This is a genomic window from Nonomuraea longicatena (genome assembly GCF_039525605.1).
Classification (GTDB): domain Bacteria; phylum Actinomycetota; class Actinomycetes; order Streptosporangiales; family Streptosporangiaceae; genus Nonomuraea; species Nonomuraea longicatena.
This window is the reverse complement of sequence record NZ_BAAAHQ010000001.1, coordinates 370,051-426,307: the sequence shown is the minus strand read 5'-3', so window position 1 is coordinate 426,307 and position 56,257 is coordinate 370,051. Positions and strand designations below refer to the sequence as shown.

Here is a 56,257-nt window from a genome sequence, read left to right as displayed (position 1 = left end):
CTCGTCGATCACCGCCCAGATCTTCAGCGCGCCGTCGAGCACCCGCTGCTGGCGGCGCATGCGCAGGCCGACCCGGCGGTCGAGCTCGCCCGGGGCGACGGAGTCGTGCGCGAGCCTGATCACCGAGCGAGCGTACTCGGGGGTCTGGAGCAGGCCGGGTACGAACTGGTTCTCGTACGTCCTGATGATCGAGGCCGCGCCCTCCAGGCCGATGTAGACCTCGAACCAGGCCGGAAGCAGGTCGGCGTACTTGTGCCACCAGCCCGGCAGGTTGGCCTGTTTGGCCAGTTCGAGCAGGGGTGCGCGGTCCTTGTCGTCGGTCACGCCGTACAGGGTGAGCAGGTCGGCGACGTCGCGGTGCTTGAAGCTGACCTGGCCGAGCTCCAGCCTGCTGATCTTGGCATGGGAGGCGCGGATGGCGTAGCCGGCGTCCTCGCGGGTGATGCCCCTGGCGGTGCGGAGCGTACGCAACTGCGTGCCGAGCAGGATCCGGAGGACGGTGGGGCTCCCCTGCCCTTGGGACAGCAGGCTCCACTGGGCGCTCACTCGGTACCTCCGGACCTCGAAAGCACCCAGTCTCCCACGCGGTCGGCCATTTTGCACAGTTCATCTGCACGTGCATTTGCAAAGGTCATCCGCAAAACACGAAGAGTCTTGCATCCGTAAGCACCGGAGGTAAAGATAGGCAGTGGATCACCAGATCGGGGACACGATGACGACTTTCGACGCACGTCCGCGAGCCGCCACTGGTCCCGTACCACCTCCCTGGCTGGCCGCCATACTGCTGGGCGGGGGAACGGGGCAGCGGGAGGCGGTTTACCGGTTTCGGGAGTTCAGCGCGCTCGAACCCGCGTACGTGGCCACGTCCAGACGCTTCGTCGAGAGCACGCTGACGTCCTGGGACGCCCAGCCCATCGTCTTCGACGTCCAGCTCGTGGTCTCCGAACTCGTCACCAACGCCATGCGCCACGGGGGCGGCGCGCTCCAGCTCCGCATGCTCGCGGCCGAGGCCGAGGTGGCCTGTGTGGTCACCGACTACAGCAGGTCCGCCCCGACGCCCGCGCCGCCGAGCGTGTTCGCGGAGTTCGGGCGAGGGCTCGCGCTGGTGGAGTCGCTGACCAGGACGTGGGGCTGGCTCACCCCACCGGGGCCGAACAAGCTGGTCTGGGCCTGCATCAGCCTCAACTAGGGCCGAGGTAGCTCAGCACGTCGGCGTCGCTGAGCTGGTCGAAGTGCGCGTACCACTGCCCCACCGCGAAGAAGTCCGGCGGCGTGGCCAGCACCACCAGCTCGTCGGCCTCCCCCCGCAGTGCCCGTACGGTCTCCGGCGCCCCGACCGGCACAGCGAGCGTGACCCGCTCGGGGTCCGCCGCCGCCACCGCGCGCAGGGCGGCCCGCGCCGTGCCCCCGGTGGCCAGGCCGTCGTCCACGACGATGACCTCGCGCCCGGTGAGCGCGGGCAGCGGCCGTCCGCCCCGGTAGACCTGCACCCTGCGGGCCAGCTCACGGCGCTCGCGGGCCACGACGTCCGCCACCGCCTCGGGCGTCAGACCCAGGCGGGCGAGCAGGCCCTCGTCGAAGACCGGCTCACCGCCTTCGGCGATGGCCCCGACGCCCAGCTCGGGCGAAGGCGGGTAGCCGATCTTCCGGGTGACCAGGACGTCGAGGGTGCCGCGCAGCCGCCGCGCGACGGGCGCCGCCACCGGGACCCCGCCCCTGGGCAGGGCGAGGACCACCGGCGACACGGCGAACCGCAGGCGCCGCGCGAGCAGTTCTCCGGCCTCGGTCCGGCTGGTGAACAGCGCTCCCATACTGGTCACCTACCCGCTTTTCACCCTTTTGTACGGTTCATCAGGGGCGATTACGGCCGGATCTGCGCATTTCCTTGTGGATCTGCCGCCACCGGTTCTGCCGCTCCTTGCGCAGGCGGACATCCGTACGCGTGGCCATCCAGGCGGCCTCGCGCTGGAGCTTGCGCCAGCTCGTCAGCCGCCGTTCCGGCAGTTCGCCGTTCTCCAGGGCCGCGATCACCGCGCAGCCGGGCTCCGCGTCATGATCGCAGTCGTCGAACCGGCACCCGCGTGACAGCTCGTCGATGTCGGAGAAGACCAGGTCCACCCCGTCGGTCATCTCGTACAGGCCCACCCGGCGGATCCCCGGCGTGTCGATGACGAGACCGCCGCCGGGCAGCGGGATCAGCTCGCGGTGCACGGTCGTGTGGCGCCCGCGCCCGTCGGCCGCCCGTACCAGCTGGGTCGGCATCGCCGCCGTCTCAGCCAGGGCGTTGACGAGGGTGGACTTGCCCGCGCCCGACGGGCCGAGCACCACGGCGGTGCGCGAGCCCGCGAGGTAGCCGCCCACCAGGCCGACCCCCTCGCCGAGCAGCGAGGAGACCGCGTGCACGTCCACGCCGGGCGCGGCTGCTCTGACGTCGGAGACCAGGTCGTCGAGCCCGTTCTCGAACAGGTCGGACTTGGTCAGCAGCACCACCGGGGTGGCGCCGGACTCCCACGCCAGCGCGACCAGGCGTTCGATGCGGCCGAGGTCGGCGAAGTCGGTGGCGTGCATGGACGGCTCGGCCACGAAGACGACGTCCACGTTGGCGGCCAGCACCTGGCCCTGCCCGTCGCCCGACAGGCCGGCCCGCGACGTGCGCGACACGCCGCCGCGCATGAACGAGCTGGTTCTGGGCAGGACGGCGGCCAGCTCGGAGCGGCCCTCCGCGAGCGGCCTGAGCGCGACCCAGTCACCGACGCACGGCAGCGCGACGGGGTCGGCGGCGGCGGCCCGGCGGACCTGGGCGCCGTATCGCACGTGATGGGTCCCGTCGGCCGCGATGACCTCGGCCGCGCCTCGGTCGACGCGGGCCACCCGGGCGGGGACGGTGCCGACGGGCAGCGCGGACACACGCGCCGCTGTCCAGCCGAGCAGGGAAAGATCGAACAGAGAAAGGTCGTCGAACGACAACGTAGGTGACACCTCTGGGTGAGAACCCGGGTGCCACGGTCAGGCGGGCACCCGGAAGCTGATGGACGGCAGGCTGAACGGAGAGACCCGCATAGTCCTCACCTCCTGAATCGGGCGCCTTGTCGCGCGGGGCTACTTTACGTGGCGATCTGTCACCGGGCAAGGGATTTGCCGGTGCGTCGTCGCGGCGGGGCGCCGCCACGACGCGGAGCGTCCTCCTGGAGGCCCCGCGCACGCGGCGGGTGGCACCGGTGAGCGGCGCCGTGGCCGACACCGTGGCCGACACCTGGCCAGCACCGTGGCCGACACGGTGCGGCTGTTCCGTGACGGAGGGTTACGAGAGGCCGGGCGCCGGGAACGACGCGGTGAGCTCGGAGACCTCGGCGTGGACCCGGGCGATGACGGACTCGGCGTCGCCCTTGGCGAGCGCGGTCACGACCTCGTCCATCCACGCGGCGATCTGCCGCATCTCGCCCTCCTTCATGCCCCGCGACGTCACCGACGGGGTGCCGATGCGGATGCCCGACGGGTCGAACGGCTTGCGGGTGTCGAACGGCACCGCGTTGTAGTTCGTCTCCAGCCCGGCCCGGTCGAGCGCCTGCGCGGCGGGCTTGCCGCCGATGCCCTTCGGGGTGAGGTCGAGCAGGATGAGGTGGTTGTCCGTGCCGCCGGACACCAGGTCGAAGCCGCGCGCCGCCAGTTCCTCCGCCAGCGCCTTGGCGTTGGCGACCACCTGGGCGGCGTAGTCGCGGAAGGACGGCTGGGCCGCCTCGTGCAGCGCCACGGCGATCGCGGCCGTGGTGTGGTTGTGCGGGCCGCCCTGCAGGCCGGGGAAGACGGCCTTGTTGAGCGCGGTGGCGTGCTCGTCGGCGTCGGCCATGAGCATGGCGCCCCGAGGGCCGCGCAGCGTCTTGTGCGTGGTGGTGGAGATGACGTCGGCGTGACCGGCCGGCGACGGGTGGGCGCCGCCCGCGATGAGGCCGGCGATGTGCGCGATGTCGGCCGCGAGCACGGCGCCGACCTCGCGGGCGACCTCGGCGAAGGCGGGGAAGTCGATGGTGCGCGGGATGGCGGTGCCGCCGCAGAAGATCAGCTTGGGCCGGTGCTCAAGGGCGAGGGCGCGCACCTCGTCCATGTCGACGCGGCCGGTGTCGCGGCGCACCCCGTAGCGGACCGGGTTGAACCACTTGCCGGTGGCGCTGACCGACCAGCCGTGGGTGAGGTGGCCGCCGAAGGGCAGGCCCATGCCCATGACGGTGTCGCCCGGCTTCAGGAACGCCAGGTAGATCGCGAGGTTGGCGGGCGAGCCGGAGTACGGCTGGACGTTGGCGTGGTTCACGCCGAACAGCGCCTTGGCGCGCTCCACGGCGACGGTCTCGATCTGGTCGATGACCTGCTGGCCCTCGTAGTATCGCTTGCCCGCGTAGCCCTCTGAGTACTTGTTCGTGAGGACCGTTCCGGTGGCCTCCAGCACCGCCCTGGAGACGTAGTTCTCCGAGGCGATGAGTTTGACGGTGTCGGCCTGGCGGCGCTCCTCCGCCTGGACCAGCTCGGCGATCCGCGGGTCCACACTCGCGAGAGAAGACATGGTTCTCCTGTCGTTGTTGACGGGCGAAGACCCAGGCGCCCGGCCTCCGCTTCCTCCGCTCCCCGGTGGTTGGTCCACCTTTGTGCGCCAGTCGCGACGTCCTAGACGATAGCGGAATCACTTGGTGCGGGAGGCGCGGGCGTCGCCCCAGAGGCGGTCGACCTCGGCGTTGAGGATGGCGCCGATGAGGACGGCGAGGGCCGTGATGTACAACCACAGCAGCACGGCGATGGGCGCGGCGAGCGAGCCGTAGATGGACATCGGCGACACCCAGGCCGCCAGGACGCCGCGCAGGACGGCGGCGCACACGATCCACAGGAACAGCGCCAGGATCGCCCCCGGCAACTCCTTGTACCAGCGGGTGCGGACCGGCACGCTCACGTGGTAGAGCACGGTGAGGAACAGCACCGAGCCGATGATGACCACCGGCCAGTAGCCGACGTCGATGACGACGCCGTACTGCGCGGGCAGCGCGCCGCGCAGCAGGGTCGGCCCGATGACCAGCACGGGCATCACGATGATGCCGATGACCAGGCCCACGATGTACAGGCCGAACGACATCAGGCGGGTGCGCACGATGCCGCGCGCCTCGCCCAGGCCGTAGGCCACCGAGATCAGGTCGACGTAGACGTACAGGGCCCGCGAGCCCGACCACAGCGACAGCAGGAAGCCCACGGAGATGACGGACACCTTGCTGGGGTCGTCGCGCAGCACGTCGTTGAGCAGCGGCTGCACCACCTTGGTCACGGCCTCGGGGGTGAACAGCACACCCGCCTGGCTGAGCACCCACTGCTCGACCGCGTGCACGTTGTCGCGGCCGAGCCAGGTGCCGAGCTTGGCCAGCACGCCGATGAGCCCGAGCACGAACGGCGGCAGCGACAGCAGGGCGAAGAAGGCGGCCTCCCCGGCCAGGCCGGTCACCCGGTAGTCGACGCCGGCGTTGGTCGTCGCGCGCGCGATGGCCCACGACCGGGTGTCGCGCACCCAGTTCAGATGGGTTCTGGCGACGCCCAGCAGCTCACCGCGCCGCCTGCGCGGCGCTTGCTGTGAGGGCGCATCCGTCGACGTCATGCCACCAAGGGTTCTCGCAGGAGTACTTCAGGACAGCTTATGTCCTGCCCTGAGGGCTTTACTTGATGTCGACGATCCGCGCGCCCAGGGGCAGGAGGGACACGGGGACCATCTTGAGGTTGGCGATGCCGAACGGGATCCCGATGATGGACAGGAAAAGCGGGATCGAGGTGACGACGTGCCCGATGGCCAGCCAGATCCCGGCGACCACGACCCAGATGATGTTGCCGAGGGTGGACATGACCCCGGCCTCCGGGTTGCGCACGACGGTGCGGCCGAAGGGCCACAGGACGTAGCCGGCGATCCGGAACGAGGCGATGCCGAAGGGGATCGTGATGATGAGGATGAAGCAGATGACGCCGGCCAGCGCGTAGCCGATCGCCAGCCAGATGCCGGCGAAGACGAGCCAGATGACGTTCAGCAGTGTCCGCATAATCCCACCATGTCAGGACCTCCCGGTCAGGCCATCGGGGGCTTCCCCGAGGGAGCCCTGCCCTTGCCCGGAGGCCCGGCGAACGCCTGCGCGATCGACAGCCAGGCGTTGGCGGTCTCCCCCGCACAGGTCAGCGCGGTGTCGTCGCGGTGCACGCGCTGGGTCACGAGCAGGCAGAAGTCCAGCATGGGGCCGCTGACGACGTCCTCGACGCGGTCGGGGCCGATGGCCCAGGCGGCGCCGTCCGGCATGACGAGTTCGACCCTGACGGGGTCGGTGGGGACGGGCAGGCCGCGGACCAGGAAGCTGTAGGGCAGGGCGCGGACGCCGATCTGGGCGACGTGGCGCAGCCTCGGGGTGGGCTCGCGGGCCAGACCGAGGGCGTCGGCGACGTCCTGGCCGTGCGCCCAGGTCTCCATGAGGCGGGCGGTGACGAAGGACACGGCGGACATGGCGGGGCCGTACCAGGGGACGCGGTCCTTGTCCTCAAGGGTGGCGAAGGCGTCGAGGCTGCGGGCGCGGGCGGCGGTGAACCAGCGCAGGAGCTCGTCGCAGGGCAGGTGGCGGGTGGCGGCGGCGAGGTCGTCCACGGTCCGGTCGTGGGGGATGGAGGCGGTGAAGGTCTCAGGTTCGAGGACGGCGGTGACGGCGGCGTCGTCGAACCAGGCCAGATGGCCGACCTGGTCGCGGACCGCCCAGCCGGCGGCGGGCGTCGGCGCCTCCCACTGCTCCGGCGTCAGGGGCCGGAGAATGGTCTGCAGGTCGGCCGTCTCGTCTCTCAGATCCCCCAGAACCTCGCCCAACAGCCCCATATCGGCACTCTACGCGCATACTTTCCTTTTGTCCTTTACGGTCCCCCGCCGTACCCCACCCGCCGCCGCCCGCCCAGGGCCTCCAGGGTGACGCTCCTCCCCGCTGTGCGAATTCGCCGCGACGCCGCCCCGCCGGCCGCCCGAAGGGCCCGCGTGGCCCGCCCGCGCCGCGGCGGGGAATCCGCGTCACGGCGGGATCGCCGGGCGGCCAGGAGCGTCACCCTGGAGGCCCTGCGGGCGGTGCGGCGGGTGGGGGTGGAGTGGCCAGCCGTAAAGGCTGGAAATCTACATTGATTGGACACAAACGGACGGAGAGAAACAAACGGATCTGTGACCCTTGTCCCATACTTTGGAATGCTTATTGGACAGCCCGGACGTCCGGGGTATCGTTCAGGCATGCCAGCGGACCCCATGCTCGTCGGTCGACGCCACGTCGACCTCCAGCGTGTCCGCAGTGCCATCTGTTGCGACGCCCGTTAGCCACCCCGCCTGTAGCGGCGCGCGTCGCCATCCCGTTCCTGTGAACCCCTGCACTCGACGACGAGGCAGGAGGGTCACTGCGCGCGCCCACGACACCCTAAGGACGCGCAATGAGCACCCCTGCCAGCAGGCACCACAAACGCCCGCGCGGCGAAGGCCAGTGGGCCCTCGGCTACCGTGAACCGCTCAACAAGAACGAAGAGAACAAGAAGAACGACGACGGCCTCAACGTCCGCCAGCGCATCATCGACGTCTACGCCAAGGGCGGCTTCGACTCGATCGACCCCGCCGACCTGCGCGGCCGCATGCGCTGGTACGGCCTGTACACCCAGCGCAAGCCCGGCATCGACGGCGGCAAGACCGCCATCCTCGAACCGGAGGAACTCGACGACCGCTACTTCATGCTGCGCATCCGCATCGACGGCGGCCAGCTCGACCTGCGCCAGCTCCGGGTGATCGCCGACATCTCCAACGAGTACGGCAGAGGCACCGCCGACCTGACCGACCGCCAGAACGTGCAGCTGCACTGGGTGGAGATCGAGTCGGTCCCCGACATCTGGCGGCGCCTGGAGGAGGTCGGCCTGTCGACCACCGAGGCGTGCGGCGACACCCCCCGGGTGATCATGGGCTGTCCGCTCGCCGGGATCGACGCCGACGAGGTGATCGACGCGACCGCGCAGGTGCGCGAGATCCACGACCGCTTCATCGGCGACCCCGCGTACTCCAACCTGCCGCGCAAGTTCAAGTCCGCGCTGAGCGGCTGCACCGCCCACTGCACCGTGCACGAGATCAACGACATCGCCTTCGTCGGCGTGCGCCTGCCCACCGGCGAGACCGGCTTCGACCTGTGGGTCGGCGGCGGCCTGTCGACCAACCCGATGCTCGGCAAGCGCCTCGGCGTGTTCGTCGGCCCCGAGCGGGTCGCCGACGTCTACGGCGGCGTCATCGGCATCTTCCGCGACTACGGCTACCGGCGGCTGCGCCACCGCGCCCGGATCAAGTTCCTGGTCAACGACTGGGGCGTGGAGAAGTTCCGCGAGGTCCTGGAGACCGAGTACCTCAAGGAGCCGCTGCCCGACGGCCCGGCCCCCGAGGCGCCGAGAGGCGAGCGCCGCGACCACGTCGGCGTGCACCCGCAGAAGGACGGTAACTTCTACGTCGGCTTCGCCCCCAAGGTGGGCCGGCTCGACGGCGACGCGCTGCATTTGATCGCCGACATCGCCGAACGGCACGGCTCCGGCCGCGTCCGCACCACGGTCGAGCAGAAGATGGTCATCCTGGACGTCGCCCCCGACCGGGTCGACAGCCTGGTGGCCGAACTGGAGGCGAACGACCTGCCGGTCAACCCCTCCACCTTCCGCCGCCAGACGATGGCCTGCACCGGCATCGAGTACTGCAAGCTGGCCATCGTCGAGACCAAGGCCAGCGCCATGAACCTGATCGACGAGTTGGAGCGGCGCCTGCCCCTCTTCGCCGAGCCGCTGACCGTCAACGTCAACGGCTGCCCCAACTCCTGCGCCCGCATCCAGGTCGCCGACATCGGCCTGAAGGGCCAGCTCGTCGTCAACGACCGCGGCGAGCAGGTCGAGGGCTTCCAGATCCACCTCGGCGGAGCGCTCGGCGCGAGCGCCGGCTTCGGCCGCAAGGTGCGCGGCCTGAAGACCACCGCCGAGGACCTTCCCGACTACGTCGAACGGGTGGTGACCCACTACGAGGCCCAGAAGAAGGAGGGCGAGCCCTTCGCCGACTGGGTGCAGCGAGCAGACGAGGCGGACCTCAAATGAGCGCCCGCGCCGTCCCGTTCCACTGCCCCTACTGCGGTGACGAGGACCTTGAGCCCTACGAGGGCGACGGCGGCTGGTACTGCCGCGCGTGCGCCCGCGCCTTCAAGCTGAAATTCCTGGGGATCGGAGTGAGGATATGACCATCGTCGACATCGAGGTCGGTTTAAGAGATCAACGGGGCGCGCTCGACCTTCAGGACATCGTCGAGTCCGCCGCCGTCTTCCTTGAGGGCGCCTCCGCGCGCGAGATCATCCGCTGGGCGGCCGCCACGTTCGGCGACCGGCTCTGCCTGACCTCCTCGATGAGCGACGCGCTGCTGATCGACCTGGTCAGCCGGGTCAAGCCGGGCGTGGACGTGCTGTTCATCGACACCGGCTACCACTTCGCCGAGACGATCGGCACCCGCGACGCGGTCCGCCAGGTGTACGACGTCAACGTCATCGACGTGAAGCCGTCGCGCACGGTCGCCGAGCAGGAGCGCGACCTCGGGCCACGGCTGTTCGGCCGCAACCCGGACCTGTGCTGCTACCTGCGCAAGGTCGAGCCGCTCAACCGGGCGCTGGAGCCGTACCTCGCGTGGATCTCCGGCATCCGCCGCGACGAGGCGCGCACCCGCGCCGAGACCCGGGTCGTCGAGTGGGACGCCAAGCGGCAGATGGTGAAGATCAACCCGATCGCGTCCTGGACGCAGGACGACGTCGACAACTACATGTCCGACAACGGGGTGCTGATCAACCCGCTGCACTACGACGACTACCCCTCCATCGGCTGCGCGCCCTGCACCCGGCCGGTCGCCGAAGGCGAGGATCCGCGCAGCGGCCGCTGGGTGGGAATGGGAAAGACCGAATGCGGCATTCACCTGTAGGGGACTCGCCCGGCGGGCGGCATCCGTCGGGCGCGGGGGTGCGTTCTGGCAGGGGCGTGCTCCCAAGGGAAGAGGTGGGCGGGCCGGTCGTCCCGGCCCGCCCGCCGCTCCCCCGGCTGCCGCTGGAGGACCGGACGCCGCTGGTCGCGGTCGCGCACGGCTCGCGCGACCCGCGCGCGGCGGCGACCGTCGAGGCGCTCATGGACGGGGTCCGCCGGGCCCGGCCCGGCCTGGAGGTGCGCACCGCCTACCTCGACCACTCCGCCCCGACGCTGCCGCAGGCGCTGCTCGGCCTGCGTTCGGCCGTCGTGCTGCCACTGCTCCTGACCGCCGCCTACCACAGCCGGGTGGACCTGCCCGCCGCCCTGGTCGAGGCCAGGGCGCGCGAGCCGCGCCTGGTCGTCGGGTACGGCGACACCCTCGGCCCCCACCCGCTGTTGCTGACGGCGCTGGAGCGCCGCCTGGCCGAGGCCGGGGTGGCGCCCCGCGACCCGGACACCGCCGTGGTGCTGGTGTCGGCCGGGTCGAGCGACGCCAGGGCCAACGCGACCGTCGCGGCGCTGGCCCGCTCCTGGAGCCTGCCCTCCTCCGGCCGCCGCTGGTGGGCGGTGCGGCCCGCCTACGCCTCCGCCGCCGGTCCGACGCCCGCCGAGGCCGTCGCCGAGTTGCGGCGGGTGGGTGCGCCCCGGGTCGTGGTGGCGCCGTACCTGCTCGCGCCGGGGCTGTTCGCCGACCGGGTGCGCCGTGAGAGCGGCGCGGACGCGGTGGCGGACGTGCTCGGCGCGGCTCCCGAACTCGTCTCCGTCATCCTGGACCGGTACCGGCGGACGGGCTGTTCCCAGGCTGCGTGATGAGCGGGCACACCCAGCCCTCCGGCCGGCCCCTGTCCTTGCCGCAGGCCAGCCCGCTCATGGACAGCACCCGCACCTCCCACTCCGCCGCGTACGGCGGGGTGTGAAGGGCGAGCGTCTCGACGTCGCCCTCCGCCGAGCGAGGGACGATCACCGCCTGCAGCGTGTTCTGCCGGCCGACCTCGCCGAGACCGGCCGACACCCATGACCACCCGGCGCAGCTCCTGTCCATGACCGGCTTGGCGTTCAGCCAGATCAGGGCGCGGGATCCGGCCGGGCAGCGGACGGCGACCACCAGGTCTCTCAGCGCGCCGGAGAACGGGAACTCCTGCACCACGCCGCCGGACGGGTAGCTCTTCGCCACGACGGCGACGCTCCTCGACGGCGTGTCCGCGGCGGGTCCCGCAGGCGCGGGCTGCCGCAGGAACAGGCCGGGCAGCAGCGTCGCGGCGACGACCGTTCCCGCCGTCGCCGCGACGCTTCCCCATGCCCGCCACCGCCGCGCCCGCAGGCGTCGGACGCGACGGTGGACGTCTGCGGCGGTCACGCCCCTGTGCCAACCGCCGCTGTCGTCCGCCAGGAGGCTGCGAAGATCGTTCTCGGTGAGGTGCACGGTCAGCCTTCCGTCCGGGCCGCGACCCCGGCCGCCGGATGGAGTCTCAGCTTGGCCAGCGCACGCGCGGCCTGGCTGCGCACGGTCGCGGCCGAGCAGTCCAGGATCTCGCCGATCGCCTCGTCCGGGAGGTCGTCGAAGTAGCGCAGGACGATCACCGCCCGCTGTTTGGCGGGCAGCGCCACCAGCGCGGCGCGCAGGGCCTCGCGGGTGCCGAAGTCGTCGAGGCCGCCCGGGTGCGGGCGCTCCGGTAACTCGGCGGTGGGCACCTCGCCGTGCCATCGCCGCCGCCACCAGGAGGCGTGCGTGTTCGTCAGGATCCGGTACACGTACGGGTCCGGGTTGGCGCCGACCCTGCGCCAGGCCGTCCACGCCTTGGCGAGGGCCGTCTGCACCAGGTCCTCCGCCGTCGGCCAGTCGCGGCAGAGCAGGTAGGCCGTGCGCAGGAGGCGGGCCGAGCGTGCTTCGACGTAGAGCTCGAAATCCGCTCGATCCCGCATCGGCCGTCCTCACTGCGTGGAGACTGTCACCGACACATACGCCTCAGGGGGGCCGACACGTTGCACGGGGTGCGCGATCGTCAGTCGCGGATCTGCCGAGGCTCGCCGTGGAAGGCGTCGAGGCCGAGGTGCTCGCGCCAGGCGGCCCAGCCGCGCCTGATCGGCTTGGCCCTGGCGTCGCCGTACACCTTGATGTCGCCCATGAGGGCGTAGCCGTGCACGCGCACGACCGGCACTCTCATGCCGTGCGGGGCCTCCAGGACGTCCACCTTCTTGTCGCCCATGAGCGCGAAGCCGTCGAGGTCGATCTCGACGCCGTCCGGGACGATGATCTTCACGTCGCCCATCACCGCGATGGCGGTGATGTCGATGACGTCGGTCCGAACCTCGGCCTCTCGCAGGTCGAGGACGACGTCGCCCATCACGGACAGGGCGGCGAGGTCGCTGTCCACCCTCCACTTGCCGCGCCGCTTGGTGTCTCCCATGATCGACATGAACCAGCGCTTCTTCCGCTGGGGGGCGGCGGGCCGGTAGGCGGCGGGGCCCGTGTCGGGCAGGTCCTGGGTGATCAGGGCGAGTTCGGCGCGGGTGGTGGCCTTGTAGGCGGCTTCGGTACGGTCGGTGAGTTCGACGAGTGTCAGACGGCCGTCGACCGAGGCCACGCGCAACTGCTCGACGACGTCCTCGCGCTCAGCGTCTGAAGCGCGCAGATCCCCAAGGTCAGTCATACTCGCAACATATCGCGTTTTATCGCGGTAAAGCCGTCCGGGGCCGGAATTGGCGCCCGGTGGTCGCACTCCGGCCTCCGCCGAGGGCGGCCCGGAAGGCGCTAGGGTCGCAGTCATGCGTGAGGAAGAGCTGTACCAGGCGGCGTTGAAGGGCGACTTGGAGGCCGTGGGCGCACTGCTCGCCGCCGGTGCGGGCCCCGACGAGAGCGGCCCCGACGGGCTGCCGCTGTGCGCGGCGGCCGCCTGGGACCGCGTGGCCGTCATCGAGGCCCTGCTGGCGGCCGGAGCCGACGTCAACGCCAAGGAGAGCGGCGGCTGGCACGCCCTGCTGTGGGCCTCGGCCAACGGCAGCGCCGCCGCCGCCCATGCGCTCATCGCGGCGGGCGCCGAGGTCGACGCGGCCAACGAGGACGGCGACACGCCGCTCACCCTGGCGGCCAGGCGGGGCGCGCTCGGCGTCGTGCGGGCGCTGCTCGACGCGGGCGCCGACGTCGAGAAGTACGACGGCGACGGCGACGGCCCGCACGACATCGCGATCGACTGGGTGGGCGTGCACCTGGAGAGCGCCCTGCTGGAGCAGATCGGCCAGGAGGACTGGGAGTACGTCGTCACCCGCCAGTACGCCAAGGACGGCACCGAACTGGTCACCGTCACCGGGCGCGCGGCCGACGGCGGCGAGAGCGAGCAGGTGCAGGCCCAGCGCGGCCACGCGGCCGTCGCCACCCTGCTGGAGAACGCCGCGGGCACCTACACCCGCATCGAGGAGCTGGTCTCGCGCGCGCTCGCCCACCGCGACACCGACGAGGACGCCGAGACCTGGTGGATCGTCGCCGACACGCTCGCCAAGCGGGCCGACGAGGAGACCTACGAGGCGCTGGCCCGGCTGTGCGTGAGCGAGGACGCCCGCGAACGGGAGTTCGGCGTGGACGCCCTCGCCCAGTTCGGCGTCACGGAGGACGGCGAGAACCCGTTCCTGGAGCGCAAGCTGCCGCTGCTCCAGCGGATGGCGACCACCGAGGGCAACCCGACCGTGCTGCGCTCGGTGTTGTCGGCGCTCGGCCACCAGGGCGACCACCGGGCGCTGCCGCAGGTGCTGGAGATCCTGGGCCGCGAGGGGCACAAGCGCACGATGACCGACCCGATCGCGCTCGCCGACGTCCTGCCGCCCGGCCACGCCGAGGGGCTGGCGCTGCTGATCGGCATGACGACCGACGAGGACGACGAGGTGCGCGACTGGGCGACCGCCGGGCTCGCCTCCCACGACGCGGACACCCCCCAGATCCGCGAGGCGCTGGCGGCGCGGCTGGACGACACCGACCTCCGTACGGTCGCCGAGGCGGCCCGGGGGCTCGCCGCGCGCGGTGACCGGCGGGCCGAGCAGGGGGTCAAGCGGGTGCTGGCCGACAGCGACGACGACTACGCCCGGGAGATGGCCGAGGAGACCTCCGCCAAGCTCTGAGGCTCAAACCCGGCCGGTGAAGGCGGCCATCGCCCGCTCGTGGGCGGGCAGCGGCGCGGGCAGGCGCAGTCCGGCCGCCGTGGCGGCGGCGACGGACCGGTTCCAGGTGTCCAGGGCGCGGGCCAGCATGTGGTCGCCCAGCGTCCGCTCCTGCCCGTCGACCGTGACGCGGGCGGCCGGGTTCAGGGCGGCCAGGTGGCGGCACAGGGCGTCGGCCTGCGCCCGCCAGTCGCGGCGGGTCTGCTCGGGGCTGCGGCGCCGCTCGTACTCCCAGACCTCCGCCGTACGGCCCGCCGAGGAGGTGGCGCCGAGGGCCGGTCCGAGAACGGGGGCGCCGACGGACGCGGCCACGAGCCCGTCCACCGAGGCGAGTCCGGCGACCACTTCCCGAAGGGCCGGACCGGCTGCGACGCTCCGCTGCCAGTCGGCCTCGACGGCGCAGGCCAGCAGCGCGTCCAGGGCCGCCACCCGGCCCGCGTACGGCTCGGCCCACCCGGCGGTCGGCGCGGCGGGCCGCCGCCTGGCGCGTGCCCCGGCCAGGAGCTGGGGCCGCAGCGACCCCTCCGGCACGGCTGGCTCGGTCATGAACGCGTCCAGATACGACAGGTCGGGAACGGCCGGCCGGCCGCCGCTCAGGACATCGCACGCGTCACGGTCGTCCCTGGAGCCACCCGGGTCCCGGACGTCGGCGAGGGCTCGGGCGTGGGCGAGCGCTCCCAGCCACAGGCGCAGCGGGCCGCGCTCCGGGTCGTACGACAGGGGCCGCTCCCACAGGACGAGGAAGACCTCCTGCGTGATGTCGCCGGCGGCCATCCGGTCGCCGGTGACGCGCAGGGCGAGGGCGAAGATCCGGGGCGAGTACCGGTCGTACAACTCGCCGAACGCGGGCTCGTCGCCGCCGACCACCAGCTGATGGGAGAGGCGATCGCCGGCAGGTGCCTCCACTGGCACCACACTCCCGGGTCGCGATCTTGCGCGGCGGGCTGCCGCACCGCCGAGCATGTCACCATTCACGGTGATTGTTGAGATGGATCACCGCCCTTCTCGCCAATTCGCAACGCGACGGTGACCGAGTCGTTCTCGTGCCGCCGACGGCCTGCCGTACGGCCCCCGCCAGGGGCGGCGCGATAGATTCTGAGAGATCAACGGCATCCACGAAGGGACCACCACCATGGCGACCACCCGCACCGCGACGACGCAGTGGAAGGGCGCCCTGCTCGACGGCTCCGGCACCGTGTCGCTCGACACCTCCGGCGTCGGCACCTTCGAGGTCTCGTGGCCCTCGCGCGCCGAGGCCGCGAACGGCAAGACCTCTCCGGAGGAGCTCATCGCCGCCGCGCACTCCTCGTGCTTCTCGATGGCGCTCTCGCACGGCCTGGCGGGCGCGGGCACACCGCCGCAGTCGCTGGAGACGCGCGCCGAGGTGACCTTCAAGCCGGGTGAGGGCATCACCGGCATCGTGCTGAGCGTGAAGGGCAACGTCCCCGGCCTGGACGCGGCGGCCTTCCAGGAGGCGGCGCAGAACGCGAAGGCCAACTGCCCGGTCAGCAAGGCGCTCGCGGGCACCACGATCACGCTCAACGCCGAGCTGCTGTAACATCCGCCCGCCCGCGTGCGACAATACCGTCACATGCGCGAGGTCTGGCCGGGCGAGCCCTATCCACTCGGCGCCACCTGGGATGGGGTGGGCACCGGTTTCTCGGTGTTCTCCGAAGTCGCCGAGGGCGTCGAGCTCTGCCTGTTCGACGACGACGGCACGGAGGAGCGCATCGACCTCCAGGAAGTCGACGGCTTCGTCTGGCATGGCTACCTGCCGGGAGTCATGCCAGGCCAGCGCTACGGCTACCGCGTCCGAGGGCCCTACGACCCCGCCCAGGGCCTGCGCGCCAACCCCCGCAAGCTGCTGCTCGATCCGTACGCCAAGGCCGTGGACGGCGAGCTGACGTGGAACGAGGCGCTGTTCCCCTACCGCTTCAGGCAGCCCGACCGGGTGAACACCGCCGACAGCGCGCCGTACATGCCGAAGAACGTGGTGATCAACCCGTTCTTCGACTGGGGCAACGACCGGCCGCCGCGCACGCCGTACCACCAGAGTGTGATCTACGAGGCGCACGTGCGGGGGCTCACGATCGGCCATCCGGCGGTGCCGGAAGAGCAGCGGGGCACGTACGCGGGCATGGCGCACCCGGCGGTGATCGAGCACCTGCTGTCGCTCGGGGTGAGCGCGGTCGAGCTGATGCCGGTGCACCACTTCGTGCCCGAGCACTTCCTGGTGGCGCGAGGGCTGACCAACTACTGGGGCTACAACACGATGGCCTATCTGGCCCCGCACGGCGCCTATTCGAGTTCGGGCACGCGGGGCGAGCAGGTGCCGGAGTTCAAGGCGATGGTGCGGGCGCTGCACGAGGCGGGCATCGAGGTCGTCCTCGACGTCGTCTACAACCACACGGCCGAGGGCGACCACATGGGCCCGACGCTGGGCTTCCGAGGCATCGACAACGCGGCCTACTACCGGCTGCACGAGGGCGACCGGCGCTACTACCTCGACTACACCGGCTGCGGCAACTCGCTCAACGCGCGCTCGCCGCACGCGCTGCAGCTCATCATGGACTCCCTGCGCTACTGGGTGCTCGACATGCACGTGGACGGGTTCCGCTTCGACCTGGCCTCGGCGCTGGCACGCGAGTTGCACGACGTCGACCGGCTGAGCGCGTTCTTCGACCTGATCCAGCAGGATCCGGTGATCTCGCAGGTGAAGCTCATCGCCGAGCCGTGGGACGTGGGGCCGGGCGGCTACCAGGTGGGCAACTTCCCGCCGTTGTGGACGGAGTGGAACGGCAAGTACCGCGACACGGTGCGCGACTTCTGGCGGGGCGAGGCGTCGGCGCTGCCGGAGTTCGCCTCGCGGCTGACCGGCTCCGCCGACCTCTACGCGACCTCCGGCCGCCGTCCGGGCGCCTCCATCAACTTCGTGACCTGCCACGACGGGTTCACCCTGACCGACCTGGTCGCCTACGACCGCAAGCACAACGAGGCCAACGGCGAGGACAACCGCGACGGCACCGACGACAACCGCTCGTGGAACTGCGGCGTGGAGGGCCCGTCCGACGACCCGGAGATCGTGCGGCTGCGGCAGCGGCAGCGGCGCAACTTCCTGGCGACGCTGTTCCTGTCGCAGGGAGTGCCGATGCTCTCGCACGGCGACGAGTTCGGCCGCACCCAGCAGGGCAACAACAACGCCTACTGCCAGGACAACGAGCTGGCGTGGGTGGACTGGTCGATGGCGGAGACCGAGGGCGACCTGCTGGAGTTCGTCCGGACGGCGGCGCGGCTGCGCAGCCGCCATCCGGTGTTCCGGCGCCGGCGGTTCTTCCGGGGCACGACGGCGGACAACGACCGCGACCTGGTGTGGCTGACGCCGGCCGGCAAGGAGATGACCTCGGGCGACTGGACCACGGGCTACGCGCGGGCGCTGACGGTGTACTTCAACGGGGAGGCGATCACCGAGCCGGGGCCGAGGGGCGAGCGCATCGTGGACGACTCGTTCCTGCTGCTGGTGAACGCCCATGACGAGGACCTGGCGTTCACGCTGCCAGGCGAGGAGTTCGGCGGCACGTGGCTGACGGTGCTCGACACGAGCGACGAGGCCCCGTACGAGGAGCCGTACCCTGAGGACCTGTGGCAGTCCGGCGCCGTGGTGGCGGTCGCCTCCCGCAGCCTGCAGCTCCTCCGCCGCGCCGCCCACCAGGGCTCGTAGGCCGCTCCCCGGCAGGGAGGTTCGGCCGGTGTGAAAGGGTGGCCGGGTGAGGAGTCTGTACCCGGACGTGCGGGAAGATCCGCCGCTGGAGGAGTTGTACGCCTACCCCCGCGACGCCTGGCTGCGGGTCAACATGGTGGCCAGCGTCGACGGCGCCGCCTGGCTCGACGGGTTGTCCGGCGGGCTGTCCGGCAAGGCCGACCGGCGGGTGTTCGGCGTGCTGCGCGGCCTGGCCGACGTGATCGTGGCCGGGGCCGCGACCGTGCGCGCCGAGGGATACCGCCCGGCGCGGCGGCGGCCGGGCCGCGACGCGCCGCCGCCCATCGCGGTCGTCTCCGCCGGTCTCGACCTCGACTTCGGCGCCCCGCTGTTCACCGAGGCCGAGTCCAGGACGATCGTGATCACCTGCGAGTCCGCCCCGGCGGACCGGCTGGCCTCGGCCGCCGGGTGCGCCGAGGTGATCGTCGCGGGCGGCGACCGGGTCGTCCCGGCGCGGGCGCTCGCCGCGCTGCGCGAGCGCGGCCTCGGGCGGGTGCTGTGCGAGGGCGGTCCCCGGCTGAACGCCCAGTTCGCCGCCGCCGGCCTGATCGACGAGCTGTGCCTGACCGTGAGTCCCATGCTGGTCGGCGGCCCGGCCGCGCGCATCCTCGACGGCGAGGGCTGCCAGGTGCCGCTCACGCTGGCGCACATGATCGAGGACGACGGCACCCTGTTCCACCGCTATGTGAGGACGTGAACCCATGGACGAGCCCCAGCTGGACCTGCCGGTGCTGCCACCCGTCGCGCCGATGCTGGCCAAGGCGGTCAAGACGATGCCGGCGCAGAACGGCAGCCTGTTCTACGAGCCCAAGTGGGACGGCTTCCGCTGCATCATCTTCCGCGACGGCGACGAGGTGTTCCTGGGCAGCCGCAACGAGCGGCCCTTCACCCGCTACTTCCCCGAGCTGGTCGAGGCGATCAAGGCCGAGCTGCCGGACAAGTGCGTGGTCGACGGCGAGATCGTGCTGATCAGGGGCACCCAGCTCGATTTCGAGCAGTTGCAGCAGCGCATCCACCCGGCGGCCTCGCGGGTGCGGATGCTGGCCGAGACCACCCCGGCCTCCTTCGTGGCCTTCGACCTGCTGGCGCTGGGCGGGCGCTCGCTGATGGAGACGCCGTTCGCCGAACGCCGGGCCCTGCTGGAGGGACTGTTCACCGGGAGCGGCGGCAGTGTGCGGCTGACGCCGGTGACGCGCAACGACGAGCAGGCGGCCGAGTGGTTCGAGATGTTCGAGGGCGCGGGGCTCGACGGCATCGTGGTGAAGCCGGGCGACCAGCCGTACGTCCCCGACAAGCGCACGATGTTCAAGGTCAAGCACGAGCGCACCGCCGACGTGGTCGTCGCGGGCTACCGCGAGCACAAGACGGGCCCGATCGTCGGCTCGCTGCTGCTCGGCCTGTACGGCGACGACGGCAGGCTGCACCACGTCGGGGTGGCGGCCTCGTTCCCGATGGCGCGGCGGGCCGAGCTGGTCGAGGAGCTGCGCCCCTATCTGGCGAAGCTGGGCGAGCACCCGTGGGGCGAGTGGGCCGACCAGGCGCTGCACAACGTGGGCCAGCCGGCCTCGTCGCCGTCGCGGGGCGGGCAGCGGATGCCGGGGGCGATCTCACGCTGGAGCGCCAAGAAGGACCTGTCGTTCATCCCGCTGCGGCCGGAGCTGGTGATCGAGGTGGCCTACGACGCGATGGAGGGCGACCGGTTCCGCCACACGGCGCACTTCCGGCGGTGGCGGCCGGACCGTACTCCCCAGTCGTGCACGTACGAGCAGCTTGAGCGGCCGGTCGGCTACAACCTGGACGACATCCTGGCGCGCTGAGCGCTCAGCCGAGCCAGATGAGTCCGGCGAAGCGGCCGCCCGGGTTGTCGCGGCGGTGGGAGTAGAGTTCGCCGGACTCGATGGTGCAGCGGGCGTCGTGGCGTACGTCGCCGACTCCGGCGGCCCGCAGCTGGGCCTCGATGCCCGCCCGCAGGTCGAGCGCCGGGGTGCCCCATGAGGTGAGCGAGCGGGTGGCGGGCACCCGGGCGGCGACCCGCTCGCGAAGTTCTTCCGGCACCTCGTAGCAGCGTCCGCAGGCGCCGGGTCCGATCAGGGCGACCATCCGGGCGGGCTGCGCGCCCTTGGCGGCCATGGCCGCGACGAGGGCGGCGGCGACACCCGCCTCCGTGCCGGGCCGTCCGGAGTGGGCGGCGCCGACGATCCGCGCGACGGGGTCGCCCACGAGGACGGCGGGGCAGTCGGCGCCGAGCGCGGCCAGCGCGAGGCGCGGTTCGGTGGTGAACACGCCGTCGAGCGGGGGCGGGTCGTCGCCGAAGGGCTCGGTGACGTGGGCGATGTCGGCGCCGTGGACCTGCCGCATGTACACGACGGCCCGCACGCCGAGTTCGGCCGCGAGCGCCGCCCGGTTGGCCCGCACGGCCTGAGGGTCGTCGCCGACCATGCCGCCGAGGTTGCGCGTGGCGTACGGCGGCGCGCTGACCCCGCCGTGGCGGTCGGTGACGGCGGCGTGCACTCCAGGGGCGAGCTCCATGAGGTCATCCTATGGCCAGCCCACCCAACCAAGCATATGCTTGGTTACGTGATCGACTACCGTAACCTGGTCGGCGGCGCGCTCGTCCCGGCCGCCGACGGCAGGACCCTCGACTCGGTCAACCCGGCCACCGGGCGGGTGTGGGCGCGCGTGCCGCGAAGCGGCCCCGCCGACGCCGAGGCCGCCGTGGCCGCCGCCCGCGCGGCCTTCCCCTCCTGGTCGGCACTGCCCGCGCCGGGCCGGGCCCGCTACCTGCGCGAGGTGGCGGCGGTGTTCACCCGGCACGCAGGTGAACTGGCCCGGCTGGAGACCACCGACAACGGCCGCATCCTGCGCGACACCCTGAAGCGGGACCTGCCCGGCATGGCCTACCTGTGGGAACTGGCGGCCGGGCAGTGCCTGGACGCGGTCAAGGGCGACACGGTGATCCTCGGGCCGGACATGCTCGGGTTCACGCGGCGGGAACCGTACGGGGTGGCGTTGTGCGTGATCCCGTGGAACTCCCCGATCTCCACTTTCTCCGCCAAGGCCGCGTACGCGCTGGCGGCGGGCAACACCGTGATCGTCAAGCCCGCCGAGCAGGCGAGCGTCTCGGTGCTGCGGCTGGGCGAACTGCTGGCCGAGGTGCTGCCGCCCGGGGTGCTGAACCTCGTCAGCGGCCTCGGAGAGGAGGCCGGGGCGGCCCTGGTACGCCACCCCGGCGTCGGCAAGATCAGCCTGACCGGTTCGACGGAGACCGGTCTCGCGATCACCCGGGCGGCGGGGATCAAGCCGCTGACGTTCGAGCTGGGCGGCAAGTCCCCCAACATCGTCTTCTCCGACGCCGACCTCGACCGGGCCATCGGCGGGCTGACCACCGAGTCGGTCTTCACCGGCAACGCCGGCCAGGTGTGCGTGGCCGGGTCGCGCATCCTCATCCACCGGCCGATCTGGGAGGAGACCCTGGACCGCATCACCGCCGTCGCGCGGGCCGTCGTCCTCGGCGACCCCCTCGACCTGGCCACCACCATGGGGCCGATCGTGTCGGCCGCCCAGCACGAGCGGGTCGTCTCCTACCTCGCCCTGGCCGAGAAGGAGGGCGCCGAACTGGTGTTCGGCGGCCAGAGCGGCGCCGCCGCCGTACCCGGCCTGCCGGACGGCCACTGGGTGGCGCCCACCCTGTTCACCACCGAGGACAACTCCCTGCGCGTGTGCCAGGAGGAGATCTTCGGACCGGTCGCGGTGGCCATCCCGTTCGACACCGACGAGCAGGCCCTCTCCATCGCCAACGACTCCCCGTACGGCCTGGCCGCCGGGGTGTGGACCCGCGACCTGGCCCGCGCCCACCGCTTCGTGCGGGACCTGCGCACCGGCACCGTCTGGGTCAACACCTACCGGCGGATGCCGCCCGGCCTGCCGTTCGGCGGCGTGAAGGACTCCGGATACGGACACGACGCCGTACTCGAGTACACCCGGGAGAAAGCGGCAATCATTCAGACATGAGGCTGATCCTGTTCGGGGTGGCCGGCTCAGTCGGAGCCGGGGTGCTGCGCGAGTGCCTGCGCGACCCCGAGGTGCAGGCGGTGCTGGCCGTGGGCCGCTCGTCCTGCGGCCTCGCGCACGCCAAACTGACCGAACTGGTGCGTCCCGACCTGTTCGCGCTGGAGCCGATCGGCGGGTACGACGCGTGCCTGTTCTGCGGCGAGGAAGACCTGGCTCTCTCGGTGGCACGGACGGCGACCGTACCCCGGTTCTGCTACACCGGCGGGCAGGACTCCGGGGACGCGCTCCTGGCCTTGGACCTCGACGTCTACGTGTTCCGGCCCGGATACGTGCATCCGGCGCGCGGGGTGCGGTCGCGGACGTGGTACCGGATGGTCTACGTCGCGGCCGCACCCGTCCAACCGCTGATCAGACGGCTGTTCCCGGCCCGGGTGACCACCGAGGAGGCGCTGGGCCGGGCGATGATCCGGGTGGCCGCCTACGGGTGGGACACGCGCGTGCTGGACGCCCGCGCCGTCAACGCGGCGGCCGACCTGGTGCCGTGAGAGCCGGTCAGCGGAAGTCGGCCGCGTGGTCACGCGCCCACTGCTCGAACGAGCGCGGCGGCCGTCCCGTGACACGCTGGAAGACGTCGCCGCCCGCGACCACCCCGGCGCCGAGTGCCGAAGCGTACAGGTCGAGCAGCCAGTCGATCACCTCGTGGGTGACCCCGTTGTCCGGGTCGTACCACTCCCTCCTCGCCTGTTCCGGCGTGAGCTCGACGAAACGCACCTCCTCGCCGATCGCCCGCCCGATCACGGCCACCTGCTCGGCCACGGTCAGCTCCTGCGGGCCGGCGAAGGTGTAGACCTGCCCGGCGTGCCCGTCCTCCAGCAGCACCGTGGCCGCGATCAGGCCGATGTCGGCCTCGTGTGTGGGCCGGGTGAGCGCCGCGCCGTAAGGTCTGCGGACCTCCCGCCGGCTCCTGATGCCCTCGGCGGCGTCCAGCCAGTTGGCCGCGAACTCGCCGGGCCTGATCATCGTCCAGGCCACGCCCGACGCGCGGACCGCCTTCTCGACCTGGGCGTAGCCCAGGTCGTCCTGGTCGGCGAGCGCGCCGGACAGCACCACGATCCGCTCGACGCCCCGCCTGCCCGCCAGTTCGGCGACCTCGCGCGCGCTCTCCTCGACGGGGAACAGGTACAGGCGGCTGACGCCGTCCATCGCCGGCTCCAGCGTCGCGGGCCGTTCAAGGTCGCCGTGGACGACCTCGACACCCTCCGGCAGCCCCGCCCGCGCGGGGTCGCGGGTCACCGCCCGCACCCGGGCGCCCGCGCGCACCAGTTCGTTCACGACCTCGCGGCCGGCCCTGCCGGTCGCCCCTGTCACGAGTACGGTCACCGGAAGTCCTCCACGTGGTCGCGTGCCCACTGCGCCACCGAGCGCGGCGCCCGGCCGGTGAGCCGCTGGAAGGTGGTCGTCGGCGGGACCAGCACCGGCCCGTCGTAGGCCATGAGGTCCAGCAACCAGTCCAGGACGGCGTCGTCCACCCCCTGGTCGGGATCGCGCCACGCCTGCCGCGCCTGCTCGGGGGTGAGCTCCTCGAAACGCACCCGCTCGCCGAGGGCGGCGCCGATCGCCCGCACCTGTTCCCGCTGGGTGAGCGGGGCCGGTCCGGTGATCGTGTACGCGGCGCCGACGTGCGCGTCGGTGAGGAGGGCGGCGACCGCGATCTCCGCCACGTCCGCCTCGTGCACGAGCGCCTGCGCGTACTCCGGGTACGGCGCGCGCACCGCCCGGTCCGCGCGGACCCCCTCCGCCCAGTCGAGCAGGCCGGTGGCGAGCAGACCGGGCCGTACGTGGGTCCATTCGGCGCCGGTCGCCTCCGCGGCCAGTTCGACCTCGCGGTGGCCGTCGCGCTCGGCGGCCAGATGACGGCGCAGCGCCGGGGATCTGCCGTCGTCGCGGTCGCCGTCCCACCCGGCCGCCACGGCCGAGTGGACCACGAACCGGCGGGTGCCCGCCCGCGCGGCCGCGTCGAGGAAGGCGGCGGGCGCGAACGGGAACACGTGCGCGCGCTCCACCCCCTCCAGCGCGGCGGCCCAGGTCTCGGGCCGGTCGAAGTCGCCGTGGACGACCTCGACGCCGGGCGGCAGCAGCCCGCGCGCCGTCTCGGGGTCGCGGGTCATGGCCCGCACGCGCTGACCGGCCCCGGCCAGCCCCCGCACCACATGGCGGCCGATCCGGCCGCTCGCTCCTGTCACCAACAGTGTCACGTAGACTCCCTGCGGTTGCCTGATGGGTACCGAGGAACCGCCGCGCCCGTGCCCGCGTTCGCGGCGGTTCCACCGTCCGGGGATGGTAGGCGCAATCCCGGGCGGCTCGCATATGCAATCGGTTTCAGTAACCCTCAGGCGTGTGCACACGACACGATCGGTTTCCTCGCCCCAGGCGTGTCGATCGGCTTCCCAGGCCCAGGCGTGTGCGCGCGGAACGATCGGCTTCCCAGGGCCTCAGATGTGCGCGCGCAACGCCGCGATGAACCACTCGAAGGCGGGGACGCCGGGCGTGAAGGCGGGCAGGCCGTTCAGCATGCCCAGGAGCTGCCAGTACCTCTCGACGCGGCGGTCGGTGAACGTCTCGATGTCCCGCGCCAGCCGCAGCCGGGCGTCGGCGGGCAGCGCCGGGTCCACCAGGCGGTCCAGCACCTCACGGGCGCGCGGGTCGTCCGGGGCGAGCCCGTCGGCCAGCGCCCGCCCGCACAGCGCGCCGACCGCCTCGGCGTCCACCGGCATCGGGCCCGGCGGCGTGACCGCCATCGTGCGGACCCGCTCGCGGAAGCCGGGGTCGGCGACCAGCTTGGCCAGCTCCACCCAGGCGTCCACCTGCTCGGCACTCGGTTCGTCCGGCAGTTCGGCGGGCATCCGGCGCATCGCCGCGCCGAGTCCGGCCACCTGCGCCTCGGGATCGAGGCCGGAGAACACCTCCTCGACGAAGTCGTCGATGACCGCCTGCCGTTCGGTCGCCGACAATCGGGCCAGTTCGTTCATGAGTCTCAGCTCCTCGGCTGAGCCGTCCCGCGCCACGATCGAGCGCAGCACGGCACGGCGGGTCTTCAGGATGCGGATCTCCGCGTCGAGGGCAGCGGCGTGCGTGCGGGCGACCTCGGTCAGCCCGTCCTGCCCGCGCAGCACCCGCTCCACCGTCGCCAGGTCGAACCCCAGCTCGCGCAGGGTACGCACCAGGTCGAGCCGGGCCACGGCGGTCACGTCGTACAGCCGGTACCCGCCGTGGGAGCGGGACGTGGGCGGGACGAGCCCGTGGTCCGACCAGAACCTGATCGTGCGCACCGACACTCCCGTCCGCTGCGCGAGCTGCCCGATCGTCAGCGGCTTGTTCACGCCCTCACCTTCAACCCTCCAGTAGCTGGAGACTCAATTCCTTTTCGGGTCTCCACCTTCCTGGCGTCCGCACCTGTGTCTCCCGAAGAAGGCGAGCATTCCGCACCGTCGCCCGCCGATCCGGCCGGCGACGGACGACGCCGGCCGACCCGGGCAAGGTGGGCGACCACCGGTCCCTGCCGCAGTGGCGTCGCGATCCCGGCCGCAGTGGCACGTCGCGGGCGGGTTGCCGTGGTGCGGCGCGGGCAGGCCGCCGTTTCGACGGGTGTGCCCGTCCACCGGGGAGTTCAGGTGTCGTCGCGGGCCTTGCTGGGCTGGACCCGCTTCGGCTCGCCGGGCATCTTCGGGTAGTTCGGCGGGTACGGCATGTCGCCGCGTCCGTCCTCGGCGTACCGTTCGAGCAGTTTGTCGATCGAGAACGCCTGGTCGTCGATGCCCGCGTGCACATCGCCCGACTCGGCGAAGCGCACGGGCATCGTGCGGATCGTGAAGTCGCCCGGCTCCGCGTCGGCGAGTTCCTCCCACGTCACCGGCGCGGAGACGGTGGCCTCCTCGCGGGCCCTGACGGAATAGGCGGCGACGACCGTGCGGTCGCGGGCGTTCTGGTTGAAGTCGATGAACACGCGCTCGCCGCGCTCCTCCTTCCACCAGGCGGTGGTGACCAGGTCGGGCGCACGCTCCTCGACCGCGCGGGCCAGGGCGATGCCGGCGTGCCTGACCTGGACGAAGTCCCAGCGTGGCTCGATGCGGACCAGGATGTGGACGCCCCGGTTGCCCGAGGTCTTCGCATAGCCGGTCAGGCCGAACTCGGCGAGCACCTCGCGGGTCAGCAGCGCGGCCTCGCGAGCGGCCGCGAAGGGCAGGCCCGGCTGCGGGTCGAGGTCGATGCGCAGTTCGTCGGGGCGCTCGACGTCCTGGGCGCGTACCTGCCAAGGGTGGAAGTCGATGGTGCCGAGGTTGGCGCAGTAGGCGATGGCGGCCACCTCGGTGACGCGCAGCGAGTCGGCCTTGCGTCCGCTCGGGAAGGTGACCGTGACGGTCTGCAACCAGTCGGGGTGCTTGGGCGGCATGCGCTTCTGGTAGATCGCGTCGGTGTGGATGCCGTCCGGGTGGCGCTTGAGGTTGGTCGGACGGTCCTTCAGGGCGCGCAGGGCGCCCTCGCCGACGCTGATGTAGTACTCGACCAGCTCGCGCTTGGTGGCGTTGACGGCTGGGAAGTAGATCTTGCCGGGGTTGGTGACCTTGACGGTCCTGCCCCCTGCTTCGACCTCGATGAACGGCGACACCATGCGCACGACTCTACGCCCTCCCCGTGCGCCGCACTTCGGTCGGCTCGCAGGCCCGCCGCCTGCCGAGAGGTTCGGGCGGCCGTGAACGCGACATCGCCACCTCCGCCTGCCGCATCGAGGCCGATCGACTCGCCGCCCCGGGCCTGACGAAACACCCGAAACCCAAACTCACTCGATCAACGCCCGGTAAAAGCCCGCCTCCAGGCCGAACCAGCGGTGAAGTCGCCTTATTGACTTAGGCGACTTTCAATGACAGTACGGTTTTCGGAGAAACACCAAACGCTTGCTTCACACTGCTGAGTGCCGTGGACACCAACGGCAAGTCGTTTCCGCCGAGGCATGGGAACAATAAGTCTAAGGCCGTGATGGGGGCGGGCTCCAGCCGTACCACTGATAGGAATATCGGCTTTCTTGTTGCGAATAAAGTCCCCATGGGAGCCGGACGGTGGCCATGCTGATTACCGTCAACGCGAAGCGGTGCCGGGTCCGTCGTCTCGACGGAGCGACGACGACTCATCGTGTTCTGCCCGGAACGAATCTCTCGTCCGGGGTCCCAACCGCCATACGGAGGTGCACGATGACCTTCACTAGTGCCAGAGCCTCAGAGTCGGGGCCATGGTTCGTCTGGCTGGGTATCACGGATAACCGTCGGCTGTCCTGTTCGCAGTGCCATCCCCCGTCGGAGCCGAAGGACCGCGACGACACCACAACCCTCGCCGACTGGGTCGGAGTGATCGACCAGGCGGCCGAGCGCGGCGCCCGGATGGTGCAGTTCGTCGGGGGCGAGCCGATGCTCCACCCCCATCTGCCCGATCTGATCCGGCATGCGCTGGCCCGGAAGGTCGAGGTCGAGGTGTACTCAGACCTGGTCCGGATCCCGCCTGCGGTCTGGCACTGTCTCATGGCCCCCGGCGTTCGCGTCGCGACCGGCTTCTTCGGCGACGAGCCCGTCAAGCAGGGCTGCCTCACCGGTTGCGACAGGCTGTCGCGCAAGAGCGTCAACATCCGACGCCTGATCGCGGCCAGGGTGCGGCTCCGGGTCGGCGACGTCGATCCGCGCCTCGGCCGGGGCATCGGGCAGGCCGTCGCGTTGCTGAGCGAGTCGGGCGTCACCGACCTCGCCCGTGACAGGGTACGACTCGTCGGCAGGCTCGCCACCGAGCAGATGTGCGAGGCGGGCGAATCGTGCGCCTGGTGCGGCGACGACGCCACCGGCACACGTCACGACGCCCGCGCAACCGGCAGCCGACCGGACGACGCCGTCTCCGGCACACGACCGGACGGCGGCGTCGCCGGCACACGCCTCTACGAGGGTGTCGTGGACACACCGCCGGACAATGGTGCGGCCCCCTGCCCGATGTCGCGGTGGCTGAGCGCGCGCAACCTCCTGGAGCAACCGCCCTCCGCCGCCACCGGCAGGGTCGCGGAACCGGTCCTTCCTGCGGCGTGGGCACGAACGGAATCCCGCCGACCACCGTGCGAGCCGAGTCGCGGCCCTGACATCGCCGGCCCTGACGTCGCCGGCCCGGGCGGGTGCCGTCCCGGCACGGGCCGCGAAGACCGCAAACCGGTGGTCGGAGTGTGCGCCTCCGACGTCCTCGGCGACCCCGGTGCTCAGGCCGATTCCCCCGCTGTGACCGTGGCGGACGGCGAGGCCACCGGCCCGTAGGCCGCCGCAACCGCAGGCGCGATCGACCAGCCCGTATGCCCGAGGACCCGCAGGCGTGGTCGAGACGGATCCGGCCGCTTCGACTCCTCTCCTGTCATCGCGTGTGGTGACGGAAACTGTTTGCCGGGGCCTGTTTCCAGGTTGCCGCAGTCGTGAGGTGGACCGGCGGCTGCGGCCGATCACACATCGATGCGCAGAGGTCTCCGGTGGACGGGTGGCCATCAGGGCTCGCCGTCCGCCGGAGACCTCGTGTCGTTCCCAGGTGACGCGGGAGTGGGGTCGGCCGAGATTCCGCGTCGCGGTTCTCACGTTGACGGTGCCGTGTGTGCTCGGCCGAGATCCGGCTCGATGCTCGCGCCGATGGTCTGGGCGAGTTCCGCCGGCAGGTGATACGGGCGCTCCACGGGCAGCAGGCCGGTGACGTCGTTCCGGTCGCGTAGCGCCTGCCTGATGTCATGGACCCGGTCGGTCAGGTCGGTGATCCCCAGGACCCATTGACCGATGTAGCGGGCGACGGCCTCGCCGGACAGTCCCACCTGGATGGACCGGTACGGCAGGGCGTTGTGGCTCGGGCCCCGCTCGGGGTCCCACTGGATCCGGACCGGGCTTTCGCGCAAGCGCTGCTTCCACACCGCCTGGTCCACGCCCGCGCCCGGATGGCTGAGGCAGGAGTGCCGCAGCGCCCACTCGAACCCCTCTCGGGTGAGGTCTACGGCCAAGACCCTGGTCTGGCCGGGCTTGGTGGCCCACCCGCAGCGGTACATCATCCACAGGAACGATGGTTTGATCCAGGTCATCCGTTCGTGCTTGAAGGGCGGGACGAAGCGTTGCGCGGCGACGGCCGGGACCGCGATGGACGGGTCGTAGGCCTGGTAGACGGTGATCGCTTCGTCGGTGAAGGCGGCACGGATCTGCCGGTACGGGACGTTCATGCCCCTGGAGCATCGCGAACCGCACGCCCGTCGGGCAACCGGATCAGCGGAGGACACCGGCGGTCGCGAGCGTCTGCCGTCCAGGATTCACCTGGTCACGGCGGTGGGCCGGGCTCGCGACAGGCGGCGCGCGTCATCGGCCGCCCGGTACTCAGAAATACGGCCCGGGCATCGATCGACGCCACAAGGCAATATTCTCCACTTAGTGGACATGTTTCACTTGTGGGAAATGTATCGCTAAACTGGGCAAATTTGAGGTTTATTCGGGATCGAATTCGTGATTGTCGCCCGAGGTCAGGGGCGGCGGCACTAATCTTTCGTCGTGTCGCCGACGCGCGGCGGTCTGCCGCCCCAGTTCTGGTCCCAGCCCAAAGTAGCCTTGGCCCTCTCCGCATGTGACATGCCCGTCATCCTCGGCGAGGTGCAGCGTGCGATGGGTTGGACACAGAAACAGCTGGCCGATGCAACGGGCTACTCGCAAAGCTGGATCTCCAAGGTGCTACGCGGCCATCAGCCGCTCACCCTGGAGCAGGTCCGGCGAGTCTCGGAACGGCTGGGCATCCCCCTGCATCTGCTCAGGTTCAGCGTTTACGAGGAGAACGGATCGATCGAGGACGAAGGGCCCGACGAGGCCCTGGCCGAGTTAGCTCGGCAACCCCCTTCCGGCTCTCCCCACAAGGAGAGGACACGCTGATCGCCCCGGCCACCCGAAGAGGGTCACGGCGAACAGGCGGCCCCCGGTCCGGGGGCGCATCGAGCTCACCCCGAACCACGACGTCGACCCCCTCGACCCAGCGTCCCAGGACTCCGGCCGATCACGGCCCCGAGCCTGATCCGTCCCCTCCGCGCGATCTTGCCTCCCCGGCCCCCGGCCCGACAGGCAAGATCGCCCTTACCCTGCGCTGCACTACGTTGCCGGCAGCGCCAAAGGCTTCGCCTCGCCGGGGGCGGTCCTGAGACCATCGGCCAGGTGAACGCCTGTGTCTTCTGTGAAATCGTCGCCGGGAGGTCGCCCGCGCATCCGGTTCAGGGCGATGCGACGACCATGGCCTTCCTCGACCGGTCCCCCGCTGCGCCGGGCCACACACTCGTCGTCCCCCGTGTGCACGCACGTGACATCTGGGAGTTGTCAGAAGACGAGCACGCGCGGGTCGCGCGAACAGCGCATCGCGTCGCCCGGCTGCTGAAGGCGGCGCTGCAGCCCGAAGGGCTCAGCATCAGACACGCCAGTGGCGCGGCGGCGGGTCAGGACGTGTTCCACTTCCATCTTCACGTCATCCCCCGCCGGCGGGGTGACGCGATCGGCCCCGGCTGGGAGGCCGCACGCGCGGACGATCGGGAACTCGTGGAGGTGCGGGCCCGGATTCTGGCGCACCTGCCGGAACTGCGGTGACTCTCACGGCGACCGCCGTCCGGCGGCGACGCGGCCGCGAGATCGCGCGGAGGAGCAGGCTGCCCGAGCGGGCCCGGTCGAGGGGCGTCAGGCAGAGTGGACCAGTTCGGTGAGGCGCAGCAACTGGTCGGGGTCGGTGTTGGGCAGGACGCCGTGCCCCAGGTTGAAGATGTGGCCCTCGGCGGCCTGCCCCTGGCGCAGGATCTGCCGTGCCCGCCGCTCCACGACCTCCCACGGCGCTAGCAGGATCGCCGGGTCGAGGTTGCCCTGCAGCGCCTTGCCAGGACCGACCCGACGGGCGGCCTCGTCGAGCGGCACCCGCCAGTCGACGCCGACGACGTCCGCACCGGCCTCGCCGAGCACCCCGAGCAGTTCGCCGGTGCCGACGCCGAAGTGGATGCGCGGCACGTCGGCGACGCCCTCGAAGATGCGCCGCGTGTGCGGCAGGATGAACTCGCGGTAGTCGTCGACCGCGACCGCGCCCACCCACGAGTCGAACAGCTGGATCGCCGACACGCCCGCGTCGATCTGGACGCGCAGGTGCGCGAGCACGATGTCGGTCAGCCGCTCCATGAAGGCGTGCCACAGGCCGGGGTCGCCGTACATGAGGGCCTTGGTGCGGTCGTGGTTCTTGGACGGTCCGCCCTCGATGAGGTATGAGCCCAGCGTGAACGGGGCGCCGGCGAAGCCGATCAGGGGCGTCGCGCCGAGTTCGCCGACGAGCGCGCGGACCGACTCGGTGACGTACGGGACGTCGTCCGGCTCCAAGGGGCGCAGCGCCTTGAGGCCCTCGGCGTCGCGGATGGGGGTGGCGACGACGGGCCCGACGCCGGGCTTGATGTCGAGGTCGACGCCGATGGCCTTCAGCGGTACGACGATGTCGCTGAAGTAGATGGCCGCGTCGACGCCGTAGCGGCGTACCGGCTGCATGGTGATCTCGACGATGAGGTCAGGTGTCGCGCACGCCGTCAGCATGGGGACGTTCTCCCGCACGCGGAGGTACTCGGGAAGGGAGCGGCCCGCCTGGCGCATGTACCACACGGGGGTGTGGGGGACGGGCCGGCGGCGGCAGGCCAGGAGGAAGGGCGACTCGTCGAGGTTCACCCCGCAAGGATCCCACGGCCGGGGCGTGGTCCACGAACCGGTGCACAAGGCGGAAACGGACCCCGAAACCTGTCCCAAATCTTGGCCAAAGCGCCGCGCGGCATCGATTCGGCAACCACTTTCAGGACACGCCGAGCGCGTTGCGCGGAATTGTCAGCAAGCCGTGTCACCGTCGGAGCCACGATCACAAGAAAGGCCTCGTGCGATGACCGCGTTGTGGAGTTCCCTCCGCAGTGACCATTGCTCAGTCCGCGCCCGCGAACGGCCGCCGCAGCGGCCGGACGGGCACGAACCGGGCGCCTGCCCGGACTGGGCGTGCACGCGGTACGGCGACGCCCCGACGATCTCCTTCCTCCCCGCGCCCGCCCGGTCCCTCGCCCCGGTGACGGCGGCGGCTTGAACACGACGGATGAGAACCCCTGGTGTCCCCTTGCGCCCCACTTCGATCTACGCTTCGGCCATGACACTCGGTGAACGGCCACCGGCCCCGCCCGCGTTCCAGCGCGCCGCGGAGTCCCTCCGGCTGACCGAGGTACGCCCGGAGATCGAACTCGAGGACCTCCCGGCGCCGCAGCGCCTGGCCCCCCACTCCGCCGCCGTCGGCGCCACGGTGTACCGCGACGACGTCGAACTCGCGGTCGGCAGGCTCATCCTGCTGTACGACCCGGACGGCCAGCGCGGCTGGGACGGGCCGTTCCGCCTGGTCGCCTACGTGCGCGCGGACATGGAACCGGAGATCACCTCCGACCCGCTGCTGGGCCCGGTCGCCTGGAGCTGGCTGACCGAGTCGCTCGACTCCCATCACGCCTCATACTCCGCCGCGGGCGGTACTGTGACTAGGGCCGTGTCCGAGGGGTTCGGCAACAAGGCGGAAGACCCGGTCACCACCGAGCTGGAACTTCGGGCGTCCTGGTCGCCGACGGAGGAGGACCTCTCTGGCCACGTCGCCGCCTGGTGCGATCTCATGTGCCTGGCGGCGGGGATCCCGCCCCTCCCGCCCGACGTGGCCACGCTGCCGCGCCATCGTGAAGATCCGGAGTCCTTTCGGCAGTGACAGAAGAACAGACCGTCATCCCGCTGCTAGAGCCGCGCGAAGGCATCCCGCCGGTGGTCGAAGACACGGCCGGGCTCGCGCGCGTCGTCGACCGTTTCGCCACAGGCGACGGCCCGGTGGCCGTCGACGCCGAGCGGGCCTCCGGCTACCGCTACGGCAACCGGGCCTACCTCGTCCAGCTCCGCCGTGCCGGCGCCGGCACGGCGCTGATCGACCCCGTCTTCCTGCCCGACCTGTCCGCCCTCAACGCGGCCGTCGCCGAGGCGGAGATCGTCCTGCACGCGGCCTCGCAGGACCTGCCGTGCCTGTCGGAAGTGGGTTTCCGGCCGCGCCGCATGTTCGACACCGAACTCGCCGGGCGGCTGCTCGGCTACGAGCGGGTCGGGCTCGGCACGATGGTGGAGACCGTACTCGGGCTGCGGTTGGAGAAGGGCCACTCGGCGGCCGACTGGTCGACGCGGCCGCTGCCCGAGGACTGGCTGAGGTACGCCGCACTGGACGTCGAGGTGCTGGTGGAGCTGCGCGACGTCCTGCACCGGCAGCTCAAGGACAGCGGGAAACTGGCGTGGGCGGAGGAGGAGTTCGCCGCCGTGCTGGCGACGCCGTCGCCGACGCCGCGCTCCGACCCGTGGCGGCGCACGTCGGGCATCCACAAGGTGCGCAACGTGCGGGCGCTGGCGATCGTGCGCGAGCTGTGGACGATGCGCGACGAGATCGCCAGGGAGAAGGATCTGGCGCCGGGGCGGGTGCTGCCGGACGCGGCGATCGTCACGGCCGCGCTGGACGTGCCGCGCACGAAGAAGGCGCTGACCGAGATCTCGGCGTTCACCGGGCGCAGCGCCCGCCGCTACATGAGCGATTGGCTGGCGGCCGTGAGCCGGGCCAGGGCACTGCCGGACAACCAGCTTCCGCAGCCCAACCTGCCGAGCGACGGCCCGCCGCCCGCCAACCGTTGGGCCGACCGCGACCCGGCTGCCGCGAAACGGCTGGCCGCGGCCCGCAACGTGGTGGCGATCCTGGCGGAGAAGCACCACATGCCGGCGGAGAACCTGCTGCAGCCTGACGCGATCCGCAGGCTGACGTGGGATCCCCCTCAGGACACCGGCGAGGAGCCGGTGGGCGAGCGCCTGCGCTCCCTCGGCGCCCGCCCGTGGCAGATCGCCCTCACCGCCCGCCTGCTGTCAGAGGCCCTCTCCCGTCTCTGACCGGGCGGCCGAGGACGGGGGCTGGGCCGAGGACGTCGAGGTCTCGGTCGCTGACCTCGCGGACGGGGTCTCACCCGGAGGCTCGGGCATCGCGGACGGCGTCTCGCTCGTGGACGTCGAGGTCGCGCCCGGGGTCGCACTCGTGGACGAGGCCGGAGTCGTGGACGCCGAGGGCCGCCCCGTACGGCGGGCCAGCCGCGCCAGCCACACCAGCAGCAGCACCACCGGCACGGCCACGAGCAGCCAGGGCAGCACGACGCCCAGGACCGTGACGGCCTCGGCCAGGAAGGCGAGCAGCCCGTTCCACCCCTCGGACAGGCCGCCCAGGAACCCGGCGGGCTCGTCGTCCGGATCGGGCCGCACGTCGGTGGTCGGCCCGACGAGGTTCAGGGTCACAGTGGCCATGGAGACCTCGGCCGCCAGTTGCTTCTGCTGTGCCTGAAGGGATTCCAGGTCGGCCTCCCGGTCGGCGATCTCCCGCTCGACCTCCAGCAATTGGCTGATCGACCCGGCCCTGCCGAGCAGTTCGCGCAGTGAGACGAGGGCCTTCTCCGCCGACTTCAGCCGGCTTTCTACGTCGGCGACCTTCATCGTCACGTCTTCGGTGCCCTGGGTCAGCGTCAGCCGCCTGCCGAGGTCGCGGCCGAGCGTCCGCAGCACCTCCTGGTAGCGCGCGGGCGGCACCTTGAACACCAGGCTCGCGCTGGCCCCGGCATAGTCGGAGGAGTCGGACTCCTCCTTGGCCAGATGACCGCCCGCCCCGGTCACGACGGTTTTGGCGCGCTCGGCCGCGGCGCCGACGTCGTCGGCCCGGACGGTGATGGCGGCGACGTAGACGACCTGCCGCTCGACCTTGGCCGCCTGGATCTCGGCGGTCGCCTGGATCTCGGCGGTCGCCTGGGTCTCGGCCCGGCCGCCGTCCTCCTTCTCCAGCGAATCCCGGGCCGATGCCGACGCGGCCACCTCCGGCGCGCTCGCGGATTGGATGGTGCCCACGGCAGAGCCGCCGCCGCCCGAGCAGCCGGTCAGTAAGACGGCGGCGACGGCCGCCGTCAAAGCCAGTGTCCTCATGCCCTAAGGACGGAGCGGGACGGCTCTCGGTTTGAGAGCACGAATCACGATAGGGTCACGCGCGATACCGGTCGTGCAAGACGGTAGCGTCGGGGACGTGGAAGGCAACCGGGCCCATGTGGTCATCGTCGGGGGCGGCATCTCGGGGCTGGCGGCGGCCTGGCAGCTGAGCCAGGGCGGCGCGGACCGGATCAAGGTGACCGTACTCGAAGGCAGCACGCGAATCGGCGGCAAGCTCCACGTCGGCGAGGTGGCGGGCGCCGCCGTCGACGCCGGCGCCGAGTCGATGCTGGCCAGGCGCCCCGAGGGCATCGAGCTCGCCAGGGCCGTCGGCCTGGGCGACGACCTGGTCGACCCCGGCACGACCCGGGCCGCGATCCTGTCCAGGGGCGCGCTGCGGCCGATGCCGAAGGGCCAGGTCATGGGGGTGCCGTCCGACCTGGCCGAACTGGCGAGGTCCGGCATCGTCTCACCGGCCGCGCTGCTGCGGGTGCCGCTCGACCAGGTGCTGCCGGCGACGCTGGTGCGTACCGATGTGTCCGTGGCGGCCTACATCCGCGCCCGGATGGGCGAGGAGGTCCTGGAGCGGCTGGTCGATCCGCTGCTCGGCGGCGTGTACGCGGGCCGGTCCGACATGCTGTCGCTGGAGGCCACGATGCCGAGGGTGGCGCTGGCCGCCCGTACGGAGCGCTCGCTGCTGGCCGCCGCCCGCGAGATCGCCGCAGAGGCCCCCAAGGACGCCGGGCCGGTGTTCACCTCGGTGCGCGGCGGCATCGGCAGGCTGCCGGAGGCGGTCGCGAAGGCGTCGGGCGCCGACATCCGCACCGGGGTCACGGTCCGCGAGATACACCGGACCGAGACCGGCTGGCGGCTGGTTACCGGGCCGGTGCCCCACCCCGAGACGATCGAGGCCGACGCCGTCATCGTCGCCGTGCCGGCCGCTCCCGCGGCCCGCCTGCTCCGGGCCGAGGTGCCGGAGGCGGCGGCCGAGTTGGCCCGCATCGAGTACGCCAGCATGGCGATCGTCACCCTCGCCTACCGGCCGCACGCCTTCCCCGAGCCGCCGACCGGCAGCGGCTACCTGGTGCCGCCCGTGGAGGGACGGCCGGTGAAGGCGGTCACCTTCAGTTCGGTCAAGTGGCCGCACCTGGGCGACGGCCTGGTCGTCGTGCGCTGCTCGATCGGCCGCGTCGGCGAGGAGCATCTGCTGCAGCGCGACGACGCCGAACTGCTCTCTCTGGCCACGGCCGAGATGGGCGCGGTGATGGGGGCGCGGGCGCTGCCGGTCGACAGCCGGGTCACCCGCTGGGGCGGCGCCCTGCCGCAGTACAACGTGGGCCACCTCGACCGGGTGGCCCGGATACGCGCGGCGGTGGCCGTCCAGCCGGGGCTCGCCGTGTGCGGCGCGGCCTACGACGGGCTCGGCATCCCCGCCTGCGTGGCGACGGCCCGCACGGCCGCCGCCAGGATTCTGGGAGGATTGGAAAAATGACGGAGAGCACGCAGCGGCCGAAGGCCCGTGATCTCAACCAGGTGATCCGCTACACGATGTGGTCGGTGTTCAAGGTCACCGAGCCGTCGTTCCCCGACAACCGCTACGGGGTCACCGAAGAGGTCACCGACCTGCTCGACCGGGCGGCGAACAAGGGGGTCGTGACGCGGGGGCTGTACGACGTGTCGGGGTTCCGGGCCGACGCCGACTACATGTTCTGGTGGCACGCGGCCACGCCGGACGATCTGCAGGACGTCTACTCGCGCTTTCGCCGTACGAAGCTCGGCAGGGGGAGCACGCCGGTGTGGTCGGCCATGGCGCTGCACCGGCCGGCGGAGTTCAACAAGTCGCACATCCCGGCGTTCCTGGCGGAGGAGGAGCCGCGCGGGTACGTGTGCGTCTACCCGTTCGTGCGCTCGCTGGAGTGGTACCTGCTCGACGACGCCGAGCGCCGGGCGATGCTGGCCGAGCACGGCCTGATGGCCCGCGACTACCCGGACGTGCGCGCCAACACGGTCGCCTGCTTCGCGCTCAACGACTACGAGTGGATGCTCGCCTTCGAGGCCGACGAACTGCATCGCATCGTCGACCTGATGCGGCACCTGCGCGGCGCCAAGGCCCGCATGCACACGCGCGAGGAGATCCCGTTCTACACGGGCGTACGCAAGCCGGTCACCGACTTCGTCCGCAATCTGCCCTAGCAGATGCGGATACGGGTCTTCAGGCACACCTGACACCGCTGGGTGACGACGCGACCAATGGCCTCGATCGTCACCCAGCGATGACGAATGTGCACGAGACCCACGTACTGCCCTCTACCCCCACCCGTCGATCGATACGCGCCGTCGCAGGGCGCTCACTGTTCGGGTTCGAGGCGCAGCGACACCGAGTTGATGCAGTAGCGGTCGTCCGTGGGCGTCGGGTAGCCCTCGCCGTGGAAGACGTGCCCCAAGTGGGAGTCGCAGCGGGCGCAACGGACCTCGGTGCGCACCATGCCGTGGCTGTTGTCGTCGATCAGAGTGACGGCGGAGGACTGCGACGGCTCGAAGAAGCTGGGCCAGCCGCAGTGTGAGTCGAATTTGGCCTCGGAGCGGAACAGTTCGGTTCCGCAGGCGCGGCAACTGTAGACGCCGACGGTCTTGGTGTCGACGTACTCGCCGGAGAACGGGCGCTCGGTGCCCGCCTGGCGCAGCACGTGGAACTCCTGCGGGCTGAGCTGAACCCGCCATTCGGCGTCGCTCTTGACCACCTTGTCCATGCTCACAGCCTACGAGATCCGGCAAAGAGAGATCTCCGCCGGGCAAGCATCCTTTCTGGGGCGAATCTGCGTCTTTATCAGCATGGGGGTGTCATACGCCTCCTGTTGAAGGGGTGATCATCTGCCGGGTCGCCCGATCGGCACAGCCCACGCCCGTGCTGGCGCCGTCGGCGACCGACGAGGTCCGGCCGGGCGACGCGCCAGCGCCCGGAACGGCGCCATGGCGGGTGATTCGCGTCCGGACCGTCGAGCCCCCGGTCCCGCCACTGGGCGTGCTCCGGTCCGGGCCCACCCCTTCGTTCATTGAGTCATTACGGCCGGCCGCCCCCACCCGCCGCCCACCGCCCCCCTGAGCGGCCTCTCCGGCACCACGCACCCCGCGCGTGTCGCGCCGTCACGCCGCACTGTGGGCCGCCCGCCGGGGTCGGCCCACGCCCGTGAACTGAGCATCGTGCCCGGCCTATGTCCTGATCTGCGGGTTGCCGGAGAGGCGGATGAGTGCTGCGAGGTTCTTCCTGGTGATCTCGGAGAGCCGCTCCGGCAGATCGGCCGGTTCGAACCAGCCGACCGCCGCGCACTTGCCGGGCTCGCGGATCTCCGGTTCGCCGCCGGTGTGCCGTCCCCGGTACGTGATCGACACCCAGTGCTCTCCCCCGGGAAGGAAGTGGTCGAAGGCACCCAGCGTGCCCGTCAGTTCGACCTCCATGCCGTACTCCTCGCGGATCTCCCGCCTGGCGGCGTCCTCAAGCCCCTCCCCCAACTCGACCTCGCCCCCGGGAAACTCCCAGGTGTCGGGCTCGTTGCGCGCCGCCCGCCCGCGCAGCGCGAGGAACACCCGGCCCGCCTCTCCGAATATCACGACGCCGACCCCGACGCCGACGTGGTCGAATCCCGGACGGCCCATGGCGCGCACTTCCCCTATTTCACGAAAGGCAGGATGAACGTCGCGGCGAACCACCACATGAATGCGATGGACGTCGCGATGAAGGCCACGATGTAGGTCTCGTACCAGCGGAAGAAGTTCCGCACTCTGGGCTTCTTCCTGAATCCCGGGTAGACGATCTCGTCGGTCAGTTCGCATTCCTCGTGGCGGTAGTCCAGCCACGCGAGGATGCCGACGAGCACGAGCAGGATGGTGAAGGTCCCGATCACGGTGATCAGCGACAGCAGTCCGATGAGACCCGCCCGGGTCACCGTGGGGGTGACGCCCCAGCCCTTGTAGCCCACGAACAGCGCGAGTCCGGCGGCGGCGAGGGCGCTGGCCATGGCCTGGTAGATGGCGAGGAATTTGTAGACGTTCTCGTTCGTGGCGTGGATCTGCTGGAGAATGTACTTGTATCTTTCCAGCGCGAACTCTTTCACGACCTCCCGTTCGTCGACCGCCGGGAGCGGAGCCGGAGTCCGTTGCGACCGCTCGCCGAACCGTGCGTCCGAACTTCGGGCGCGCATATCGAAGAAGCGCATATGTGGTTGCCTATCACACGGTCATCCGCCGGTCCACTCGCCCATTTCCCGGCAATTCGCCCGTTGCGCGGCTCTTGACGTCGTAGGGGGCGTCGCCGTACGTTCGCTTGGAAAGCGCTTTCCGTGGGAGGGGTTGCGATGGGCGTGCGCACACTCGGCGTCGCGATGAACGGGGTCACCGGCAGGATGGGCTACCGCCAGCATCTGGTCCGGTCCGTCCTCGCCATCAACGAGCAGGGCGGGGTCGCGCTCTCCGACGGCGGCCGGGTCGTCCTCGAACCCATCCTGGTCGGCCGCGACGCCGCCAAGCTGGGCGACATCGCGGCCAGGCACGGCATCGGCGAGTACACCACCGACCTGGACGCCGCGCTGGAGCGCTGTGACGTCTACTTCGACTCGCAGATCACGCACGCGCGGGTCAAGTCCGTGCTGAAGGCGATCGACGCGGGCAAGCACGTGTACGCGGAGAAACCCACCGCCGAGACGGTGGCGGAGGCGGTCGCCCTCGCGGCCGCCGCCTCGGCCAAGAAGGTCAAGAACGGCGTCGTCCAGGACAAACTGTTCCTTCCCGGCCTGCTCAAGCTGAAGCGACTGGTCGACTCCGGGTTCTTCGGGCGGATCCTGTCGGTGCGGGGCGAGTTCGGCTACTGGGTGTTCGAAGGCGACTGGCAGGAGGCGCAGCGCCCGTCGTGGAACTACCGCGCACAGGACGGCGGCGGCATCGTCCTCGACATGTTCCCGCACTGGCACTACGTGATGGAGAACCTGTTCGGCCGGGTCCGCTCCGTGTACGCGCAGGCGGTCACGCACATCCCCGAGCGGGTCGACGAGCGGGGCGATCGGTACGAGGCCACGGCGGACGACGCGGCGTACGGGGTCTTCGAGATCGAGGGCGGGATCATCGCCCAGATCAACTCCTCGTGGGCGGTGCGCGTGAACCGCGACGAACTCGTGGAGTTCCAGGTGGACGGCACGCACGGCAGCGCGGTGGCGGGGCTGCGCGGCTGCCGTGCGCAGCACCGGGCGCTCACGCCCAAGCCGGTGTGGAACCCCGACCTGCCCGCCACGGCGCGGTTCAGGGACGGCTGGCAGGAGGTGCCGGACAACGCCGAGTTCGACAACGGGTTCAAGGTCCAATGGGAGCGGTTCGTCCGGCACGTGGTCGAGGACGCGCCGTTCCCCAACGACTTCGCCTCGGGCGCGCGCGGCGTGCAGCTCGCGGAGCTGGGGCTGCGCTCCTCGGCGGAGGGCCGCCGGATCACGGTGGCGGACCTGTGAGGATCGACCTGCCCGGCGGGCCGTACACGCTGAGGGAGCCGGTCGCCTGGGGCAGGCCGCAGGCGCCCGCCCGCGAGCGGATCGCCTACGCGGCCGCGCACGTCGTCGCGGACCCGCTCGCCGACAACACGCCCGGCTCCCCCGCCGCGCTCGACTGGGACGCGACCCTGCGCTACCGGCACCACCTGTGGTCGTACGGCCTGCGCGTCGCGGACGCGATGGACACCGCGCAGCGCAACATGGGCCTGGACTGGGCGGCCACCCGCGAGCTGATCGGGCGCAGCGCGCGGGAGGCGGCGACGCTCGGCGACCCGGCGCTGCTGCTGTCGTGCGGCGCGGGCACCGACCACCGTCCGGAGGCGGCCACGCTCCAGGCCGTCACGGACGCCTACCTGGAGCAGATCGAGACCGTGCGCGCGTCCGGCGCGGGCGTGATCGTGATGGCCTCCCGCCAGCTCGCGCGGGTGGCGGGCGGCCCGGAGGACTACCACCGCGTGTACGGCAGGCTGCTCGCGGCCGCCGACCGGCCGGTGATCCTGCACTGGCTGGGCGAGATGTTCGACCCGCAACTCGCCGGTTACTGGGGCTCGCACGACGTGGAGGCGGCGACGGAGTCGTTCCTCGCGCTGGTGCGCGAGCACGCCGCGCGGGTGGAGGGGGTGAAGGTGTCGCTGCTGGACGAGGAGCACGAGGTGCGGCTACGCGCCGCCCTGCCTGCGGGGGTGCGCCTGTACACGGGCGACGACTTCAACTACCCGTCGCTGATCAGGACCGGCTCGCACGCGCTGCTCGGCATCTTCGACGCCATCGCCCCCGCGGCCTCGGCCGCCCTGGCGGCCCTGGACGCGGGCGACACGGACGCCTACGAGAAGATCCTCGCGCCGACCGTCCCACTGTCGCGGAAGATCTTCGAGACGCCGACGTTCGGCTACAAGACCGGGATCGTCTTCCTGGCGTGGCTGAACGGCCACCAGGACGCGTTCACGATGGTGAACGGCGCCCAGTCGGCGCGCTCGCTGCCGCATCTGGTCGAGGTGTTCCGGCTGGCCGACCGGGCGGGCCTGCTGAGCGATCCCGACCTCGCCGTCCGCCGGATGGGTGCCCTGCTGGCGGTGAACGGCCGGTGAGCCTGTCACTGAACCAGCGCACCACCAAGCGGTGGACGGTCGAGCAGGCCGTGGCCGGGTGCGTCCGCCACGGCATCGAGGCCGTCGGCCTGTGGCGCGAGGAGGTGGCCGAGCAGGGGCTGGCGGAGAGCGCCAAGCTGGTGCGCGAGGCGGGGCTGCGGGTCTCGTCGCTGTGCCGGGGCGGCTTCCTGACCAGGGGCGACCGGGCGGCGCTCGACGACAACCGGCGGGCCGTCGACGAGGCGGCCGAACTGGGCGCGGCCTGCCTGGTCCTGGTGGTGGGCGGGCTGCCCGGCGTGGCGCCGGGCCAGGCGCCGGGGGCCGCCGCGTCCCGGGATCTCGCGGGGGCGCGGGCCACGGTGGCGGCCGTGCTCGACGTGCTGGCCCCGTACGCGGGCGAGCGCGGGGTGCGTCTTGCGCTGGAGCCGCTGCATCCGGTGTACTGCCCGGACCGGGCGGTCGTCTCGACGCTCGGCCAGGCGCTCGACCTGGCGGCGCCGTACCCGCAGGAGTGGGTGGGGGTGGTCGTCGACACCTTCCACGTGTGGTGGGATCCGCAGGTGTTCGAGCAGATCGCGCGCGCGGGCGCGCGCATCGCCTCCTACCAGGTGTGCGACTATCTGCACCCGCTGCCCGCCGACGTGCTGCTGGGGCGGGGGATGATGGGCGACGGGGTGATCGACTTCCCGCCGCTGACCCGGGCCGTGCTCGCCGCGGGGTACGGCGGCGACATCGAGGTGGAGATCTTCAACGCCGAGGTGTGGGCGGCCGACCCTGACGAGGTGGTGACGACGATGAAGGAGCGTCACGCCCGCGTGGTGTTCTGAACGGTTCCCGACGCGCCGTCCACGACGAGGATGTCGCCGGTGGTGACGCGGGCGATGGCGTGGGCCACGCCGACGACGGCCGGGATGCCGTACTCCCTGGCCACGACCGCGCCGTGGGACATCGGCCCGCCCATCTCCATGACGAGGCCGCCCGCCGTGAGGAACAGCGGGGTCCAGCCGGGGTCCGTGGAGGGGCAGACGAGGATCTCGCCGGGTTCGAGGTGGGCGCCGATCGGGTCGGTGACGACGCGGGCGGGGCCGGTGACCGTACCGGCTGAGGCGGGGGTGCCGGTGATGGCGCCGTCGGCGGGCGGGGCGGCCAGGGCCTCGGGCTCGGTGCCGTCCGACAGCAGGACGCGGGGCACGTGCCTGCGGCGGGACTCGCGCGCGTGGACGGCCTTGCGTTCGGCGACGAGGGCGCGCAGGTCGCCGCCGCCCAGCGCCTTCCTGGCCTCGCGGAGGTCGAGGAAGTAGACGTCCTCGGCCTCGGCGAGGACGCCGGTGGCCACCAGGTGCTCCCCCACGATCCGGAGGCTGCGCCGGATACCCGCGAGGATCCGTACAAGATGGGACTTGGGCAGTTCGCGGAGTCCGGCGAAGCGGCGGGTGCGGTCGAGCGCGAGGCGGACGACGGCGCGGCGCACCGGTCCCCGGGTGGCGGCCGCGACACGGGCGGCGGCGGCCCGCGCGTCCTCGGCGCCCTTGGCGAACACCGCGTCGGGGGCCAGGCGGTCGTCCATGCGCAGGTAGTTGGCGAGGACTCCGATGATGTGCGCCGGGTCGTCCGACCAGCGCGGCACGCCGAGGTCGATCTCCGCCACCCCGCGATGCCCGTACATCCGCATAAATCCGGAAATGGCGTCTTGTGTCGCCTGCGGCAGCTCCCCCGCCGCGTACGCTCGCGCGACCTCGGCCACCGGGCGGTCGCCGAACGGCTCGATCCGCGACGCGAGCCGCCACAGCGCGAGGTCCATCTCCGTGGTCGGGTTGTTGGGCAACGCGCGCAGCACGTCCTGCATGTCGGCGAGCGGCACCCCCGACACCCGCGAGGCCAGCGCGAACATCCCGTAGCCCGCCGCCCCGACTGGCAGCAGTGAGATCATCAGCGGAAACGCCCCGGCGAGGGTGCGCTCGGCATGGTCGAGCCGCTGCAGCGGGGTGGCCGTCTCCGGCACCTCCAGCCGCCGGTCGATCTCCGCGCCGAGCCCCCTGCTGAACTCCAGCGCCCGCTCGGGCCGGGTGAGCGCCGTCCACAGGCGCCGCGGTGCGTGCACGGTCCGCGCCAGGCGGGCCACGGCGCGCAGCAACGGGCGGCGGGAGCGGTGGACCACCGACAGGCGCGGGTCCTCGGTCAGCCCCCCGAGCAGCGCCGACGTCCTGGCCTCCCCGATGTCGAGGAGCTTCGGCAGGAGGGCCCGGCCCGCCCGGCTGCGCACGGCGGTGGTGAGGTCGATCCACACGCGCTGCCCGGACACGGAGATGGGCGGCGCCCCCTCCAGCGGGTCGGCGGGCGGGTAGCCGACCAGCCGGGCCGCCCCGGAACTGACCAGTTTGATCGCTGCCAGTCCCATCGGGGTGATCGGGCCGAGGACGCCCTGGGCGACGTTGAAGCTGAAGTGGACGCGCAGCCCGTCGCGTCCGGTCTCCGGCACGGGGAACAGGGTCGTGATGGGCCTGGCCTGAGTGAGCCAGAGGCGGCCTGCGCCGTCGAGGGCCCATTCGATGTCCTGCGGGGCGCCGAAGTGCGCCTCCGCCCTGGCGCCGAGCCGGGCCAGTTCGCCCACCTGGGCGTCGGTCAGGCACAGGCCGTCCGAGGCGTTCTCGACGAGTTCGGTGCCGCCGCCGGGCAGCGCCCTGACGGCCAGGTGCTTGTCGCCCGCGTGCCGTTCGCGCACCCGTCCGGTTCGGGCGTCGGCGACGAACCGGTCGGGGTTGACCGCGCCGGAGACGACGGCCTCGCCGAGCCCCGGGGCCGCGTCGATGACGGCCTCGCCGCGACGGCCGGTGATCGGGTTGGCGGTGAACATCACCCCGGCCACGCTCGCGTCCACCATCGTCTGGACGACGACCGCGATGCGCACGGCGCCGTGGCCGACTCCGTGGGAGTCGCGGTAGGCGACGGCGCGGTCCGTCCACAGCGAGGCCCAGCACCGGCGGACGGCCGCCAGGACCTCCTGGGCGCCGACCACGTTGAGGAAGGTGTCCTGCTGGCCCGCGAAACTGGCGAACGGCAGGTCCTCGGCGGTCGCGGAGGAACGGACGGCGACCGGCCCCATGCCCGCGCAGGCCGTTTGGACCTCCTGCGCCACGGACTCGGGGACCGGGGTGGCGAGCAGGGCGCGCCGGGCCCGCTCGGCGAGGTCCGGTCCGCCCGCCGCGATGATCCCGGGCAGCCCGGCCGCGTCGGCGGCCTGCCGGTAGGCGTCGGTGGTGAGCACCCGGCCGGGCGGGACGGGCAGTCCCGCCCGGGTCAGCTCGCCGAGGTTGGCGGCCTTGCCGCCCACCTCGGCGAGCATCGTGGCATGCACGTCGGAGAACTCGAGCATGCTTCACAGTGTGAGGGCTCGGGGCCCGGAATTCAACACTTGATGAAACTCAGAGCGGCAGGGCCTCCCCGTCCAGTTCCCACTCCGCCTCGACGGGCACGCCGACCTGCGCCAGCGCGGTCGGCGCCACGTCCACCAGACGGGCCTGCCCGAGCGCACGGCCGCCCAGGTCCTCGCCCATGCGGCCGACGATCACGAACGTGGTGCGTTCCTCATCGGTGACGCCGCCGTGGCCGCCCGCGTCGAGGTGGCCGTGGTCGGTGGTCACGATGACCGTCCACCGCTCGCCCGAGAACGACGGACGGGACCCGATCGCACTCAGCAGACGGTCCAGGTATCGGTCCTGTGCCATGAGGGCGTCGGTGTACTCCTCGCAGTGGGGGCCGAGGTCGTGGGCGACCTCGTCGGTGTCGCCGAAGTAGACGAAGCAGAGGTCGGGGTCCTCCTCGGCCAGGTGGCGCTCGGCGGCGGCGGCGATCTGCTTGTCGGCGACGGCGAAGGTGAGGGCGGAGCCGTCGAGGACGACGCGGGTGGCGATGGCGGGGCCGAAGGCGCCGTGCTCCTCCAGCGCGGCCCACGAGAACAGGGCGGAGGTGGTGAGGCCGTGCCCGGCGGCCCGCGACAAGAAGTCCGGATATTTCGTGAAATCGGCGGTGGCGAAGCCGTTGTCCGCGACGCCGTGCTTGTCGGGCCAGACCCCGGTCGCGATCGACGACCAGCCGGGGCCGGAGTCGGTGCGGGCCGTGATCGTCCGGCCGGTCGGGGGGACCACCTGGCCCTTTGCGGCGGTGGTGGGGGCGGCGGCCTCGCCGTACGGAAGCCTGCCGGTGCCGTGGACGCCCGTGGCCAGCAGGCGGCCCAGCACCGGGGGGCGCAGGGCGAGGAGGCGGTCGAAGCGCAGGCCGTCCATGCCGACGACGAGCACCTTGTTCTTCACGGGAACTCCCTTACGCACTCGGGGAAAAGCGTCGTACCCAGGTTGCCGCACCCGGCAGGATCTCCTCCACCGGGGCCACCTGCGGATACCAGGTACGCTCCCACTCCAGCGACACCCAGCCGACGTACCCCTCCTCGCGCAGCAGCTCGCCGCACTCGTCGAGCGGCACCGACCCCGACCACATCGGCACCGGGGTCGGGTCGGTGGCCGAGACCGCGTCCTTCACCTGGACATAGGCCAGATGCGGGCGCAGCGCCGCCAGCGTGTCCGAGGGACGCTCACCGTGGCGCCACGGGTGCAGGACGTCCCACAGCGCGCCGGTCACGGCCGGGCGGTCGGCGAGATCCAGCAGCCGGGCCACGGCCGCGCCCGTCGGCATCAGGTCGTGGGTCTCGACGAGAATCCGAACGCCCAGTTCGGCCGCCGTGTCCGCGACCGCCCTGAGCCTGCGGGCGCCCACGCGGGGATCGTCGCCGCGCGGGAACACCCGCACGCCCGGAGCGCCGAGATCGGCCGCGAGCCTGAGTTCGGCGAGCAGCGACTGGACGGCGGGCCCGTCGTCGCCGTCCTCACACAGCCGCACGTAACCGGCCAGGGCCGCGACCGCCAGGCCCGCCGCCTCGATCGCCGACCTGACCGCCTCCCGTTCGGCGGGCATCAGGCCCGTGTGGACACCGGTGTCGGGGTGCAGCCTCAGCTCCAGGCCCGCGCAGTCGTGCGCGAGAGCGACCTCGATCGCGCGCTCCAGCCCGTCGCCGGGCAGGCCAAGGGTGCTGACAGCCAGTCGCATGCTCTCTCCTCGTCGTTGTGCGGGGGTCAGTCGAGCGGGCCGACGCTCTCGCGGAGGACGACCTCGCCGGGCACCTGCTCCACCACGGGCCGCTCGGCGGCGGACAGGGCCAGTTCCAGCGCGCGCGAGCCCATGTCGGCCACCGGCAGGCGTACCGTCGTCAGCGCCGGGACCTGGTCGCGCAGGGTCGCGATGTCGTCGAACCCGGCCACCGACACGTCCTGCGGCACCCGGAGACCGCGCTCGCGGTAACAGGCCAGCGCGCCGACCGCCATCACGTCGTTGACCGCGAACACGCACGTCGCCCTGCCTGCATCCCCGGTCACCTCCCCGGCTGCGCGGTGGCCGCCGTCGCGGTCGAAGGCGCCGTGGACCACCTGCGGCGCGGGCAGTCCCAGCTCGGCCAGCGCGGCGACGAACCCGGCGCAGCGGTCTGCGGCCGTCAGCAGTCCGGGCGGGCCCGCGAGTACGGCGAAGCGCCGGTGGCCGAGCCCGGCCAGCGAGCGCGCCAGCGCGGCCGCGCCCTCCCGGTTGGCGGGCGCGACCGTGTGGACGCCGAGCAGGTCCTGCCCGACGCACGCGACCCGGCCGCCGCCCGCGACGTACCGGCCGAGCTCGGCCCGCAGCCGCCCGGTCACCTCGGGGTCGTCCACGCGGGAGCCGGCCAGCAGCACCGCGCGTACCCGCTGGGCGTGCAGGGTGGCGACGTAGGCGATCTCCTGCTCGGGGTCGCGGTGCGTGGTGCCGACCATGACCAGCAGCCCCTGCCCTGCGGCGGTGCGCATGGCGCCGTCGGCGAGGGCGGCGAAGTAGGGGTCGGTGAGATCGTGGACGACGATGCCGATGACGTTGCCGGCGCCCCGGGCGAGCGTCTGGGCGGCGATGTTGGCGCGGTAGCCGAGTTCGGCGGCGGCGCGCTCGACCCGCTCGCGCAGGCCGGCGCCGACCTGGCGGGTGCTGCCGTTGAGCACACGTGAGGCGGTGGCGAGCGAGACGCCCGCGTGCCTCGCCACGTCTTCGAGGGTGACCACGGCTCCTCCCGGAAAGCGATTTCCTGCGCGCGGTCCCATTCTGCTCCTCTTCCCGCCGCCTGCACACGGGAGGCGCGGCGTAGGAAGGCGGGAACACGAGAGGCGGGGAGGCGCGAGAGGCGGGGAGGCGCGGGAGGTGTCGTGGCGCGGGAGCGCGCGCCACGACGGGCGAAAGCCCCTGGACAGGGCAGAACACCGCGACGCGAAGCCGTCGCGGTGAGAACGAGCGCTCGCACGATGGCGAGCCGCCGTCAGGCGAGCGGCCCGAGGCGCGGGCCGCCGTGGATCGGTGAGCGGTCGCCGTGACGGGCGGATCGCTCGGCCGTCCGGAGGATCTACCGGCCGAACAGCCAGTCCAGCAGACCGCCGCCGCCCCCCGACGGGTTCTCGGGAGCCTGCGAGGCGGGCGGCTGCTGCTGAGCCGGTGGCTGGGTGGCCGCCGGGGCCGAGGGCGGAGAGCTCTCCCGAGGGCTGTCCTCCTGCTTCGGCGCCTGCGACTGCTCACGGGTGGAGGAGTCGCGCTGCTGCGAGGTGTCGCCGGAGTCGACCGGGCCACGCGTCTGCTCCGGCGCCCGGGTCCCCCTGGTCGCGGGCTTGATCGTCTCGCGAGGCGGCTGCGAAGCCGGCGGCTGGCTGCGGGGCGCCCGTGCCCGCTGAACGGTCGGTGTCGGCGTGGGCTCGACGCTCTCGCTGGCCGTCGGGGTGGGAGTCTCCTCGGCGATCGGCTCCTCGACCGGTTCCTCGGTCTCCTCGCCGGCGGGCACGGTGGGCGTGCTGAGCTGCTTGACGCTCGCGCACTGCGCGCCCGAGCACTCCTCCGGGCCGGAGTTGGTGAGCATCCACCCGGCACCGGCGCCGAGCAGCACCACGGCGACCGCGGCCAGGACCAGCGACTTGGAGCGGCGGCGGGGCTCCGGCTTCGGCTCGGGCTCGTCGCTCCAGCCGGAACCGAGGAAGCCCTTGCGCTGACCGTCGTCGCCGTCGTCGTAGGCGCGGTCGACCGGCAGGTAGTCGTCGTCGCGGTGGTCGCCGTCCTGGTCCTGGCGCTCCTGTGCCCTCGGCTCGTCGTACCCCTGGGCGTACTGCTGGGGGTCTTGGACGTGGCCGGCGTCCTGGGCGAAACCGGCGTCGAAGGACGGCACCGGATCCAGGGACGGCACCGGGTCGTGGGAGCGGCCGGTGTCGGAGGGCAGGCCCAGGTCGAGGGCGGGTGCGGGGTCGCGGGGCGGGCCCGGGTCCGCGTCGAGGACGTCGCCCTGGTCGAGGACGTCACCGGAGCCCTGCCCGCGCAGTGCGCTCTGGTCGAGGGGGATCGCCCCCTGCTCGGTGGGCAGGTGGTACGGCTCCTCGACGGGCTCGGGCGGCAGGTGGTAGGTCTCGTTGATGACGACGGCGGGCTGCTCGTCGGTGTCGGTCGCGTCGGTCTCCCATCGGGGGGAGAGCACGTCGCCCGCAAGGTCCGCGTCTAATGGCCTCCCCTGCTCATCCTCGTATGTCCGGTCTTTGTCGTCGCGCGCCACGATGTACCTCTCTAGCTACCACGTGTGATCGCGACCCTTCTTAACAGACTCCACCACACCTTGTCCGGAAATTTCACTTGAAAGTCACAAATCACCGGGAGCCACAGCTCACGCTGCGTAAACGCCGCCACCCCGCACTCCACGCAACGTGACCGCCACCACCCGTCAACACCTAGGCCCCGCCCGAATCCCCGCCCCGCCGTCCCCACAAAGGCCCTAAGTCTCCCTCAATTACGGCAAAAGCCGCCCTCCCCGCCACCCGCCGCACTCCGCCCGGCGGCCTCCAGGAACACGCTCCTCCCCTGCCCCCGCCCCACCGTGACGACTCCGCTCTTACCCGGGTCCCTGCCCGTGCCGCCCGCACGGCCGCCACCCCACTCCACGCAGTAGTTACTGGCGAGTAGCATAGGGCGGGAAGCTGTCCAGCAACGAGGAGCGAATCCGTGCCTTCCTCTCGTGACGTCGTGTTCGTCGACGGCGTGCGCACGCCCTTCGGCCGGTCAGGGCCGAAAGGGCTGTACGCGGAGACCCGCGCCGACGACCTGGTCGTCCGCGTCATCCGCGAGCTGATCCGCCGCAACCCCGATCTGCCCCCCGAGCGGATCGACGAGGTCGCGATCGCCGCCACCACCCAGATCGGCGACCAGGGCCTGACCATCGGCCGCTCGGCCGCCGTGCTGGCCGGGCTGCCCAAGACCGTCCCCGGGTACGCGATCGACCGCATGTGCGCGGGCGCGATGACCGCCGTGACCACCGTCGCGGGCGGCATCGCCTTCGGCGCCTACGACGTCGCCATCGCGGGCGGCGTCGAGCACATGGGCCGCCACCCGATGGGCGAGGGCGTGGACCCCAACCCGCGCTTCCTGTCGGAGAAGCTCGTCGACGGCAGCGCCCTGGTGATGGGCATGACCGCCGAGAACCTGCACGACCGCTACCCCGCGATCTCCAAGGGGCGCGCCGACGCCTACGCCGCACTCTCGCAGGAGAAGGCCGCCAAAGCGTACGCCGACGGCCGGATCCAGCCCGACCTGGTCCCGGCCGCGATCCGCACGGCCGACAAGGGCTGGGGCCTCGCCACACAGGACGAGGCGCCCCGGCCGGGCACCACCGTCGAGGCGCTGGCCGGGCTGAAGACGCCCTTCCGCGCCCACGGCCGGGTCACGGCGGGCAACTCCTCCGGCATCAACGACGGCGCCACGGGCTGCATCGTGGCCGCCCGCGACACGGCGGAGGAGTTGGGCCTGCGGCCGAAGATGCGCCTGGTCTCGTACGCCTTCGCGGGTGTGGACCCCGAGGTGATGGGCGTGGGCCCGATCCCCTCGACCGAGCGGGCGCTGCGCCTGGCGGGCCTCGACATCGCCGACATCGGCCTGTTCGAGATCAACGAGGCGTTCGCCGTCCAGGTGCTGGCCTTCCTCGACCACTTCGGTCTCGCCGACGACGCCGACAACGTCAACCAGTACGGCGGCGCCATCGCCTTCGGCCACCCGCTGGCCTCTTCCGGCGTACGGCTGATGACGCAGTTGGCCCGCCAGTTCGCCGAGCGGCCGGACGTGCGCTACGGCATCACCACCATGTGCGTCGGCATGGGCATGGGCGGCACCGTGATCTGGGAGAACCTGGCATGAGCATCGCTGAGCTGTTCGAGGACGAGGTTGTCACGAAGGCGCTGGTCCGCGACGTGGACCTGCCGGGCGGCGCGGGCACGATGGCGCTGATCACCCTGGACAACGGCTTCGACCACACCAAGCCGAACACCTTCGGCCCCGGCGGGCTCACGTCGCTGGGCGAGGCGCTGGACGCGATCGAGGCGCGTACCGACCTCGCGGCCGTGGGCGTGACGGGCAAGCCGTTCATCTTCGCGGTGGGCGCCGACCTCAAGGGCGCGGCGATGGTCCGCACCCGCGAGCAGGCGCTGGAGATCGGCAGGCTCGGGCACGCGGTCTTCCGCAGGCTGGGCGCGCTGCGGGTGCCGTCGTTCGCGTTCGTGAACGGCGCGGCCATGGGCGGCGGGCTGGAGGTCGCCCTGCACTGCACCTACCGGACGATCTCCTCCGGCGTCCCGGCGGTGGCGCTGCCCGAGTGCTTCCTCGGCCTGGTGCCCGGCTGGGGCGGCACACAGTTGCTGCCCCGCCTGATCGGCCCGCAGGCGGCGATCAAGTTGATCATCGAGAACCCGCTGTCGCAGAACCGCATGATCAAGGGACGGGACGCGTTCGCGATGGGCGTGGCGGACGCCCTGTTCGAGCCGGCCGACTTCCTGGAGGAGTCGCTGCGCTGGGCGGCCCGCGTGGTCCTGGGCGAGGTCGCGGTCGAACGCGGCGCGCACGAGGACGCCGACTGGGACAAGGCGGTCGCCGACGCGCGTTTCCTCGTGGACCTGAAGCTGCGGGGCTCGGCGCCGGCGCCGTACCGCGCGCTGGACCTGATCGCCGGCGCCCACGCGGGCGTCGACTTCGACGCCGAGGACGAGGCGCTGGCCGACCTGCTCATGGGCGACGAACTGCGCGCGGGCCTGTACTCCTTCGACCTGGTGCAGCGGCGGGCCAAGCGCCCGGCGGGCGCGCCGGACAAGGCCCTGGCCCGCAAGGTCACCAAGGTGGGCGTCGTCGGCGCGGGACTGATGGCCTCGCAGATGGCGCTGCTGTTCGCGCGGCGGCTGGAGGTCCCGGTCGTGCTGACCGACCTCGACCGGGCCCGCCTGGACAAGGGCGTCGGGTACGTCCACGCGGAGGTGGACAAGCTCCTCGGCAAGGGCCGGATCACCGCGGACCAGGCCAACCGCCTCAAGGGCCTGGTGACCGGGTCGCTCACCAAGGACGCCTTCGCCGACGCCGACTTCGTCATCGAGGCCGTCTTCGAGGACATGGAGGTCAAGAAGAAGGTCTTCGCCGAGGTCGAGGAGCACGTCTCCGCCGAGTGCGTGCTGGCGACGAACACCTCGTCGCTGTCGCTGAGCGAGATGGGCTCCGCGCTCGCGCACCCCGAGCGGCTGGTCGGCTTCCACTTCTTCAACCCGGTGGCGATCATGCCGCTGCTGGAGATCGTCAAGGGCGCGGAGACCGACACGGCGACGCTCGCCACCGCCTTCGCCGTCGGCAGGACGCTGCGCAAGTCGTCGGTACTGGTCAAGGACGCGCCCGCGTTCGTCGTCAACCGGCTGCTCACCCGGTTCATGGGCGAGGTCATCGCGGCGGTGGACGAGGGCACCCCGCTGGAGGTCGCCGAGCACGCCCTCGACGACCTGGGCCTGCCGATGTCGCCGTTCGCGCTACTGCAGCTCGTCGGCCCGGCGGTCGGCCACCACGTGTCCGAGACGCTGCACGCGGCCTTCCCCGGCCGGTTCGGCGTCTCGGCGAACATGGCCGCGCTCGTCGCCTCGGGCAAGCCGGGCGTGTACGCGCCGGACTTCTCGCTCGACCCGGAGGCGGTGGCGCTGTTCGCGGGCGGCACCGCGCCGTCCACGGCCGAGGAGGTACGCCGCCGCGTGCTGTCGGCGCTGGCGGAGGAGATCCGGCTCATGCTGGACGAGGGGGTCGTGGCGGCGCCGGAGGACATCGACCTGTGCATGATCCTGGGCGCCGGGTGGCCGTTCCACCTGGGCGGGATCACGCCGTTCCTCGACCGGGCGGGCGTGGCGGAACCGCGCTTCCTGGCGCCGGGCGTGGCGTCGGTCCCCGTACAGCCGCTCGCATAGCCGCCCGTGCGGTCCCGCCAGGGGGGCGGGGCCGCACGGCGTGTTCCTCAGCGGGATCGCGGGGGCCGGAGGTTAGCGTGGAGACCCGGGAGAACAAGCGAGGGGATCTCCATGAGGACGGCTATGCTCATGGCGCTGACCAGCGCGCTCGTCGTGTCTGTCGCAGGGCCCGCAGTGTCCGCAGCAGGGCCCGCCGCCTCGGCCGCGAAAGACCCGAAGATGCCCAAGGCGGTCATGCGCATCATCGTGCTCGTGGGCTTCGACGACCGGAAGACGACCTATCTGGCGTGCGGCCCCGACGGCGGCGGCGAGCATCCCCGGCCCCACGCGGCCTGCAAGAAGCTGCGTTCGGTGAAGGGCGACTTCGCCAAGCTGGTCAAGCGCGGGGTGCGCTGCCCGGGTGACCACATGCCGCACCAGGTCACGATCACGGGCACCTGGCGCGGCAAGCCGATCAAGTTCTCCAAGGTGTACGAGAACAGTTGCGAGATGCGGGCGGCGGGCGGCGCGCTCTTCCGGTTCTGACCTCTCACTCCCCCGTGACGCCGTCGATGCGCTCGCGCAGCAGGTCGGCGTGGCCGTTGTGGCGGGCGTACTCCTGGGTCAGGTGGATGAGGATGTGCCGGTGGGAGTAGCGCTCGCCGTGGCGCTCGCGCTCCGACAGCGTCTCCAGCGGGAGGCGCGCGGAGATCTCGCGGGCCAGTCCGACCTCGGCCCGCCAGACCGCCAGGGCGCCTTCGGGCTGGACCCTGACCACGTCGAACTCGGAGTCGTCCACGTCGTTCCAGTACAGGGGGCCGACGTCGGCGCCCGCGAGGACGGTCCTGAACCAGTAGCGCTCGACGTCGGTGAGGTGGCGGACCAGTCCGAGCAGCGACATCACGGACGGCTCGGCCGAGCGCAGCCGCATCTGCGCGGGCGACAGCCCGGCGCACTTCCACGCGAGCGTCTCACGCTCCCAGTCGAGGAAGGCCGTGAGAAGCTCGCGTTCGGTGCCGGAGGCCGGCGGGTCGGTACGGGGGTCAGCGGGACCGTTCATCCGCCTATTTCATCGTATGGATGCCGTGGACGCGGCTGTGGCGGTAGCCGTAGAAGAAGTAGAGCAGGCAGCCGATGGCCATCCACACGAGGAAGCGCAGCCAGGTCTCGACCGGCAGGTTGAGCATCAGGTAGAAGCAGGCGAGCACCGCCAGGACGGGCAGCAGCGGCACCAGCGGGGTGCGGAAGGATCGCGGCAGGTCGGGCCGGGTCCGGCGCAGGATGACCACGCCGACGGCGACGACCACGAAGGCGAACAGGGTGCCGATGTTGACCAGTTCGGCCAGTTCGCTGAGCGAGATGAAGCCGGACAGCAGCGCGGTCACCACGCCGATGATGACGGTGAGGCGGGCGGGGGTGCCGTACTTCGGGTGCACCTTGGCCAGGCCGCGCGGCAGCAGTCCGTCGCGGCACATCGCGAACAGCACCCGGCTCTGACCCAGCATGAGGATCATCACCACGGTCGTGAGCCCGGCGATGGCGCCGATGCTGATGAGCGCGGCGGCCCACGACTGGCCGACGGCGGTGAAGGCGTCGGCGAGCGGCGCGCTGGTGCTGAGCTGGTCGTACTTCTGCATGCCGACGACGACGAGGGAGACCGCGACGTACAGCAGCGTGCAGATGACCAGCGAGCCGATGATGCCGCGCGGCAGATCGCGCTGCGGGTTGATGGTCTCCTCGGCGGCGGTGGCGACGATGTCGAAGCCGATGAAGGCGAAGAACACGATCGCGGCCGCCGAGAAGATCCCGAGCACGCCGAAGGCGACCGGGGTGGTGCCGAACAGCACCTGGATGAGCGGCGCCCGCAGTCCTTCGACGGCGGGGCTGGCCACCGGCTCGGGGATGAAGGGGGTGTAGTTGGCCAGCTTCACGAAGAAGAGCCCGGCGATGATCACGAGCAGGATGACCGCGACCTTGATCATGACGATGACCAGGTTCACCCGTGAGGACAGTTTGATGCCCAGGACCAGGACCGCGGTGAGGATGGCGACGACCACCATGGCGGGCACGTTCACGACCGGGTCCTCCCCCGCCATCCAGCCGGGCAGGGTGAGCCCGATGGAGTGCAGCAGCGAGGCGAAGTAGCCCGACCAGCCGACCGCGACGACCGCTCCGGCCAGGGCCAGTTCGAGCAGCAGGTCCCAGCCGATGATCCAGGCGGGGAACTCGCCCAGCGTGGCGAAGGAGAAGGTGTAGGCGGACCCCGCGACCGGGATCGTCGAGGCGAACTCGGCGTAGCACAGCGCCGCGAGGCCGCAGACGACCGCCGCCACGACGAACGACAGGGCGACCGCCGGTCCCGCGGTCTGTTTGGCCACCTGCCCGGTCAGCACGAAGATGCCGGTGCCCACGATCACGCCGATGCCGAAGACGGTCAGGTCGGTGGCCGTCAGCCGCTTCCGCAGCCGATGCTCGGGTTCTTCGGTGTCCCGGATCGACTGCTCAACGCTCTTCGTGCGAAAGATGTCCACGCTGGCCGAGTTCCCCGATTGACCGCCTGTCATGCCTCCTGCAAGTGGCCGACCGCGATCAGGGTCGGCTCGGGGCTGTCCCTGATGCCGGGCGCGGACCGGGCCATCAGGCTCGAAGCATGGTCAACGATGTCCTCGACGGCCTGGCGAGCCAGGGCCTCGGTCTGCTGTGGCCGGTCATGCTGGTCTTCCTCACGCTGGACGCCTCCGTCGGCGTCGGGCTGTTCGTGCCGGGCGACGGGCTGCTGCTGGTGGCGGGGACGACGGCCGACAGCGTGCCGGAGGCGCTGGCGCTCATCGCGGCGGGGGTGCTCGCCTGTTTCGCGGGCGCGTCCGGAGGCCACCTGCTCGGCCGCAGGTACGGCCCGCGCCTTCGGCACGGGCGGCTCGGACGGCGGATCGGCGAGGAGCGATGGGCGAAGGCCGAGGCGCTGTTCCAGCGCAGCGGGTGGGCGCTGGCGCTGGCCTACTTCCTGCCGGTGGTGCACGCGCTGACGCCCGCGCTGGCGGGCGCGGTCGGGGTGCCGTACCGGAGGTTCATGCCGTGGGCGGTGGCGGGGGCCACGGCGTGGGTGGGGACGTACGTGACGCTGGGCGCGGTGGCGGGCGAGGTCGTGCGGACGCACGCGGAACTGCTCCTGCCGGTCGCGGCGGCGGTGATCGCGGCCATCGTCGCGATCCCCGCCGGGGTGCGGGCGCTGCTCAGCTCCGGGCGGACGGGCTCC

The 56,257-nt window shown here is 71.8% G+C and carries 55 protein-coding genes and 1 riboswitch (1 of these 56 cut by a window edge); of the genes, 26 read left to right on the top strand and 29 right to left on the bottom strand.

What is annotated here, in order from left to right; all coding sequences use genetic code 11:
* A protein-coding gene (locus ABD120_RS01925) for a helix-turn-helix domain-containing protein (protein ID WP_343947881.1) crosses the window boundary here: on the bottom strand, window positions 1-546 show its 5' portion. Its footprint begins 330 nt before the window's first position; 546 of the gene's 876 nt are visible here — the first part of the coding sequence; its start codon is at window positions 544-546; its stop codon lies beyond the left edge, outside the window.
* A 142-nt stretch (window positions 547-688) separates the two neighbouring features.
* Between ABD120_RS01925 and ABD120_RS01920 the strand changes: the two genes are divergently transcribed.
* On the top strand, window positions 689-1,189 hold the full coding sequence (locus tag ABD120_RS01920) for an ATP-binding protein (protein WP_343947880.1): 501 nt from the start codon (window positions 689-691) through the stop codon (window positions 1,187-1,189).
* On the opposite strand, the gene ABD120_RS01915 is transcribed toward ABD120_RS01920, so the two are convergent.
* From ABD120_RS01915 to ABD120_RS01890, 6 genes are all read right to left on the bottom strand, one after another.
* Entirely contained in the window at window positions 1,182-1,811 is a 630-nt protein-coding gene (locus ABD120_RS01915; RefSeq protein ID WP_343947879.1) for a phosphoribosyltransferase, read from the bottom strand. The genes ABD120_RS01920 and ABD120_RS01915 overlap by 8 nt on opposite strands.
* Before the next feature lie 40 nt (window positions 1,812-1,851).
* Complete coding sequence (gene rsgA / locus ABD120_RS01910) at window positions 1,852-2,967, bottom strand: ribosome small subunit-dependent GTPase A (RefSeq protein ID WP_343947878.1); 1,116 nt, start codon at window positions 2,965-2,967, stop codon at window positions 1,852-1,854.
* Window positions 2,968-3,301: 334 nt separating this feature from the next.
* Window positions 3,302-4,555, bottom strand: a complete 1,254-nt coding sequence (gene glyA, locus ABD120_RS01905) for a serine hydroxymethyltransferase (protein WP_343947877.1) — start codon at window positions 4,553-4,555, stop codon at window positions 3,302-3,304.
* 22 nt (window positions 4,556-4,577) lie between these two features.
* Window positions 4,578-4,660, bottom strand: a riboswitch (ZMP/ZTP riboswitch).
* A 12-nt stretch (window positions 4,661-4,672) separates the two neighbouring features.
* Window positions 4,673-5,626, bottom strand: coding sequence for a YihY/virulence factor BrkB family protein (locus tag ABD120_RS01900; RefSeq protein ID WP_343947876.1), 954 nt, complete (start codon window positions 5,624-5,626; stop codon window positions 4,673-4,675).
* 58 nt (window positions 5,627-5,684) lie between these two features.
* Window positions 5,685-6,059: a YccF domain-containing protein gene (locus ABD120_RS01895; protein WP_343947875.1), complete on the bottom strand. Its 375-nt coding sequence runs from the start codon at window positions 6,057-6,059 to the stop codon at window positions 5,685-5,687.
* 26 nt (window positions 6,060-6,085) lie between these two features.
* Window positions 6,086-6,871: a TIGR03084 family metal-binding protein gene (locus ABD120_RS01890; protein WP_343947874.1), complete on the bottom strand. Its 786-nt coding sequence runs from the start codon at window positions 6,869-6,871 to the stop codon at window positions 6,086-6,088.
* 354 nt (window positions 6,872-7,225) lie between these two features.
* On the opposite strand from ABD120_RS01890, the gene ABD120_RS39670 reads away from it, so the two are divergent.
* The 4 genes from ABD120_RS39670 to ABD120_RS01875 all read left to right on the top strand — a co-directional run bounded on the left by ABD120_RS39670 (window position 7,226) and on the right by ABD120_RS01875 (window position 10,851).
* The gene (locus tag ABD120_RS39670; protein WP_425563913.1) at window positions 7,226-7,351 is read left to right on the top strand and encodes a putative leader peptide; all 126 of its coding nucleotides are present in this window, start codon (window positions 7,226-7,228) and stop codon (window positions 7,349-7,351) included.
* Between the two features lie 110 nt (window positions 7,352-7,461).
* Window positions 7,462-9,135 (top strand): nitrite/sulfite reductase, encoded by a 1,674-nt coding sequence (locus ABD120_RS01885; protein WP_343947873.1) that lies wholly within the window; start codon window positions 7,462-7,464, stop codon window positions 9,133-9,135.
* Window positions 9,136-9,271: 136 nt separating this feature from the next.
* Window positions 9,272-10,000: a phosphoadenylyl-sulfate reductase gene (locus tag ABD120_RS01880; protein WP_343947872.1), complete on the top strand. Its 729-nt coding sequence runs from the start codon at window positions 9,272-9,274 to the stop codon at window positions 9,998-10,000.
* Between the two features lie 116 nt (window positions 10,001-10,116).
* A complete protein-coding gene (locus ABD120_RS01875; RefSeq protein ID WP_343948243.1) occupies window positions 10,117-10,851 on the top strand; it encodes a sirohydrochlorin chelatase in 735 nt (244 codons plus the stop codon).
* Here the strand turns inward: ABD120_RS01875 and ABD120_RS01870 are convergent.
* The 3 genes from ABD120_RS01870 to ABD120_RS01860 all read right to left on the bottom strand — a co-directional run bounded on the left by ABD120_RS01870 (window position 10,805) and on the right by ABD120_RS01860 (window position 12,692).
* Window positions 10,805-11,464, bottom strand: coding sequence for a hypothetical protein (locus ABD120_RS01870; protein ID WP_343947871.1), 660 nt, complete (start codon window positions 11,462-11,464; stop codon window positions 10,805-10,807). The genes ABD120_RS01875 and ABD120_RS01870 overlap by 47 nt on opposite strands.
* A gap of 2 nt (window positions 11,465-11,466) precedes the next feature.
* On the bottom strand, window positions 11,467-11,964 hold the full coding sequence (locus ABD120_RS01865; RefSeq protein WP_343947870.1) for a SigE family RNA polymerase sigma factor: 498 nt from the start codon (window positions 11,962-11,964) through the stop codon (window positions 11,467-11,469).
* 80 nt (window positions 11,965-12,044) lie between these two features.
* Entirely contained in the window at window positions 12,045-12,692 is a 648-nt protein-coding gene (locus ABD120_RS01860) for a DUF1707 SHOCT-like domain-containing protein (RefSeq protein ID WP_343947869.1), read from the bottom strand.
* A gap of 115 nt (window positions 12,693-12,807) precedes the next feature.
* On the opposite strand from ABD120_RS01860, the gene ABD120_RS01855 reads away from it, so the two are divergent.
* The gene (locus ABD120_RS01855; RefSeq protein ID WP_343947868.1) at window positions 12,808-14,151 is read left to right on the top strand and encodes an ankyrin repeat domain-containing protein; all 1,344 of its coding nucleotides are present in this window, start codon (window positions 12,808-12,810) and stop codon (window positions 14,149-14,151) included.
* A gap of 3 nt (window positions 14,152-14,154) precedes the next feature.
* Here ABD120_RS01855 and ABD120_RS01850 read toward each other — a convergent pair whose 3' ends face one another.
* Complete coding sequence (locus tag ABD120_RS01850; RefSeq protein ID WP_343947867.1) at window positions 14,155-15,096, bottom strand: sigma factor; 942 nt, start codon at window positions 15,094-15,096, stop codon at window positions 14,155-14,157.
* A gap of 226 nt (window positions 15,097-15,322) precedes the next feature.
* Here ABD120_RS01850 and ABD120_RS01845 point away from each other — a divergent pair, with 226 nt between their 5' ends.
* From ABD120_RS01845 to ABD120_RS01830, 4 genes are read left to right on the top strand one after another with little or no spacing between them, the layout of a single operon-like run.
* Window positions 15,323-15,748, top strand: a complete 426-nt coding sequence (locus ABD120_RS01845; protein ID WP_343947866.1) for an OsmC family peroxiredoxin — start codon at window positions 15,323-15,325, stop codon at window positions 15,746-15,748.
* Window positions 15,749-15,781: 33 nt separating this feature from the next.
* Window positions 15,782-17,908 carry a glycogen debranching protein GlgX gene (glgX, locus tag ABD120_RS01840; RefSeq protein ID WP_343947865.1) on the top strand — a complete coding sequence of 709 codons (2,127 nt, stop codon included), beginning with the start codon at window positions 15,782-15,784 and terminating at the stop codon, window positions 17,906-17,908.
* A gap of 46 nt (window positions 17,909-17,954) precedes the next feature.
* Window positions 17,955-18,644, top strand: coding sequence for a pyrimidine reductase family protein (locus ABD120_RS01835; protein ID WP_343947864.1), 690 nt, complete (start codon window positions 17,955-17,957; stop codon window positions 18,642-18,644).
* 4 nt (window positions 18,645-18,648) lie between these two features.
* Window positions 18,649-19,764, top strand: coding sequence for an ATP-dependent DNA ligase (locus tag ABD120_RS01830; protein WP_425563912.1), 1,116 nt, complete (start codon window positions 18,649-18,651; stop codon window positions 19,762-19,764).
* 4 nt (window positions 19,765-19,768) lie between these two features.
* Here the strand turns inward: ABD120_RS01830 and pgeF are convergent, their stop codons facing one another.
* Window positions 19,769-20,476 carry a peptidoglycan editing factor PgeF gene (pgeF, locus tag ABD120_RS01825; protein ID WP_343947863.1) on the bottom strand — a complete coding sequence of 236 codons (708 nt, stop codon included), beginning with the start codon at window positions 20,474-20,476 and terminating at the stop codon, window positions 19,769-19,771.
* A 48-nt stretch (window positions 20,477-20,524) separates the two neighbouring features.
* Between pgeF and ABD120_RS01820 the strand changes: the two genes are divergently transcribed.
* Window positions 20,525-21,958: an aldehyde dehydrogenase family protein gene (locus tag ABD120_RS01820; RefSeq protein WP_343947862.1), complete on the top strand. Its 1,434-nt coding sequence runs from the start codon at window positions 20,525-20,527 to the stop codon at window positions 21,956-21,958.
* A complete protein-coding gene (locus ABD120_RS01815) occupies window positions 21,955-22,503 on the top strand; it encodes an epimerase (protein ID WP_343947861.1) in 549 nt (182 codons plus the stop codon). The genes ABD120_RS01820 and ABD120_RS01815 overlap by 4 nt, the downstream gene beginning before the upstream one ends.
* A 7-nt stretch (window positions 22,504-22,510) precedes the next feature.
* Here ABD120_RS01815 and ABD120_RS01810 read toward each other — a convergent pair whose 3' ends face one another.
* From ABD120_RS01810 to ligD, 4 genes are all read right to left on the bottom strand, one after another.
* Complete coding sequence (locus ABD120_RS01810; RefSeq protein ID WP_343947860.1) at window positions 22,511-23,338, bottom strand: NAD(P)H-binding protein; 828 nt, start codon at window positions 23,336-23,338, stop codon at window positions 22,511-22,513.
* Window positions 23,335-24,213: an SDR family oxidoreductase gene (locus tag ABD120_RS01805; protein ID WP_343947859.1), complete on the bottom strand. Its 879-nt coding sequence runs from the start codon at window positions 24,211-24,213 to the stop codon at window positions 23,335-23,337. Before ABD120_RS01805 ends, ABD120_RS01810 begins: the two co-directional genes overlap by 4 nt.
* Window positions 24,214-24,450: 237 nt before the next feature.
* Window positions 24,451-25,338 carry a helix-turn-helix domain-containing protein gene (locus tag ABD120_RS01800; RefSeq protein ID WP_343947858.1) on the bottom strand — a complete coding sequence of 296 codons (888 nt, stop codon included), beginning with the start codon at window positions 25,336-25,338 and terminating at the stop codon, window positions 24,451-24,453.
* 287 nt (window positions 25,339-25,625) lie between these two features.
* Window positions 25,626-26,627 (bottom strand): non-homologous end-joining DNA ligase, encoded by a 1,002-nt coding sequence (gene ligD, locus ABD120_RS01795; protein WP_343947857.1) that lies wholly within the window; start codon window positions 26,625-26,627, stop codon window positions 25,626-25,628.
* A 577-nt stretch (window positions 26,628-27,204) separates the two neighbouring features.
* Here ligD and ABD120_RS01790 point away from each other — a divergent pair.
* On the top strand, window positions 27,205-28,296 hold the full coding sequence (locus tag ABD120_RS01790) for a radical SAM protein (protein WP_343947856.1): 1,092 nt from the start codon (window positions 27,205-27,207) through the stop codon (window positions 28,294-28,296).
* Between the two features lie 305 nt (window positions 28,297-28,601).
* On the opposite strand, the gene ABD120_RS01785 is transcribed toward ABD120_RS01790, so the two are convergent.
* Window positions 28,602-29,228, bottom strand: coding sequence for a DUF4291 domain-containing protein (locus tag ABD120_RS01785; protein WP_343947855.1), 627 nt, complete (start codon window positions 29,226-29,228; stop codon window positions 28,602-28,604).
* A 322-nt stretch (window positions 29,229-29,550) separates the two neighbouring features.
* Here ABD120_RS01785 and ABD120_RS01780 point away from each other — a divergent pair, with 322 nt between their 5' ends.
* Together ABD120_RS01780 and ABD120_RS01775 are read left to right on the top strand one after the other, a co-directional pair.
* The gene (locus ABD120_RS01780) at window positions 29,551-29,922 is read left to right on the top strand and encodes a helix-turn-helix domain-containing protein (RefSeq protein WP_343947854.1); all 372 of its coding nucleotides are present in this window, start codon (window positions 29,551-29,553) and stop codon (window positions 29,920-29,922) included.
* A gap of 276 nt (window positions 29,923-30,198) precedes the next feature.
* The gene (locus ABD120_RS01775) at window positions 30,199-30,621 is read left to right on the top strand and encodes an HIT family protein (RefSeq protein WP_343947853.1); all 423 of its coding nucleotides are present in this window, start codon (window positions 30,199-30,201) and stop codon (window positions 30,619-30,621) included.
* A gap of 87 nt (window positions 30,622-30,708) precedes the next feature.
* Here the strand turns inward: ABD120_RS01775 and hemE are convergent, their stop codons facing one another.
* On the bottom strand, window positions 30,709-31,698 hold the full coding sequence (gene hemE / locus ABD120_RS01770; protein ID WP_343948241.1) for a uroporphyrinogen decarboxylase: 990 nt from the start codon (window positions 31,696-31,698) through the stop codon (window positions 30,709-30,711).
* 487 nt (window positions 31,699-32,185) lie between these two features.
* Here hemE and ABD120_RS01765 point away from each other — a divergent pair, with 487 nt between their 5' ends.
* Both ABD120_RS01765 and ABD120_RS01760 read left to right on the top strand, forming a co-directional pair.
* Window positions 32,186-32,779, top strand: coding sequence for a DUF3000 domain-containing protein (locus tag ABD120_RS01765; protein WP_343947852.1), 594 nt, complete (start codon window positions 32,186-32,188; stop codon window positions 32,777-32,779).
* Window positions 32,776-33,984 carry a ribonuclease D gene (locus ABD120_RS01760; RefSeq protein ID WP_343947851.1) on the top strand — a complete coding sequence of 403 codons (1,209 nt, stop codon included), beginning with the start codon at window positions 32,776-32,778 and terminating at the stop codon, window positions 33,982-33,984. Before ABD120_RS01765 ends, ABD120_RS01760 begins: the two co-directional genes overlap by 4 nt.
* Here ABD120_RS01760 and ABD120_RS01755 read toward each other — a convergent pair.
* Entirely contained in the window at window positions 33,961-35,055 is a 1,095-nt protein-coding gene (locus ABD120_RS01755) for a DUF4349 domain-containing protein (protein WP_343947850.1), read from the bottom strand. The two genes, ABD120_RS01760 and ABD120_RS01755, sit on opposite strands and share 24 nt — an antisense overlap.
* A 97-nt stretch (window positions 35,056-35,152) precedes the next feature.
* Between ABD120_RS01755 and hemG the strand changes: the two genes are divergently transcribed.
* Window positions 35,153-36,547, top strand: coding sequence for a protoporphyrinogen oxidase (gene hemG / locus ABD120_RS01750; protein WP_343947849.1), 1,395 nt, complete (start codon window positions 35,153-35,155; stop codon window positions 36,545-36,547).
* Window positions 36,544-37,248, top strand: coding sequence for a hydrogen peroxide-dependent heme synthase (gene hemQ / locus ABD120_RS01745; RefSeq protein WP_343947848.1), 705 nt, complete (start codon window positions 36,544-36,546; stop codon window positions 37,246-37,248). Before hemG ends, hemQ begins: the two co-directional genes overlap by 4 nt.
* Before the next feature lie 155 nt (window positions 37,249-37,403).
* Here the strand turns inward: hemQ and msrB are convergent, their stop codons facing one another.
* The 3 genes from msrB to ABD120_RS01730 all read right to left on the bottom strand — a co-directional run bounded on the left by msrB (window position 37,404) and on the right by ABD120_RS01730 (window position 39,167).
* Window positions 37,404-37,805, bottom strand: coding sequence for a peptide-methionine (R)-S-oxide reductase MsrB (gene msrB / locus ABD120_RS01740; RefSeq protein ID WP_343947847.1), 402 nt, complete (start codon window positions 37,803-37,805; stop codon window positions 37,404-37,406).
* Window positions 37,806-38,265: 460 nt separating this feature from the next.
* Window positions 38,266-38,709 carry an NUDIX domain-containing protein gene (locus ABD120_RS01735; RefSeq protein WP_343947846.1) on the bottom strand — a complete coding sequence of 148 codons (444 nt, stop codon included), beginning with the start codon at window positions 38,707-38,709 and terminating at the stop codon, window positions 38,266-38,268.
* A 14-nt stretch (window positions 38,710-38,723) separates the two neighbouring features.
* The gene (locus ABD120_RS01730; RefSeq protein ID WP_343947845.1) at window positions 38,724-39,167 is read right to left on the bottom strand and encodes a hypothetical protein; all 444 of its coding nucleotides are present in this window, start codon (window positions 39,165-39,167) and stop codon (window positions 38,724-38,726) included.
* Window positions 39,168-39,407: 240 nt separating this feature from the next.
* Between ABD120_RS01730 and ABD120_RS01725 the strand changes: the two genes are divergently transcribed.
* The 3 genes from ABD120_RS01725 to ABD120_RS01715 are packed head-to-tail and all read left to right on the top strand — an operon-like array spanning window position 39,408 to window position 42,501.
* Window positions 39,408-40,547 carry a Gfo/Idh/MocA family protein gene (locus ABD120_RS01725; protein ID WP_343947844.1) on the top strand — a complete coding sequence of 380 codons (1,140 nt, stop codon included), beginning with the start codon at window positions 39,408-39,410 and terminating at the stop codon, window positions 40,545-40,547.
* Window positions 40,544-41,674 carry a dihydrodipicolinate synthase family protein gene (locus tag ABD120_RS01720; RefSeq protein ID WP_425563911.1) on the top strand — a complete coding sequence of 377 codons (1,131 nt, stop codon included), beginning with the start codon at window positions 40,544-40,546 and terminating at the stop codon, window positions 41,672-41,674. Before ABD120_RS01725 ends, ABD120_RS01720 begins: the two co-directional genes overlap by 4 nt.
* Window positions 41,671-42,501 carry a sugar phosphate isomerase/epimerase family protein gene (locus ABD120_RS01715; protein WP_343947843.1) on the top strand — a complete coding sequence of 277 codons (831 nt, stop codon included), beginning with the start codon at window positions 41,671-41,673 and terminating at the stop codon, window positions 42,499-42,501. The genes ABD120_RS01720 and ABD120_RS01715 overlap by 4 nt, the downstream gene beginning before the upstream one ends.
* Here the strand turns inward: ABD120_RS01715 and ABD120_RS01710 are convergent.
* The 5 genes from ABD120_RS01710 to ABD120_RS01690 form a co-directional block, all read right to left on the bottom strand.
* Window positions 42,480-45,047: a PEP/pyruvate-binding domain-containing protein gene (locus tag ABD120_RS01710; protein WP_343947842.1), complete on the bottom strand. Its 2,568-nt coding sequence runs from the start codon at window positions 45,045-45,047 to the stop codon at window positions 42,480-42,482. The genes ABD120_RS01715 and ABD120_RS01710 overlap by 22 nt on opposite strands.
* Window positions 45,048-45,096: 49 nt before the next feature.
* The gene (locus ABD120_RS01705) at window positions 45,097-45,984 is read right to left on the bottom strand and encodes an alkaline phosphatase family protein (RefSeq protein WP_343947841.1); all 888 of its coding nucleotides are present in this window, start codon (window positions 45,982-45,984) and stop codon (window positions 45,097-45,099) included.
* A gap of 10 nt (window positions 45,985-45,994) precedes the next feature.
* Complete coding sequence (locus ABD120_RS01700) at window positions 45,995-46,774, bottom strand: sugar phosphate isomerase/epimerase family protein (protein WP_343947840.1); 780 nt, start codon at window positions 46,772-46,774, stop codon at window positions 45,995-45,997.
* A gap of 26 nt (window positions 46,775-46,800) precedes the next feature.
* The gene (locus ABD120_RS01695) at window positions 46,801-47,805 is read right to left on the bottom strand and encodes a LacI family DNA-binding transcriptional regulator (protein WP_343947839.1); all 1,005 of its coding nucleotides are present in this window, start codon (window positions 47,803-47,805) and stop codon (window positions 46,801-46,803) included.
* A gap of 335 nt (window positions 47,806-48,140) precedes the next feature.
* Window positions 48,141-49,250: a hypothetical protein gene (locus ABD120_RS01690; protein ID WP_343947838.1), complete on the bottom strand. Its 1,110-nt coding sequence runs from the start codon at window positions 49,248-49,250 to the stop codon at window positions 48,141-48,143.
* Between the two features lie 539 nt (window positions 49,251-49,789).
* On the opposite strand from ABD120_RS01690, the gene ABD120_RS01685 reads away from it, so the two are divergent.
* From ABD120_RS01685 to ABD120_RS01675, 3 genes are all read left to right on the top strand, one after another.
* Complete coding sequence (locus ABD120_RS01685) at window positions 49,790-50,953, top strand: thiolase family protein (RefSeq protein WP_343948239.1); 1,164 nt, start codon at window positions 49,790-49,792, stop codon at window positions 50,951-50,953.
* The gene (locus tag ABD120_RS01680) at window positions 50,950-53,022 is read left to right on the top strand and encodes a 3-hydroxyacyl-CoA dehydrogenase NAD-binding domain-containing protein (protein ID WP_343947837.1); all 2,073 of its coding nucleotides are present in this window, start codon (window positions 50,950-50,952) and stop codon (window positions 53,020-53,022) included. Before ABD120_RS01685 ends, ABD120_RS01680 begins: the two co-directional genes overlap by 4 nt.
* A 111-nt stretch (window positions 53,023-53,133) precedes the next feature.
* Window positions 53,134-53,547 (top strand): SSI family serine proteinase inhibitor, encoded by a 414-nt coding sequence (locus ABD120_RS01675; protein ID WP_343947836.1) that lies wholly within the window; start codon window positions 53,134-53,136, stop codon window positions 53,545-53,547.
* 4 nt (window positions 53,548-53,551) lie between these two features.
* On the opposite strand, the gene ABD120_RS01670 is transcribed toward ABD120_RS01675, so the two are convergent.
* Window positions 53,552-54,061 carry a DinB family protein gene (locus tag ABD120_RS01670; protein WP_343947835.1) on the bottom strand — a complete coding sequence of 170 codons (510 nt, stop codon included), beginning with the start codon at window positions 54,059-54,061 and terminating at the stop codon, window positions 53,552-53,554.
* A 4-nt stretch (window positions 54,062-54,065) separates the two neighbouring features.
* The gene (locus ABD120_RS01665) at window positions 54,066-55,532 is read right to left on the bottom strand and encodes an amino acid permease (RefSeq protein WP_343947834.1); all 1,467 of its coding nucleotides are present in this window, start codon (window positions 55,530-55,532) and stop codon (window positions 54,066-54,068) included.
* Window positions 55,533-55,651: 119 nt separating this feature from the next.
* Here ABD120_RS01665 and ABD120_RS01660 point away from each other — a divergent pair.
* On the top strand, window positions 55,652-56,257 hold a 606-nt coding region (locus tag ABD120_RS01660), incomplete at its 3' end, for a DedA family protein (RefSeq protein ID WP_343947833.1).

Coding starts and splice junctions, on each gene's coding strand:
- ABD120_RS01915 (WP_343947879.1), bottom strand. CDS start 1,811: ATGGGAGCGCTGTTCACCAGCCGGACCGAGGCCGGAGAACTGCTCGCG.
- glyA (WP_343947877.1), bottom strand. CDS start 4,555: ATGTCTTCTCTCGCGAGTGTGGACCCGCGGATCGCCGAGCTGGTCCAG.
- ABD120_RS01900 (WP_343947876.1), bottom strand. CDS start 5,626: ATGACGTCGACGGATGCGCCCTCACAGCAAGCGCCGCGCAGGCGGCGC.
- ABD120_RS01895 (WP_343947875.1), bottom strand. CDS start 6,059: ATGCGGACACTGCTGAACGTCATCTGGCTCGTCTTCGCCGGCATCTGG.
- ABD120_RS01890 (WP_343947874.1), bottom strand. CDS start 6,871: ATGGGGCTGTTGGGCGAGGTTCTGGGGGATCTGAGAGACGAGACGGCC.
- ABD120_RS39670 (WP_425563913.1), top strand. CDS start 7,226: ATGCTTATTGGACAGCCCGGACGTCCGGGGTATCGTTCAGGCATGCCA.
- ABD120_RS01885 (WP_343947873.1), top strand. CDS start 7,462: ATGAGCACCCCTGCCAGCAGGCACCACAAACGCCCGCGCGGCGAAGGC.
- ABD120_RS01880 (WP_343947872.1), top strand. CDS start 9,272: ATGACCATCGTCGACATCGAGGTCGGTTTAAGAGATCAACGGGGCGCG.
- ABD120_RS01865 (WP_343947870.1), bottom strand. CDS start 11,964: ATGCGGGATCGAGCGGATTTCGAGCTCTACGTCGAAGCACGCTCGGCC.
- ABD120_RS01860 (WP_343947869.1), bottom strand. CDS start 12,692: ATGACTGACCTTGGGGATCTGCGCGCTTCAGACGCTGAGCGCGAGGAC.
- ABD120_RS01855 (WP_343947868.1), top strand. CDS start 12,808: ATGCGTGAGGAAGAGCTGTACCAGGCGGCGTTGAAGGGCGACTTGGAG.
- ABD120_RS01845 (WP_343947866.1), top strand. CDS start 15,323: ATGGCGACCACCCGCACCGCGACGACGCAGTGGAAGGGCGCCCTGCTC.
- glgX (WP_343947865.1), top strand. CDS start 15,782: ATGCGCGAGGTCTGGCCGGGCGAGCCCTATCCACTCGGCGCCACCTGG.
- ABD120_RS01830 (WP_425563912.1), top strand. CDS start 18,649: ATGGACGAGCCCCAGCTGGACCTGCCGGTGCTGCCACCCGTCGCGCCG.
- pgeF (WP_343947863.1), bottom strand. CDS start 20,476: ATGGAGCTCGCCCCTGGAGTGCACGCCGCCGTCACCGACCGCCACGGC.
- ABD120_RS01815 (WP_343947861.1), top strand. CDS start 21,955: ATGAGGCTGATCCTGTTCGGGGTGGCCGGCTCAGTCGGAGCCGGGGTG.
- ligD (WP_343947857.1), bottom strand. CDS start 26,627: ATGGTGTCGCCGTTCATCGAGGTCGAAGCAGGGGGCAGGACCGTCAAG.
- ABD120_RS01790 (WP_343947856.1), top strand. CDS start 27,205: ATGACCTTCACTAGTGCCAGAGCCTCAGAGTCGGGGCCATGGTTCGTC.
- ABD120_RS01785 (WP_343947855.1), bottom strand. CDS start 29,228: ATGAACGTCCCGTACCGGCAGATCCGTGCCGCCTTCACCGACGAAGCG.
- ABD120_RS01765 (WP_343947852.1), top strand. CDS start 32,186: ATGACACTCGGTGAACGGCCACCGGCCCCGCCCGCGTTCCAGCGCGCC.
- ABD120_RS01755 (WP_343947850.1), bottom strand. CDS start 35,055: ATGAGGACACTGGCTTTGACGGCGGCCGTCGCCGCCGTCTTACTGACC.
- hemQ (WP_343947848.1), top strand. CDS start 36,544: ATGACGGAGAGCACGCAGCGGCCGAAGGCCCGTGATCTCAACCAGGTG.
- msrB (WP_343947847.1), bottom strand. CDS start 37,805: ATGGACAAGGTGGTCAAGAGCGACGCCGAATGGCGGGTTCAGCTCAGC.
- ABD120_RS01735 (WP_343947846.1), bottom strand. CDS start 38,709: ATGGGCCGTCCGGGATTCGACCACGTCGGCGTCGGGGTCGGCGTCGTG.
- ABD120_RS01725 (WP_343947844.1), top strand. CDS start 39,408: ATGGGCGTGCGCACACTCGGCGTCGCGATGAACGGGGTCACCGGCAGG.
- ABD120_RS01710 (WP_343947842.1), bottom strand. CDS start 45,047: ATGCTCGAGTTCTCCGACGTGCATGCCACGATGCTCGCCGAGGTGGGC.
- ABD120_RS01700 (WP_343947840.1), bottom strand. CDS start 46,774: ATGCGACTGGCTGTCAGCACCCTTGGCCTGCCCGGCGACGGGCTGGAG.
- ABD120_RS01680 (WP_343947837.1), top strand. CDS start 50,950: ATGAGCATCGCTGAGCTGTTCGAGGACGAGGTTGTCACGAAGGCGCTG.
- ABD120_RS01675 (WP_343947836.1), top strand. CDS start 53,134: ATGAGGACGGCTATGCTCATGGCGCTGACCAGCGCGCTCGTCGTGTCT.
- ABD120_RS01670 (WP_343947835.1), bottom strand. CDS start 54,061: ATGAACGGTCCCGCTGACCCCCGTACCGACCCGCCGGCCTCCGGCACC.